The 57,671-nt window shown below is 39.6% G+C and carries 51 protein-coding genes and 2 tRNA genes (1 of these 53 only partly in view); 19 read left to right on the plus strand and 34 right to left on the minus strand.

Annotation, left to right across the window (positions count from 1 at the left end; all coding sequences use genetic code 11):
* The 10 genes from htpG to PESP_RS10580 form a co-directional block, all read right to left on the minus strand.
* A protein-coding gene (gene htpG, locus PESP_RS10540) for a molecular chaperone HtpG (protein WP_089347999.1) crosses the window boundary here: on the minus strand, positions 1–1,830 show its 5' portion. The gene continues 84 nt to the left of window position 1, outside the view; the window shows 1,830 of its 1,914 coding nt (coding positions 1–1,830); it begins with the start codon at positions 1,828–1,830; its stop codon lies beyond the left edge, outside the window.
* Positions 1,831–1,970: 140 nt separating this feature from the next.
* Positions 1,971–3,875 carry an MFS transporter gene (locus tag PESP_RS10545; RefSeq protein ID WP_089348000.1) on the minus strand — a complete coding sequence of 635 codons (1,905 nt, stop codon included), beginning with the start codon at positions 3,873–3,875 and terminating at the stop codon, positions 1,971–1,973.
* A gap of 223 nt (positions 3,876–4,098) precedes the next feature.
* A complete protein-coding gene (gene recR, locus PESP_RS10550) occupies positions 4,099–4,707 on the minus strand; it encodes a recombination mediator RecR (RefSeq protein ID WP_089348001.1) in 609 nt (202 codons plus the stop codon).
* Positions 4,708–4,713: 6 nt separating this feature from the next.
* A complete protein-coding gene (locus PESP_RS10555; protein ID WP_004588122.1) occupies positions 4,714–5,040 on the minus strand; it encodes a YbaB/EbfC family nucleoid-associated protein in 327 nt (108 codons plus the stop codon).
* A gap of 59 nt (positions 5,041–5,099) precedes the next feature.
* Complete coding sequence (gene dnaX / locus PESP_RS10560; RefSeq protein WP_089348002.1) at positions 5,100–7,556, minus strand: DNA polymerase III subunit gamma/tau; 2,457 nt, start codon at positions 7,554–7,556, stop codon at positions 5,100–5,102.
* A 3-nt stretch (positions 7,557–7,559) separates the two neighbouring features.
* Positions 7,560–8,105, minus strand: a complete 546-nt coding sequence (gene apt, locus PESP_RS10565) for an adenine phosphoribosyltransferase (protein WP_089348003.1) — start codon at positions 8,103–8,105, stop codon at positions 7,560–7,562.
* Positions 8,106–8,276: 171 nt separating this feature from the next.
* Positions 8,277–8,399, minus strand: coding sequence for a hypothetical protein (locus PESP_RS20695; RefSeq protein ID WP_008132255.1), 123 nt, complete (start codon positions 8,397–8,399; stop codon positions 8,277–8,279).
* A 72-nt stretch (positions 8,400–8,471) separates the two neighbouring features.
* Positions 8,472–9,224 carry an HvfC family RiPP maturation protein gene (locus PESP_RS10570; protein ID WP_089348004.1) on the minus strand — a complete coding sequence of 251 codons (753 nt, stop codon included), beginning with the start codon at positions 9,222–9,224 and terminating at the stop codon, positions 8,472–8,474.
* Between the two features lie 13 nt (positions 9,225–9,237).
* A complete protein-coding gene (locus PESP_RS10575; protein ID WP_443094119.1) occupies positions 9,238–10,095 on the minus strand; it encodes an HvfB family MNIO-type RiPP peptide maturase in 858 nt (285 codons plus the stop codon).
* Positions 10,096–10,178: 83 nt separating this feature from the next.
* A complete protein-coding gene (locus PESP_RS10580) occupies positions 10,179–10,613 on the minus strand; it encodes an HvfA family oxazolone/thioamide-modified RiPP metallophore (RefSeq protein ID WP_089348005.1) in 435 nt (144 codons plus the stop codon).
* Positions 10,614–10,843: 230 nt separating this feature from the next.
* Between PESP_RS10580 and PESP_RS10585 the strand changes: the two genes are divergently transcribed.
* Together PESP_RS10585 and PESP_RS10590 are read left to right on the plus strand one after the other, a co-directional pair.
* The gene (locus tag PESP_RS10585; protein WP_089348006.1) at positions 10,844–11,824 is read left to right on the plus strand and encodes a tRNA-dihydrouridine synthase; all 981 of its coding nucleotides are present in this window, start codon (positions 10,844–10,846) and stop codon (positions 11,822–11,824) included.
* A 58-nt stretch (positions 11,825–11,882) separates the two neighbouring features.
* Positions 11,883–12,215: a TraR/DksA family transcriptional regulator gene (locus PESP_RS10590; protein WP_089348007.1), complete on the plus strand. Its 333-nt coding sequence runs from the start codon at positions 11,883–11,885 to the stop codon at positions 12,213–12,215.
* 32 nt (positions 12,216–12,247) lie between these two features.
* Here PESP_RS10590 and PESP_RS10595 read toward each other — a convergent pair whose 3' ends face one another.
* From PESP_RS10595 to pyrC, 9 genes are all read right to left on the minus strand, one after another.
* Positions 12,248–13,297, minus strand: coding sequence for a hypothetical protein (locus PESP_RS10595; RefSeq protein ID WP_089349150.1), 1,050 nt, complete (start codon positions 13,295–13,297; stop codon positions 12,248–12,250).
* A gap of 63 nt (positions 13,298–13,360) precedes the next feature.
* Positions 13,361–14,620 carry a tetratricopeptide repeat protein gene (locus PESP_RS10600; protein ID WP_089348008.1) on the minus strand — a complete coding sequence of 420 codons (1,260 nt, stop codon included), beginning with the start codon at positions 14,618–14,620 and terminating at the stop codon, positions 13,361–13,363.
* A gap of 11 nt (positions 14,621–14,631) precedes the next feature.
* Positions 14,632–15,246, minus strand: coding sequence for an energy transducer TonB (locus PESP_RS10605; protein WP_089348009.1), 615 nt, complete (start codon positions 15,244–15,246; stop codon positions 14,632–14,634).
* The gene (locus tag PESP_RS10610) at positions 15,246–15,650 is read right to left on the minus strand and encodes an ExbD/TolR family protein (protein WP_006792384.1); all 405 of its coding nucleotides are present in this window, start codon (positions 15,648–15,650) and stop codon (positions 15,246–15,248) included. The genes PESP_RS10605 and PESP_RS10610 overlap by 1 nt, the downstream gene beginning before the upstream one ends.
* Before the next feature lie 14 nt (positions 15,651–15,664).
* Positions 15,665–16,189: a MotA/TolQ/ExbB proton channel family protein gene (locus PESP_RS10615; protein ID WP_004588135.1), complete on the minus strand. Its 525-nt coding sequence runs from the start codon at positions 16,187–16,189 to the stop codon at positions 15,665–15,667.
* On the minus strand, positions 16,189–17,553 hold the full coding sequence (locus PESP_RS10620; RefSeq protein WP_089348010.1) for a MotA/TolQ/ExbB proton channel family protein: 1,365 nt from the start codon (positions 17,551–17,553) through the stop codon (positions 16,189–16,191). Before PESP_RS10620 ends, PESP_RS10615 begins: the two co-directional genes overlap by 1 nt.
* A 7-nt stretch (positions 17,554–17,560) precedes the next feature.
* Positions 17,561–18,331 (minus strand): DUF3450 domain-containing protein, encoded by a 771-nt coding sequence (locus PESP_RS10625; RefSeq protein ID WP_089348011.1) that lies wholly within the window; start codon positions 18,329–18,331, stop codon positions 17,561–17,563.
* A gap of 1,043 nt (positions 18,332–19,374) precedes the next feature.
* A complete protein-coding gene (locus PESP_RS10630; RefSeq protein WP_004588138.1) occupies positions 19,375–19,578 on the minus strand; it encodes a cold-shock protein in 204 nt (67 codons plus the stop codon).
* A 453-nt stretch (positions 19,579–20,031) separates the two neighbouring features.
* Entirely contained in the window at positions 20,032–21,084 is a 1,053-nt protein-coding gene (gene pyrC, locus PESP_RS10635) for a dihydroorotase (RefSeq protein WP_089348012.1), read from the minus strand.
* A 155-nt stretch (positions 21,085–21,239) separates the two neighbouring features.
* Here pyrC and PESP_RS10640 point away from each other — a divergent pair, with 155 nt between their 5' ends.
* The 3 genes from PESP_RS10640 (at position 21,240) to PESP_RS10650 (ending at position 25,646) form a co-directional block, all read left to right on the plus strand.
* On the plus strand, positions 21,240–23,609 hold the full coding sequence (locus PESP_RS10640) for an EAL domain-containing protein (protein WP_089348013.1): 2,370 nt from the start codon (positions 21,240–21,242) through the stop codon (positions 23,607–23,609).
* A gap of 332 nt (positions 23,610–23,941) precedes the next feature.
* Positions 23,942–24,829, plus strand: a complete 888-nt coding sequence (locus PESP_RS10645; RefSeq protein WP_089348014.1) for a LysR substrate-binding domain-containing protein — start codon at positions 23,942–23,944, stop codon at positions 24,827–24,829.
* Positions 24,830–24,881: 52 nt separating this feature from the next.
* The gene (locus PESP_RS10650; protein WP_089348015.1) at positions 24,882–25,646 is read left to right on the plus strand and encodes a YdcF family protein; all 765 of its coding nucleotides are present in this window, start codon (positions 24,882–24,884) and stop codon (positions 25,644–25,646) included.
* A 22-nt stretch (positions 25,647–25,668) separates the two neighbouring features.
* Here the strand turns inward: PESP_RS10650 and PESP_RS10655 are convergent, their stop codons facing one another.
* Entirely contained in the window at positions 25,669–26,421 is a 753-nt protein-coding gene (locus PESP_RS10655; RefSeq protein WP_089348016.1) for a Nif3-like dinuclear metal center hexameric protein, read from the minus strand.
* Positions 26,422–26,571: 150 nt separating this feature from the next.
* Here PESP_RS10655 and PESP_RS10660 point away from each other — a divergent pair, with 150 nt between their 5' ends.
* A complete protein-coding gene (locus PESP_RS10660) occupies positions 26,572–26,940 on the plus strand; it encodes a hypothetical protein (RefSeq protein ID WP_089348017.1) in 369 nt (122 codons plus the stop codon).
* 29 nt (positions 26,941–26,969) lie between these two features.
* Here PESP_RS10660 and PESP_RS10665 read toward each other — a convergent pair whose 3' ends face one another.
* Positions 26,970–27,446 (minus strand): HPP family protein, encoded by a 477-nt coding sequence (locus PESP_RS10665; protein ID WP_089348018.1) that lies wholly within the window; start codon positions 27,444–27,446, stop codon positions 26,970–26,972.
* 108 nt (positions 27,447–27,554) lie between these two features.
* Between PESP_RS10665 and PESP_RS10670 the strand changes: the two genes are divergently transcribed.
* Complete coding sequence (locus PESP_RS10670) at positions 27,555–28,127, plus strand: TetR/AcrR family transcriptional regulator (RefSeq protein WP_089348019.1); 573 nt, start codon at positions 27,555–27,557, stop codon at positions 28,125–28,127.
* Positions 28,128–28,184: 57 nt separating this feature from the next.
* On the opposite strand, the gene PESP_RS10675 is transcribed toward PESP_RS10670, so the two are convergent.
* From PESP_RS10675 to PESP_RS10700, 6 genes are all read right to left on the minus strand, one after another.
* Entirely contained in the window at positions 28,185–31,355 is a 3,171-nt protein-coding gene (locus PESP_RS10675; RefSeq protein WP_089348020.1) for an amidohydrolase family protein, read from the minus strand.
* A 97-nt stretch (positions 31,356–31,452) separates the two neighbouring features.
* A complete protein-coding gene (locus PESP_RS10680; RefSeq protein WP_089348021.1) occupies positions 31,453–32,277 on the minus strand; it encodes a M90 family metallopeptidase in 825 nt (274 codons plus the stop codon).
* Positions 32,278–32,336: 59 nt separating this feature from the next.
* Positions 32,337–35,225, minus strand: a complete 2,889-nt coding sequence (locus PESP_RS10685) for a ligand-binding sensor domain-containing diguanylate cyclase (protein WP_307725822.1) — start codon at positions 35,223–35,225, stop codon at positions 32,337–32,339.
* A gap of 657 nt (positions 35,226–35,882) precedes the next feature.
* Positions 35,883–36,521 (minus strand): chloramphenicol acetyltransferase, encoded by a 639-nt coding sequence (locus PESP_RS10690; protein WP_089349151.1) that lies wholly within the window; start codon positions 36,519–36,521, stop codon positions 35,883–35,885.
* A gap of 108 nt (positions 36,522–36,629) precedes the next feature.
* A complete protein-coding gene (locus tag PESP_RS10695) occupies positions 36,630–37,670 on the minus strand; it encodes a Leu/Phe/Val dehydrogenase (protein WP_089348023.1) in 1,041 nt (346 codons plus the stop codon).
* A gap of 449 nt (positions 37,671–38,119) precedes the next feature.
* Complete coding sequence (locus PESP_RS10700; RefSeq protein WP_004589406.1) at positions 38,120–39,646, minus strand: fumarate hydratase; 1,527 nt, start codon at positions 39,644–39,646, stop codon at positions 38,120–38,122.
* Positions 39,647–39,815: 169 nt separating this feature from the next.
* Here PESP_RS10700 and pabB point away from each other — a divergent pair, with 169 nt between their 5' ends.
* The 3 genes from pabB (at position 39,816) to PESP_RS10715 (ending at position 43,222) form a co-directional block, all read left to right on the plus strand.
* The gene (gene pabB / locus PESP_RS10705; RefSeq protein WP_089348024.1) at positions 39,816–41,162 is read left to right on the plus strand and encodes an aminodeoxychorismate synthase component I; all 1,347 of its coding nucleotides are present in this window, start codon (positions 39,816–39,818) and stop codon (positions 41,160–41,162) included.
* Between the two features lie 6 nt (positions 41,163–41,168).
* Positions 41,169–41,744, plus strand: a complete 576-nt coding sequence (locus tag PESP_RS10710) for an NUDIX hydrolase (protein WP_164504418.1) — start codon at positions 41,169–41,171, stop codon at positions 41,742–41,744.
* Between the two features lie 101 nt (positions 41,745–41,845).
* Complete coding sequence (locus tag PESP_RS10715; protein ID WP_089348026.1) at positions 41,846–43,222, plus strand: L-serine ammonia-lyase; 1,377 nt, start codon at positions 41,846–41,848, stop codon at positions 43,220–43,222.
* Positions 43,223–43,297: 75 nt separating this feature from the next.
* On the opposite strand, the gene cysB is transcribed toward PESP_RS10715, so the two are convergent.
* Positions 43,298–44,275, minus strand: coding sequence for an HTH-type transcriptional regulator CysB (gene cysB / locus PESP_RS10720; RefSeq protein WP_089348027.1), 978 nt, complete (start codon positions 44,273–44,275; stop codon positions 43,298–43,300).
* A gap of 292 nt (positions 44,276–44,567) precedes the next feature.
* Here cysB and PESP_RS10725 point away from each other — a divergent pair, with 292 nt between their 5' ends.
* A complete protein-coding gene (locus PESP_RS10725) occupies positions 44,568–45,326 on the plus strand; it encodes a hypothetical protein (RefSeq protein ID WP_089348028.1) in 759 nt (252 codons plus the stop codon).
* A 67-nt stretch (positions 45,327–45,393) separates the two neighbouring features.
* Here the strand turns inward: PESP_RS10725 and PESP_RS10730 are convergent, their stop codons facing one another.
* Positions 45,394–46,686 (minus strand): NCS2 family permease, encoded by a 1,293-nt coding sequence (locus PESP_RS10730; protein WP_164504419.1) that lies wholly within the window; start codon positions 46,684–46,686, stop codon positions 45,394–45,396.
* Positions 46,687–46,803: 117 nt separating this feature from the next.
* On the opposite strand from PESP_RS10730, the gene PESP_RS10735 reads away from it, so the two are divergent.
* The 3 genes from PESP_RS10735 (at position 46,804) to PESP_RS10745 (ending at position 48,498) form a co-directional block, all read left to right on the plus strand.
* Positions 46,804–47,259, plus strand: a complete 456-nt coding sequence (locus PESP_RS10735) for a tetratricopeptide repeat protein (RefSeq protein ID WP_089348029.1) — start codon at positions 46,804–46,806, stop codon at positions 47,257–47,259.
* Between the two features lie 282 nt (positions 47,260–47,541).
* Positions 47,542–47,976, plus strand: coding sequence for a SulA-like leucine-rich domain-containing protein (locus PESP_RS10740; RefSeq protein ID WP_089348030.1), 435 nt, complete (start codon positions 47,542–47,544; stop codon positions 47,974–47,976).
* A gap of 42 nt (positions 47,977–48,018) precedes the next feature.
* On the plus strand, positions 48,019–48,498 hold the full coding sequence (locus PESP_RS10745; RefSeq protein ID WP_089348031.1) for a YchJ family protein: 480 nt from the start codon (positions 48,019–48,021) through the stop codon (positions 48,496–48,498).
* A 74-nt stretch (positions 48,499–48,572) separates the two neighbouring features.
* On the opposite strand, the gene PESP_RS10750 is transcribed toward PESP_RS10745, so the two are convergent.
* Both PESP_RS10750 and PESP_RS10755 read right to left on the minus strand, forming a co-directional pair.
* Positions 48,573–48,875, minus strand: coding sequence for a DUF6172 family protein (locus tag PESP_RS10750; RefSeq protein ID WP_089348032.1), 303 nt, complete (start codon positions 48,873–48,875; stop codon positions 48,573–48,575).
* A gap of 190 nt (positions 48,876–49,065) precedes the next feature.
* On the minus strand, positions 49,066–49,593 hold the full coding sequence (locus PESP_RS10755) for a VC2046/SO_2500 family protein (RefSeq protein ID WP_089348033.1): 528 nt from the start codon (positions 49,591–49,593) through the stop codon (positions 49,066–49,068).
* Positions 49,594–49,705: 112 nt separating this feature from the next.
* Between PESP_RS10755 and PESP_RS10760 the strand changes: the two genes are divergently transcribed.
* Positions 49,706–49,790 (plus strand) — tRNA-Tyr (locus PESP_RS10760).
* A gap of 48 nt (positions 49,791–49,838) precedes the next feature.
* Positions 49,839–49,923 (plus strand) — tRNA-Tyr (locus PESP_RS10765).
* Positions 49,924–49,959: 36 nt separating this feature from the next.
* Here the strand turns inward: PESP_RS10765 and PESP_RS10770 are convergent.
* On the minus strand, positions 49,960–50,652 hold the full coding sequence (locus tag PESP_RS10770) for a M48 family metallopeptidase (protein WP_089348034.1): 693 nt from the start codon (positions 50,650–50,652) through the stop codon (positions 49,960–49,962).
* A 264-nt stretch (positions 50,653–50,916) separates the two neighbouring features.
* On the opposite strand from PESP_RS10770, the gene PESP_RS10775 reads away from it, so the two are divergent.
* Together PESP_RS10775 and PESP_RS10780 are read left to right on the plus strand one after the other, a co-directional pair.
* Positions 50,917–54,237 (plus strand): MHYT domain-containing protein, encoded by a 3,321-nt coding sequence (locus PESP_RS10775; RefSeq protein ID WP_089348035.1) that lies wholly within the window; start codon positions 50,917–50,919, stop codon positions 54,235–54,237.
* 15 nt (positions 54,238–54,252) lie between these two features.
* On the plus strand, positions 54,253–55,251 hold the full coding sequence (locus tag PESP_RS10780; protein WP_089348036.1) for a response regulator: 999 nt from the start codon (positions 54,253–54,255) through the stop codon (positions 55,249–55,251).
* A 14-nt stretch (positions 55,252–55,265) separates the two neighbouring features.
* Here the strand turns inward: PESP_RS10780 and PESP_RS10785 are convergent, their stop codons facing one another.
* Both PESP_RS10785 and PESP_RS10790 read right to left on the minus strand, forming a co-directional pair.
* The gene (locus PESP_RS10785) at positions 55,266–55,670 is read right to left on the minus strand and encodes a VOC family protein (RefSeq protein WP_089348037.1); all 405 of its coding nucleotides are present in this window, start codon (positions 55,668–55,670) and stop codon (positions 55,266–55,268) included.
* Position 55,671: 1 nt separating this feature from the next.
* Positions 55,672–56,328, minus strand: a complete 657-nt coding sequence (locus tag PESP_RS10790) for an HD domain-containing protein (protein ID WP_089349153.1) — start codon at positions 56,326–56,328, stop codon at positions 55,672–55,674.
* Between the two features lie 139 nt (positions 56,329–56,467).
* Here PESP_RS10790 and PESP_RS10795 point away from each other — a divergent pair, with 139 nt between their 5' ends.
* Positions 56,468–57,658 (plus strand): class I SAM-dependent methyltransferase, encoded by a 1,191-nt coding sequence (locus PESP_RS10795; RefSeq protein ID WP_089348038.1) that lies wholly within the window; start codon positions 56,468–56,470, stop codon positions 57,656–57,658.
* Positions 57,659–57,671: the final 13 nt, after the last annotated feature.

The raw sequence follows: 57,671 nt of genomic DNA on the forward strand, positions 1-57,671 counted from the left end.
TGCTTGGTCTAATAATACATGAGACCACTGGGCAAACTTGTCTTCGTCTTGCTCATCGTTTAGATGCTTAACTAACTGATGCTCAGGGTTTAGCTCAAACACTGGCTTAGCTTCTGGTACAGCTTGGCCTACTGATTCCATTAATTTTTGCATTTGTGAGCTCATGTCGTCTTCATCGCTCACTACACATGCTGGAGAGTCTGTTAAGCGGTGAGTAAAACGCACCTCTTTAACGTCTTCGCCAAGGGCGGTTTTAATACGCTCAACTAAACCTGCTACTTCTTTTTCAGACTCTTCTTGTGCCTTTTTAGTTTCTTCGTCGTCAAGTTTACCTAGGTCTAAATCACCACGCGTAATTGACTGGAACGACTTTTCATTAAACTCTGTTAAGTGGCTCATCATCCACTCATCCACACGGTCACTTAGCAGTAATACTTCAATGCCTTTTTTGCGGAAGATCTCTAAGTGTGGTGAGTTTTTAGCTGCTGTAAACGAGTCAGCAACTACGTAGTAAATTTTATCTTGCTCATCGTTCATACGCTCAATGTATTGCTCAAGCGATACATCTTGTGTTTCTGAGTCAGTATGCGTTGATGAAAAACGTAGCAATTTAGCAATCGCTTCTTTATTTGCTGCGTCTTCTGCTGGGCCTTCTTTAATAACTTGGCCAAACTCATTCCAAAATGTTTGGTAGTCTTCGGCTTTGTTTTTGGCCATACGCTCAAGCATTTTTAATATGCGTGATGTGCACCCTTTACGGATAGCTTGCGTTACTTTGTTATCTTGTAAAATTTCACGCGATACATTAAGCGGTAAATCGTTTGAATCGAGTAAACCTTTTACAAAGCGCAGGTAGCTCGGCATAAACTGCTCAGCGTCGTCCATGATAAATACACGTTGAACGTATAGTTTTAGGCCGCTTTGACGTTCACGGTTCCATAAATCAAATGGGGCTTTTTTAGGGATATATAAAAGGCTGGTGTATTCAGTTTTACCTTCAACCTTATTATGTGCCCAGCTAAGAGGCTCTTCCCAATCATGGCTTACGTGCTTGTAAAACTCTTTGTATTCATCATCAGAAAGCTCTGACTTATCACGCGTCCATAATGCGGTAGCACGGTTAATACTTTCCCACTCACCTGGCACTGCTGGGATTTTTTCGCCGTCTTCACCTTCTGATTCAGGAACTTCTGCTTTGTACATTTGTACTGGCGTAGAAATATGATCTGAATATTTAGTTACAATGCTACGTAGGCGGTACTCATCAGCGTATTCTTTTTCTTCTTCACGAAGGTGTAAAATAATGTCGGTACCACGGCCTTCTTTTTCAATTTCTTGAAGTGTGTACTCGCCCTCACCTTGTGATTGCCATTCAACGGCTGTTGTCTCGCCTGCTTTACGAGTGCGCACGGTTACTTCATCAGCCACAATAAATGCTGAGTAAAAACCAACACCAAATTGACCAATTAACTGCGAATCTTTACTTTGGTCGCCAGTTAAGTTTTTGAAAAATTCTGCAGTACCCGATTTAGCAATTGTGCCTAAAGAGCTAATTACTTCATCGCGCTTCATACCAATACCGTTATCAGAAATAGTAATGGTGTTTGCGTCTTTATCTGCACTTATACGAACTCGTAGGTCGGCGTCACCTTGATATAGGTCGCCATTTGAAAGCGCTAAAAAGCGTAGTTTATCGGCCGCATCAGATGCGTTTGATACAAGTTCGCGTAAAAATATTTCTTTATTCGAATATAACGAATGAATCATTAAGTTTAATAGTTGTTTTACTTCTGTTTGAAAGCCTAATGTTTCTTTTTGTGCTGCAGTCATTTATGTATCTCCAATTAGCAAAGTGTCTGCGTTATGCACTTAATATGGGGTGAGGTAAAATAACTTCAAGGGAAAATTTAAAAAAAGCTTAAAGGTAGGGCAAATAAAAAAGCCACTTCAAAAGTGGCTTTAGAGATGCGTTACTGTGTATTTTTACTATAGCGGGCTTTTAAATTGCTTACTTGCTCGTGTAGCTCATCAGCACTCACCTGCTCAGGCGCTAGCGGCTCACCTACGCTTACCGATACCAGTGACCATTTAAGCCGAGGTAGTTGCCACTTCGCTTTGCGGCTAAACATACTGCCCCACAGCCCGTCTAAGTGCACGGGTATTACCGGCACGGGTGTGCGCTCAATAATGCGCTCTACACCGCGCCTAAACATATCCATATCACCAGTGCTTGTAAGTTTTCCTTCAGGGAAGATACCGACTAACTCACCGCGTTCAAGTGCATCGGCTACCTCATCAAATGCTTTGGCAAACGCTTTAGGGTTGGCTTTTTCGCTATCGATGGGAATGGCTTTAGCCATTTTAAATAACCAATGTAAAGCAGGAGAATAATAAATAGGTGCAAACACCATAAAGCGAATAGGCCTAGGTGAAGCAGCTAAAATAAACATCCAATCTACAAAGCTTACGTGGTTTGCAACAATCACCGCCGCCCCTTCAGAGGGGATATTAGACTCGCCTTTTGTTCGTACGCGGTACATACATATCGCTAAAATATAAATAACAAAGCGTAAGAAAAACTCAGGTACTTTAGTATAAATATATACAGAAATAAGTAAGTTAAGGCCTGCTAATAATAATAGCAGTGACGAAATATGCCACTGTAAAACAGACAGCGTGACAATACTTAATATGGCGCTGCCAACCATAAATAACGCGTTAAGCACATTATTAGCAGCAATAACGCGCGAGCGACTAGATTCCTGTGTGCGCTGCTGAATTAACGCATAAAGTGGTACTGTGTAAAAGCCTGATGCTATACCAATGCCTGCCATCCAAATAAAATGCCAGATCATATCGCCGGTATTTAAAACTTGCTCAAGGGTTAATAAATTTTCGCTTGGGGCAATATAAGTATCAATTGCGGGTTCTTGGCTTAACAAATACAAAAAGAGCGTTATTAAAATAGCGCCAAAAGGCACAATGCCAAGCTCAATACGTGAGCGCGAGAGCTTTTCACATAAAAGCGAGCCTATCGCTATACTTAATGAAAACACCACCAGCGCACTAGTAACAACAAGCTCATCGCCACCCATAACATGTTTAACGTAATTAGGTAACGCCGTTAAAATAACCGCACCAATAAGCCAAAACCAACTGATCCCCAGTACCGATTTACCAACCGACTCAGTTTGTGCGTTTAATGCTTTAAATACATTTTTAGTGGAAGAAAAAATATTATAGGTAAAGTGCAAGTTTGCATCGTTCGCTTCACTAATAGGAATAAACCGGCTACTTAAAAAGCCAAGTACAGCTAACACCAATACCGCGATACTGATTACCGCTGGGCCTGTTGTTTGCGTAATATAATAGGTGCCAAAAATAGTGCCTAATAAAATGGCTACAAACGTGGCTGATTCAACTAAGCCATTTGCTTTTGTTAATTCGTTAGGTGCAACGTGCTGCGGTAAAATAGAGTACTTGAGTGGGCCAAAAAAGGTGCTTTGCAGCCCCATAAAAAACACGGTTGTAAGCATTAGCCACACATATTGCGTAAAAATAGAGGCCGCCCCTATTACCATAATCGGTATTTCGCAAAATTTAACAAGCCGTATGAGCTTTGATTTTTCTGTTTTTTCAGCAAGTTGCCCTGCCATTCCTGAAAATAAAAAAAACGGTAATATAAATAAGCCCGCAGCTAAGTTTGAGTAAAGCGCGCCATCACCGAGTGTGGCAGCCTGAAACACCAATAAAATAAGCACAGATTGCTTATAAACATTATCGTTCATAGCCGATAAAAACTGCGTAACAAAAAGGGGCAAAAACCGCTTACTACCTAGTAAGCTCCCTTGTGCTTGTTGTTTATTATTTTGCATAACACTCCTTATTCTCAAGCTACAGTACTACTTAATTATTCTTAATAACCTTTTACTTAAGGCTCTTCGACAATTTCACCGCCTAATTAAGCTAACTGCGATTAACATTTTGAAATGTGTCTAATTTATATCACGTTACTTTATACGGTAATCTCAAAGCAAACACAAAAAAGCCCACATATTTTACTATGTAGGCTTTTAAAATCAGTTTCAGATTGCTGCTTTACTCTTGCATTACGGCGCGTCGACCGCTAAATGCGTGCATTAATGTTGTACCATCTACCAAATCAAGCTCACCACCAACAGGTATACCGTGTGCTATTCGCGATGCACCTACTTTGTATTTATGGCAAAGCTGAGCAATATAATGCGCGGTGGTTTCGCCTTCAACCGTGGGGTTGGTAGCTAAAATCACTTCGTTAATACCGCCATGAGATAGCTTTTGCTCTAATACATCAAGACCTATCTCTTTAGGGCCTATACCATCAATTGGCGATAAATGACCCATAAGCACAAAATACAAGCCTAAATACTGGCCTGTTTGCTCAATTGCTAGTACGTCAGTGGGCGATTCAACTACACACAAAACACCGCTATCTTGGCGTTTTGTACTGAGGCAAATATCACACTGCGCTTGCTCGGCAAAAGTACGACACGACTGGCAATGCCCAACAGCACTCATGGCTTTGGTCAATGCATTACCTAGTTGAGTGCCCCCTTTACGGTCGCGCTCTAATAAGTGAAAAGCAATACGCTGAGCCGACTTAGGGCCAATGCCCGGTTGGCAACGTAGCGCTTCTATAAGCTGAGTTAGGCTATCTGAAAGTTGCATATTTGCTTAAAACGGCATTTTCATACCTGGTGGTAATTGCATACCGCCAGTTACTTTGCCCATACGCTCTTGTGTTTCATCTGCTACACGGCGAACGGCATCATTACATGCTGCTGCAAGTAAATCTTCAATCATGTCTTTGTCATCTTCCATTAGGCTTTCATCAAGCTCAACACGACGAACGTTATGGTTACCAAGCATGGTTACTTTTACAAGTCCTGCGCCTGCTTCACCAACTACTTCCATAGTTGCGATTTCGTCTTGGGCTTTTTGCATGCGCTCTTGCATTTGCTGCGCTTGCTTCATCATGTTACCCATTCCACCTTTAAACATAATTTTCTCTCTTTCTTTTAAGCTCTATTTGTCATGAAGATAAGGGCGATTGTAGTTAATTACAATGCCTGAATACTGTTTTCGTCAATTTCGGCGCTAAATAGCTGCTGAAATTGTACTATGTTTTCATCCGATGTGATCACATCAATAGCTTGCTGGTGACGCCCTGCATCTATCTTTTGCTGTATTAAGTAAGGCGAATCAATCACCCCTTTTGCAAAATTAATACTGAGTGACACATTATGCTCATAAATGCTCGATAGTGCGGCATCGAGCTTTTGTCTTAATACTGGCGTATCTAAGTGTTTTTGAGATTCATCTACATCAATGTGTAAACTATTGCCTTGCTTAGTAAAAATTGAGTGCAATGCAAATTGGCGCATACGCCCACCTAGCCCCATACGTTTAATTAAATAGGCCCACTCGTCTTGCTGGTGTGCAAACTTAATTTCGCTAATTGGGCTTTGAAAATCATCAGGCACCGGTATGCTTGTCTCTTGCTCAACAACCTCTGGCTTTTTTTGCGGGTTAATTTGCTCAAGTAACTCAGGCGCTAAATTTTCGGTTATGGTTTGATGTTTTTCTTTAAAATCAACCTTACGTACAGGCTGACTTTGAATTTGCGTCTCAGCTTTCGTTTGGCTCCCTGTTACTGGGAGCTTAGGCTTTTTTTCACTCTCGCCTTCATTGCTATTAGCCCAAGGCGGAGAGTCGAGAGGCTCGTCTTGCTTTATATCACTAAAGTCTTGTTGAACTGCTGGAGGGCTGAAATCTTCTTGTGTATTTGTTTTTGGGGCTGGTTTTGGCTCAGCTGTATTTATGTTTGTACCAGAGAGCCTACCTGCGCCCGATATATTTCTATCACGCAATATTCTTGCAATAGCCGACTGCGCTTGTGCTTCTTGCTCTACTACGCTACTTGATGGTGTTTGAGCAGCTTGCTCAGCGACATCATTTGAATGTTCAATGTTATTTGCAGGGCTAAAACCTTGATCAATAGCGCTGCTCATTACATCATCAAACTGCGCTGCTAAATCTTGCTCTACATCACTGTGCTGCATGTAGGCTTCATCTTCGCTTCGGCGCTGCGCTTGCTCATCGCTTTGCATGGGCGCTATTTGCTGCTCGCTGGCGTGATCTGTTTCACTAGCTTGTGTATCAGGTGCTAATGGCGAACTTGTATCAGCTTGATGTATATTTTTTTGCGTTTGTTCATTTGACTGCGCTTGCTCTGTCGGTTGCAAGCTTTGCTCAGTATCTACTCTGTCTGGCGAACTAACCACTGTAGAGGCTGATGATGAAGTACTTGGCGCTGATTTGTTTTTATTTAATATATCCCGCAATGCTTCAGCACGGCCTTTGCTATTTATAGTGGCTTGTGGGGTTGAGCCTGTTGGCTGCTCATTGCTCGCTGGTTGCACATTATGTGTACCTACAGATTCAAATGCTAATAGGCGTAGCATAATCATTTCAAAGCCTAAACGCGGCTCTGGTGCCCATTGTAAATCTTTTTTGCCATTTAATAGCAGCTGGTAATAAACCTGAATTTGCTGCGCATCAGTATGTTGCGCTACATGGCTAATATAATCTGCGTTTTTATCGTCAAGCTCTGCCGCTTGCGGTACTAGTTGCGTTAACTGAACTAGGTGAGTAAGTGCAATTAAATCATCTAATAATGCAATATAATTAGGGTTGCGGCTTGCTACTTGCGCTATTTCGCTCATTAGCGCGCTACCGTCTTGTGCAAGTAATGCCGCCAATAGGCTTTGGCTGTAATGGGTATCCATTAAACCCAGCATAGCTTGCACAGCGTGATTATTTATATCGCCGTTAGTTTGGGCAATGGCTTGGTCTGTTAAACTAAGCGCGTCGCGCATACTGCCATCAGCCGCTTTTGCAATAATGCTAAGGGCATCTTTATCAAAGCTCAGTTGCTCTTGAGTAAGCACATGATCAAGCTGTGCTTTAATTTCACTTTGCGAAAGTGCATTTAAGTTAAACTGTAAACAACGCGATAAAATGGTAACTGGTAACTTTTGTGGATCGGTGGTTGCGAGTAAAAACTTCACATGCTCTGGTGGCTCTTCTAACGTTTTTAAAAGTGCGTTAAAACTATGCTTTGAGAGCATGTGAACTTCATCGATTAGGTATACTTTGTAACGTCCGCGCGTAGGCGCATATTGAACGTTATCGAGGATTTCTCGGGTATCTTCTACTTTAGTGCGCGACGCTGCATCTATTTCAAGTAGGTCAATATAACGACCCGCTTCTATATCAGTACAGCTACTACATTGCCCACAAGGTGATGCCGAAATACCTTCATCACAGTTTAAGCTTTTAGCAAAAATACGCGCTATGGTGGTTTTACCCACACCTCGAGTTCCAGTGAATAAATACGCGTGATGCAGTCTATTTTGTGTAAGCGCATTAACCAGCGCTTGTTTTACATGTGACTGCCCAACCAATTCATGAAAGGTTTGCGGACGCCATTTTCTCGCTAGAACCTGATAACTCATCGATTACTCGCCTTCAAACTCAACCAGTTTTAAGATTTTAATGCCCATTTTTTCGATGCGTTGTTCACCACCAAGTTCTGGTAAAGATACAACAAACGCAGCGTCTGTGGCTTCGCCACCTAATTTAGCAACTAATTTAGCGGTAGCTTCAATTGTGCCGCCCGTTGCGAGTAAATCGTCAACTAATAGCACTTTGTCGCCAGGGACAATAGCATCTACATGTAATTCTAAGGTGTCTTCGCCGTATTCAAGTAGGTAGTCTTGACGGATAACTTCGCGCGGTAACTTACCAGGCTTACGCACAGGAATAAACGGGATCCCTAAGGCGTAAGACAGTGGCGCCCCAAAAATGAAGCCACGTGATTCGGTACCAATAATTTTTGTAAAGCCTTGGTTTTTATATTCGTTTATAAAAGCATCTATCGTTGCTTTAAAGGCTTCTGGGTTTGCCATTAATGTGGTTACATCACGAAACATAATGCCTGGTTTTGGGTAGTCAGCAATAGTTGCGATACTGTTTTTAATAATAGCGGGTGTTACTTGAGTCATAATTTTAATTGCTCAATAGTTTGTATTTCAAAGCAGCTGATTATAACCTTAACTGGCCTTAAATTGCGAGTTTGCTGTGATTAATACCAAGGCAGTTTGAAAAACATATAGAAAGGGGGAAAGAGAAGCTTAAGGCTGATATAAACAAAACAGCCTTAATAGGGCAACGGATTACGTTAGGCTTGTGATCCAGCCTAAAATCGCATTTAAACAACCAATACCTGCAAACACGGCTAAAAAAGCAATGAAGTAAGTGGCGTTAAACGGATCTTTAAAGTCTTTATCATCTGACATTGGTACAACCTTTTATTAAGCACGACAAATAAGGCTGCCATAATAGACGAAGTAAAATAATCAATAAAGACCTTAATGTTGATTTTTTGTCACTATAACACCGCGTTCTGCCATTGCATTTAAGGTAGTTAATGCACCTTGGGCAATTTGTTCTTTGCTAAATTGAGGCGCATGCGATACCACTTGCTCACAGATACTCTCAAAATTAATACCATCGCTTGTTTCAATAATAGTAAGTAGTAACGCCGTCATGGCATTAGTGGCTAAAAACTGCACGTCATCATCGCTATCTCTGTACACTACAAAGTAATTGGGCTGCTCTGAGGGCTTTGTAGGCAAAAACTGCGTACTTATATTTTGAACAGCAAATTGATAACTCAAATTTCGCGCTACGCTAGATAAATAAAGAAGCGAGCTGGTTAATTCTGTACTTTTTAAAGGTTGTTCATCAGGGCTTTCATTCGCCACAGATACATCAAGCTCTACCCACTCATAATGAGCAAGCTCTAGCATAAAAACAGGATCGCTTTGTTTCATTTTATAACTACTCGATAAGTAGCTGATAAATTCCCCTGCTATATCTAAAAAATAGGGGGATTGGCAGTCATGCTCACTAAAGAACGCTCTTACAAGTGTTTTCCACTGTTGCTCGGTATAGAGTGTTTTAAGCACCGGAAAACCAGAGGATATAAACCCTTCAATATTATTAAAAAATAAATCACGGTAGATTGCCATGCGTCTATCTTCAATATCGATAGGTTTTTTTTGCGTATTTGGCTCTCGTATATGGGCCATAAATTCGTTTTGCGTATCAATAAAGCTCATTTACCTTCCTTATTTACGCTGTTTGCTGAGTAAGTGCTGCACTTGCATTTTTGCTTTGTAAATTGTGAATAATATCTAGCTCTTTAGTTAGCACATTGATACTAGGAATATTAAAGTCACGCTCTAACAATGTAGGAAATACCCCATGGAGTTGATACGCTTTATCGAGCAATTGCCAAACAGGGTCAATTACATCGGCGCCATGTGTATCTACAATTAAATCGTCTGCTTCATTGTAGTGCCCTGCTACATGGCCATAAGCAATACGCTTTGAGGGTAACCCACAAAGAAATTCTTCAGCGTTATAACCATGATTCACTGAGTTTACATATATATTATTTACATCTAATAATAACTTACAGTCAGCTTGCTCTAAAATTGCATTAGTAAACTCAAGCTCTGACAACTGTTGACCTGGCGCACCATAATAAGACACATTTTCAATTACTAATTGGCGCTCTAAAATATCTTGCACTTGTTTAATACGTGCTACTACATGCGCAACAGCATCATCTGTAAAAGGGATTGGCATCAGATCATACATATGGCCCGTACCCGAACAATAGCTTAAATGCTCGCTGTATAGCTTAATATTATGCTCGTCAAAAAATGATTTTAGCGATTTAACAAACGCAATATCAAGAGGCTCAGGCGATCCTATTGAAAGTGACAAACCATGACACACAAAATTATTAGCATCGGTTAGGGTTTTAAATTGCTTTTTAAAGCGTCCCCCCAACTTAAGCCAGTTTTCTGGTGCTACTTCCATAAAATCGACTTGTTGAGGAACGTGTTCAAGTAGCTCATCGAGCATTTCGCGCCGAAGGCCTAATCCGACCATGCCAAGCTCTGAATTTTTTGTTGGTATCATTATTGTCTCCTTAAACAAAAAGGGCCTTTTGGCCCTTTTAGCATAACGTATATCTGAGTGACTCAGGTATTTAAATCAGCGTATTATTGGCCACCACATTTGCCTTCGCCGCATTTACCTTCTTTTTTACCTTTTGCTTCGCCGCCGCATTTGCCTTCGCCGCACTTACCTTCTTTTTTACCTTTTGCGTCGCCGCCACATTTGCCTTCGCCGCACTTACCTTCTTTTTTACCTTTTGCGTCGCCGCCACATTTGCCTTCTCCGCACTTACCTTCTTTTTTTCCTTTGGCATCGCCGCCACATTTGCCTTCGCCGCATTTTCCTTCTTTTTCGCCTTTAGCATCGCCACCACATTTACCTTCGCCGCACTTACCTTCAGCAGCATCTAACTGGTAACCTGTCACTAATTGCTGAAACTCAAAAGGGTTTGCTTGAACGTCTGCAGACACAAAACTTGCAGAGCCAACAACTACTGCACCAAGGGTTAACGCGATTGAATTTTTCTTTACTGTATTCATTGTATGACTCTCTTATTCAAGGTTTGTATTAAGGTAACGTTTAAACGATTATTTTCATTTATGCGTTGTTTGTATAGTTAAGTAGACCTGTATTGAAATAAAAACTTTCATTTATTTTCATTTTTTTTACTTTTTAAATTTATCTAAACAAATATGGACAGTAAATTGAGATTTATCAAACCTAAGTTTACAGGTAAACTATGCATCCAATTTTTCGATGAAAGTTCTCTATGAAACTAGTTTTAGCGCCTATGGAAGGTGTTGTTGATTTTAAAATGCGCCAACTACTCACCGATATTGGTGGTTTTGATCTATGCGTAACAGAGTTCGTAAGAGTTATCGACAAATGTTTGCCTGATAAAGTGTTTCAGCGTTATTGCCCTGAGCTCAATAATAATGGATTAACTCGGGCCAGAACACCTGTGCGTATACAGTTGCTAGGTCAAGTAGCCGATGTGCTTGCCGAAAACGCAGTGAAAGCCATAAAGTTAGGCTCTCACGGGGTTGACCTTAATTTTGGTTGCCCAGCTAAAACAGTAAACAAAAGCCGTGGTGGCGCTGTCTTACTTAAAGACCCTGAGCACATGTATAACATTATTAAAGCTGTAAGAGATGCTGTAGATAATAATCACGAAGTCAGTGCAAAAATTCGCTTGGGCTTTGATGATGACAGCAATAGCCAAGAAATTGTAGATGCTGTGGTTAGCGCAGGCGCTAACAGTGTTGCTATTCATGCCCGTACTAAGCGCGATGGATATAACCCGCCCGCATACTGGGAAAAAATCCCCCCATTAATCAAAAATAAAAATATAGCGGTGGTTGCAAACGGCGAAATTTGGCAAGTAGAAGATGCCCTACTTTGCCAAAAACGTAGCCAGTGTACTGACTTAATGCTGGGCCGTGGTGCATTGTCGCATCCAGATTTAGCAAAAAAAATTAAAGCTCATGTGAATAATGAACAATATAATGCTTTAGAGTGGGAACATATTATTTACCACCTAATCCACTCCGCTATTCACCAAGACCCTTCACAAGATGAAAAATATTTCGCCTCGCGTACTAAGCAATGGCTTGGCTATTTAAAGCGCCAATACCCACAAGCTAATCAGCTTTTTGATGAAATAAGACGCTTAAAGGCAAAAGAAGACGTGGCACAAGTACTTAAAAAATACGCTAAGTCTCCGCAACTTGATTCAAATCATAACGTGTAAATACAAGCCACCAGATAATAACGGTATAACGTGACGCCATTTAAAAGGTTATACCGATATGCTTTATCAGCAAAAATTAGACGCCGAAGTAAGCCAAGTAAAATCAGCAATTATAAATATGCTGAGCCAATCTAAACACCCTACTCATCAAAAATTACTCAGTAGCATTATTAGTAGCCAGCATAATGAGTGGCTAGATACAGCAACACAAAATTTAGGCCCTGAATATGAAGAATTAATAATCAGGATGACGAAATTAGAAGCTGCTATAAGCCAAATTGAAATTGGACAGTATGGAATATGTTGTGATTGCGAGGCTGAGATACCTGTTAGAATGCTTGAGCAAGACCCTACTACACAGCGCTGTGAAAAGTGCGCTACGCGCACTTAAACATTATAAAACAGCAGTATGGCCCGATTTATTTATTTAAAACTTACAATCTGCTGAGCAAAACTAAATGACTGCGCAGGATAGAGAATAATATCCTCAACTAGATATTGTGCGTCATCCTCAGTTACAGAAAGTCTTTTAATTAGATTAACTTTAGCTTGAGGCAGGGTCCATGCATGGTAATGAATACCTACATCGGTTTCCATTAGTGCTAGCATAAGGTTTTTATCGCTCGGATTTAACGATGCATTACTTGCCATAGAAGGCAGTATTTTATAATTCGTTTGCCAATCTAGCCCCTGCACTATTGGCGTACTTTTTAAAAATTTACTTACAAACGACACGGTATGGCTTTGACTGTAAGTAAGAGAAGGCTTTGTGCTAGTCGTTGTTTTAATCTGCTCATTGAGCAGCTCAACCCATTGCAGCGGCGAGTATACAGTGCCACTAAAATAGTTAAGCTTGCTTTGATACCACTCACTACCATTAGCAAGGCCTCTTAGGCCTAAACTTCCTCTGACCTTATAATTTACTAAATAATTATAGAAACCCTTGAGCTGTTGCTTTAAATCATCAGAGTTGTAGTTAGCTGACAACGCACTTTGCACATAATCTTTCATAATACCCAGCTCAACTTTATTAAGCTTTAGGTTACTTTGCAGCGCGCTATCTAATTGATCTTGTGTGAACTTAACCCATGTTGCGGCATTTGTAAATTGAGCGTCTGTTGGCGATTTTGATAATAGATTATTTAAAACGTTACTTTGTACCGGCCAGCTAAAATAACGCTCAGGAAAACGCTCAGCAATAATTAAATAATTTAATTGATTAGTTTGCTCTGTAGTAAGCTCCATCGCCTGCATACGTTGATAAATACGGTGGCGCTTTGTTAGGTATTGTGTAGAAAAAGGTAAAATAACCTTCTCACTAACAATCGTTTCGTTATCAGTTTCTTTTATAGGCGCATTTAAGGCTTTAATACTCGCTTGAGCATTATCATAATTTTGAAAAGGCACGGGCTGTTTTGAACAGGCAACTAAAAAAAAGCTAAATAGGACAGACAAAAAACGTGTTTTATTCATTTTAAATTCCAATAAAAAAAGCCCCATAGGGGCTTTTTATAAAGTTGCTAAAGCAAATTAAAGTTAAATTTTAACACCGTTGCGAGCGGCTTTATCTTTAATAAACGTAGACCAACCTTTTGCAAACTTGCGTGTGCGTGGGTCGTCCATAGCTTTAGTAATAGCGGCATAAGCTTGCTTATACTTTGCTTGGTAATAGTACGCTTCAGCTAAATCTGAATAAATAGTACCTTTTTTGTCAGAGCCTAGCTCTAACGCTTTGTTCAAACGAACAACAGCGGCACTAAAGTTTTCAGATTGTAAAAGTAACGAACCAGCTTTGCGGTAAAGCTCAGCGTCGTCGTCAAATTTAGCAGCTTCTTCGTAGTATTTAGCAGCTTTTTCTAAGTCTTTAGAGCGGTGGTAATTACTAGCAATAGCGTTAACATTTTGCTTAGTACGCTTTACTTTGTCTTCTTTAATTGCCTTTTCAAGCGTTTGTGCAGCTTTAAAAGGAATTTCATTTAAAGAATAAAAGTTAGATAATACTTTGTAATCAACTTCAGCTTCAAAATAGCCATTTTTGAACGCTACTTCCATGGTCGCTAGACCTTTAGAGTAGTTTTCGGTTTGTAGGTAATATTTACCTAAACTAACCCAAGCTTTTTTGTCGTCTGGCCAAACTCTAACAATCTCTTCACCAATCTTAACCATGTTTGGGTAATCTTTAAGTTCAAAGTATGCACCCAGTTTAAGTTGATAAGGGCCTTTATTTGGCTCTTTTTGAAGAGAGATTGCTTTGTTAGCAGGCTCAAAAACATCACGGTATTGTTCAAGCTGATAGTTTGCTTGTGCAATACGTGTGTAAACTTTCGGATCTTCTTCACCGGTAAAGTCCATCCAAGCTGTGTAAGCTTTTTTGGCTTCTTTAAACTTTTCAGTACCTGCGTATAAATCACCTAATAGTTTTAAAGTTTGCTCGTGATCAGCGAAGTTTAAAATATCTGGAGCTACTGCTTGTCTAGAGTATTTGATTGCTTCTGCGTACTTTTCTTTTTGCGCGTACATACTACCTAAGTAACGATTTACAGTCGCTTTATCAAAGTCATTAGAAGCATCAATCTCTTTAAGCAATACGATTGCTTCATCAATTTTATCTTCGTTGTACAAGTCAAATGCTTTAATTACTTTTTTACCAGTACGCTCGCCCATGATTTTAGTCTTGGCTTTCTTACGCTCTTCAATTTTAGCGTAATCTGGCGCTGCTAATACAGGTGCAGTTATAGCTGCACCTGACACAGACATAAGAATTGCAAGAGCAGTTACTTTAGATAAATTTCTCATTACTCGCCTCCTTAGCCTTGGTTAAGTTTAAAGTCTAGTTGAACTTGTAAACCAACTTGTTTTTGTGGTTTTCCGTCAATGATCTTAGGACGGTACTTCCACTTACGAAGTGCACGTTTAGCTTCACGGTCAAAGATACGTTTCGGCTCTGCGTCAATAACTTCTACGTCAATTACGCCACCTAACTCATCAATCGTGAACGAAAGTTGTACCCAACCTTCTTTACCATCACGCGCTGCTTGCGTCGGATATTTTGGTTCAATACGAACGATAGGTGTCGCATCACCATCTCGTCCAAATGCACCTGGACCACTTAGTCCACCAGCCGAACTACCTACATCTATGCTACCCATGTTAAATGACATAGCACCAGGATTAGGATTGTTATTCTCCGGCTGTGGCGGCTGCGGTTTAGGCGGCTGCTTTGGCGGTGGCGGAGGCGGAGGCGGTACACGCTTCCTCTCCTGCACCTTAGATTCAGGCGGATTCGTCATTATTTCGACTATGATCTGCTCTTTTTGTTCAGTATTACGGTCAGCCCCACCAGAGATGAGGTAAGCCATGAAGTAGAACAAGCCGAAAGTAACTGCCCCACCTGCAATCAGTGAAAACAGAAAACGAATCATTACTGATCTCCAGCTATTGAAATTCTCAGGTTGTCACCTGTCGCTTTGATCTGGTCCATAACTTTAACCACTGTACCGTGCTTTGCTTCTTTATCAGCTTGCAAAATCACAACATCAGTAGGTTGTTCTGCTAATAAACTTTCGATTTTTGCTGAAACACGTTCAACATCAACTTGCTGTTTATCAATCCAGATAGCACCATCACTGCGAATAGCAATAAAAATGTTAGCATTTTTTTGCTTCGTAGCTTGGGCCGCTTTAGGTTTATTGACCTCGATACCAGCCTCTTTAACGAACGATGTAGTTACGATAAAGAAAATAAGCATGATAAATACGATGTCAAGCATTGGCGTCATATCTACCGCTGCTTCTTCTTCTTCACGAAAACGTTGTTTACGTGCCATATTTAATTCTCTCTCTAGTGATGAGGCATGCTATCTACAAGTTTGGCTTTCACCATTCTCGCTCTTGCCTCAAGGCGTGAGCTAAAGAAAACTCCAGATAGTGCCGCAACCATTCCAGCCATTGTTGGGATTGTTGCCATTGAAATACCTGATGCCATTAAACGTGCATTACCAGTACCTTGAGTTGCCATGGTTTCAAAAACCGCGATCATACCCGTTACAGTTCCAAGTAAGCCTATTAAAGGACAAACAGCTACTAATGTTTTAATCAACAACATACGCTGATCTAATTTTTCAGACGCTTCAGAAATCCATGCTTCACGGATTCTGTGTGCGTACCAAGACGTAGTGTCTTGGCGGGCATCCCACTTGGCTACAATATCCTTCGTTAAACGAGGAAATTCAGCAAGTAGGAACCAATAGCGCTCAATCATTAAAACCCACATAAGAAAGAGTGCTATCGCGACCACGTATAATACCTGGCCGCCTGTGCCAACAAAATCCCTGATAGATTCCCATATCTCCATCAGGACTAGCATTAGGCTTTCTCCTTCTCCGCGTGAGTAGCAACGATACCCGCGCTTTGCTCATCAAGGATATGTAATACCGACTTACTACGACCTGCAACAATTGAATGAAGTAGGATAAGTGGTAATGCAGCAATTAGACCTAGCGCTGTAGTTACAAGAGCTAGAGAGATGTTACCAGCCATGATCTTCGGATCGCCCGTACCGAACAATGTGATTGTTTGGAACGTTAAGATCATACCGATTACTGTACCTAGTAGACCAAGTAATGGTGCGATTGCAGCAAGGATCTTGATGATGTTAATACCAGCTTCAACACGTGGTGTTTCACGTAAGATAGCTTCATCAAGTTTAAGCTCAAGGTTTTCAACGTCTTGACTCTTGTTGTCATGGTACACTTTAAGAATACGACCCAGTGGGTTGTTTGTATTCGGTGTAGACAAGTTTTTAAGCTGAGACTTGATCTTAGAAGTAGTAAGCGCTAAGTCAACGAAACGTACTAAGAAGATTAGTAGACCAACAGCTAATAAAACTGTGATGATGTAACCAACTTCAGCACCTTGCTCGTAGTATTCCATAAGCGTTTTCTTCTGCGTGTTGATACGTAAGATTGCACCACGAGTCGGGTCAACGTATACGCCAGCGTAATTATCAGAAGAAGTACCTTCAAGTGCAGAGATACCGTCTAAGATGTAACCATCAGGTTGTTTACCTAAAGGTTGAATAGACTTAGTCTCTGGCGAGTAAATTAAGTAACCTTCGTCAGTAACTAAGTTAAAGTTACCAATACGTGTTACTTGCTTAACTGCTGAGTTACCGTCAAGGCCTGCAACTTCAGTTTCAAAAGTAGAAACTTTAGCTGACTCAGTCATTTCTGTTTGAAGTGAAATCCAAAGCTCTTCAAGTTCACGAACTGTTGGAAGTTCTTTAGCAGCTGCTAATGAACGTAATACTTCAGCACGACCTGGCTTTTCAGCACTTACTAGTGAAGCTTCGATAGAACCGATAGCGTCTTGCGCTGCACGACGTACAACACCAAACATCTCACCAAGAGTACCTTGAGCGTTTTGAAGAGCTTGCTCTTTTTCAGCTAAAGTATTTTCGTTTTGTGCATATTGCTTAGCTAAGCTATCACCACGTGCTTTTTCAGCAGCTAGTTGGCTTTTTGCTTTATTAAGTAATGCTTGCTTGTCAGCACGTTCTGATAAGAACTCTTGCTCACGTTGCTTATTGATTTTACCTTCAGAGATACGTTCTTGCTTTACTTGCTCAAGAATTTTATCTAAAGCATCAGTATTTGCATGTGCATTAAGCGCGGTACCTGCAGAAACAGATAGTACTGCTGCAACAGCAAAACCTTTAAATAGTTTCTTCATTATTCGATTACTCCGCGCCAAAGATTGGTAGTTTAACAAGTTCTAGTGTCGCTTGCTTACGCGCCATACGGATCACTTCTTTAACTGGTTTTAGGTATTCTTCACCTAATTTTTTCCACTCTTTAGTGTTGTTGTCCCACACCCAAGCGTTTTTCAAGTCAAAAGATTGTGCTACGTATGTGATACGACCTAAACGACCGATATCAACGTTAATGTTTTTACCATCAACTTCTAAAGTACCTTGAGAAGCTGTTACAGCCGAGCTGTAAGCAGTTTCAACAGTGTATGCTTCAAGAACCAGGCGGAATTTCTCAGACGTCGTTACAGACGCAGAAGCCATAATTTCACGAAGTCTTTCTACACGTGCTAGACGAGAATCAAGATTGAACGGAACGTCCGCTTTGATGAATTGCTCAAGCGTATCGATCATGCGATACATCAAAGGCACAACGTTTTGTTTAGTGTTGTCGATAGTAGCGATTTGACGGTCAAACGATTCGATTGACGCGTTTTGGTCAGCGACCAAACGTGCTACGTGATCGTTGTACACTTTCATAAGTTCAGTCTCATCAACAATACTACGGTACTCAGCGATTAGCTCTTGAGTTTGACCGTATACGTTGTCAATTTTAGTTTGAGACTTAACAGCAGCCTTTTGAATTTGTTGACCTGCTTTTTGCACGTCATTCAAAGGATCTGCAATCACATTGCTGCTTGCAAATGCAAAAGCGCCAACCAACGCAGTTGCTACAAGACTCTTTCTGATTTTAACAGACATAGTTCCCAACCAATTAAGTAATGTTACTTTTATAATTTAATTACCAACCCTATTAAGGATGGCAACCCTGATATCTTTTAATAGATATCAACCCTCCAATAATGCTAAATGCAATACGCCCTGTCAACTTGATGTTAGCTATTCTAAGTAAATAAATAGCTTGAAAAAGCTAAAACTAAAGTATTAAAAAATATACTGTTAACATAAATGCAACCAGTAGGATGCATAACAAGCCCAATATAGCCCCTTTAAAATTAAACACTAGTTAAAAATTAGACACTTACATGAAACAAAAATGCAACATATAAACCAAACTGAATTGCGGCTTAAAAAAAACAAAAAATATTACTAATGTGAAAATTTAATGAATCTAACAAGCCAGTTTTTTTACCAAATATGAGCTTATTTACGGCTTAACTTAAAAATTGAGCGCTTTATCGCATAAAAAAGCACCGAAAATTATACGCGCTTACTTAAATGTTTAATTTTTAATGCAATAAAGTTAACAAACGCCAAGTAGCCAATAGATCAGAAATAATAACTCATGAAAACCATATGACCATTTAGTAAAAGCATTAATAAAGCTGCCCCTTTAGATGAGCGATTCATTCATTGGCAATATAACTTTGCCAACGACAACAAAAATTTCGCTATTTAGTTAGCCTTTTTAAGAAGTGTAAAACGCAGCAGCCTTATTGTTGGGCCCTTATTATGACATAGCATTACTTTGATTAATTACAAGTACGATAACTGACGAATGGAATGTAATAGGTTTTAGGTTTTACGAGTACACATGAGCAGCACACATCATATTACTTAGTTTGCATATGCTAATTAGCTATCATATCAGTATATTAAGGCGTGGTTCTATTTTAAAAACTTTAGAGTGTATTAATTGAAAATTTGGTTGTATGGTATTAAAGGTGTTTGCTAGTACTAAATATAGAAGGGGGATAGACGTAGAACTTAGAAATATTTTTTAGGAATTATGGTGAAACAGAAAACTGCTTCACCAAGATGAACTAAGGTTCACATAATTAAAATTATGCTACTTCTACGTTCTCAGCTTCAGGGCCTTTTTGACCTTGTTTGATGCTGAATGTCACTGCTTGACCTTCGCTAAGAGTGCGAAAACCTGAACCAGTGATTGCGCTGAAATGTACAAACACGTCAGGACCATTTTCTTGTTCAATGAAACCAAAGCCTTTAGCTTCGTTGAAAAATTTTACTTTACCAGTAACCGACATACTAAATTTTCCTGTAAGTCAATAATTAAAATTCAGCCATATTATTATGGCTATATCCTCCCTGAGTCAGTGCCCAAAATTCTGGAGGTATAGTACAGGAACAAGTTTTAACCTAACCGGTAACCTTAAACGCAGCACAATATCCGTAAATTCAATACGCAAAAACTCAAAGCAAGTTAAGATTAACACATTAATATTTTTTTGGCTCTATTAATTGGTATTTATTTATTAAGAATAGCGTTATTTAACCACAAATATCTAAGTGATTATTTTTAAAGCTAAAATTAAGTGAAAAGATGCTGAATTTTTAAGCCTAATTGTAACAAAGCGTGTCAGCAGGCTGGGTGGGTATAATATTGTGAAGCTCGATAAAAAGTAATATCGCAATTTAGCGGGTATTTTAGACAAATAAAAAGCCGTAAAAGTTATACGGCTTAGTTTATCTGTTAAAAATTACTTAACTTGCCAATCGATAGTCGATTCGGCTTTAATTGGTACAACTTCAGAGTCACCTAATGTGTAACTTGCAGGAACCTGCCACGGGCTTCTTTCAAGAGTAATTGTATCTGTATTACGGGCAAGGCCATAAAAGTCCGGGCCAAAATGACTCGCAAACCCTTCTAGTTTATCAAGCGCCCCCGCCTCTTCAAAAGCCTCCGCGTATAATTCAATAGAAGCATGCGCGGTATAAGCACCTGCACAACCACATGCGGCTTCTTTTTTATCTTTATAATGTGGTGCTGAATCAGTTCCTAAAAAGAACTTTTCATTACCACTAGTAGCAGCCGCCATTAATGCTTGTTGGTGTATATTACGCTTTAAAATTGGTAAGCAGTAATAGTGCGGGCGAATGCCTCCGGCCAACATATGATTACGGTTATAAAGTAAGTGGTGCGCGGTAATAGTTGCAGCTACATATTTTGGTGCAGCCATAACAAATTCAACGGCATCTTTAGTTGTAATATGCTCAAGCACAATTTTGAGTTCAGGAAAATCGGCAACCACATCTCCTAAAATTGTTTCTAAGAATACTTTTTCACGGTCAAAAATATCTATTGATGAATCAGTTACTTCACCATGTACTAATAAAAGCATACCAACTTCTTGCATTGCTTTAAGCACAGGGTAAATGTTTTTAACTGAAGTAACCCCCGAATCGGAGTTTGTCGTTGCGCCGGCTGGGTATAATTTGGCAGCAAAAATTTTGCCTGTCGCTTTAGCTTTTTTTATTTCTTCTGCCGTGGTTTTATCAGTTAAATAAAGCACCATTAATGGTTCAAAGTTACCTTGTGGTTCTTCAGCCATAATTCGCTCGCGATAAGCTAACGCAGTTTCTGTAGATGTCGCAGGAGGAACAAGGTTAGGCATAATAATAGCGCGCCCCATATAACGGCTAATGTCACGCACAGTATCTTTTAGTTGCTCACCATCACGTAAATGTACATGCCAATCATCTGGGCGAGTGATAGTAAGGGTTGTTACGGTGTTAGATGTATTACTTGTCATTACTTTGTTCCACGGCTGAATTTATGCGATCATAGGCATATGAGGTTTTGGAGTAAAGATTTTATTAAAAAGAATCGCTTTATTTTGTACTCAAGAAAATATTGAGTTAACTTAGTACCTGTATCAAAAAATAAAAAGAATAATATAAATTGCCTATGCCTTATCAAATCGACGCAGCTAGAGCCCTTGAAATAAAAACTGATCAACTCAGTATCATTAATCAATTTTCATCTAGCTTATTACAACTCGACACACTCGATGAGTTATTTGAGTACGTTACAACACAAGTAGTCAACCGCTTAGGATTTGTTGATTGCGTTATTTACCTTGCAGATCGAGACACTGATACATTAAATCAAGTCGCCTCTATGGGTATTGCTCATGCACGGGATAAGTACCAAGCTGAGCGTAAAATAATTCGCTTTAGTGAAGGCATTACAGGTGCAGTTGCAAGTACAGGTAAAGCAGTCATCATTGATGATGTAAGTAAAGACTGTCGGTATATTGCAGATAATCGCCCTGCTCAATCAGAGCTATGTGTACCGCTTATATATAAAGAAAAAGTACTTGGGGTGATTGACTGCGAACACCCAATAAAAAACTATTTTACCAATGCGCATTTAGAAATACTAACAACAGTGGCCCACTTACTAAGTGCAAAAATAAACCAAGTAAACACGGTTACCAGTTTAAAACACACCGTTAGGCAATTAAACGATGCTCAAAAGCTCGAAAGTAGCTTACTGCAAATAGCTAATCTAACGTATAAAGCCAGCGACCTAGACACTTTTTTTGAAACACTTCACAGCATTATAAATAGCTTGTTACCAGCAGATAACTTTTTTATTGCCTTATACGATAAACAAGTCGATATACTCGACCTGGTATATATAGTTGAAGAAGGCATTCAAACTCATGCTCATAAAAAAATCTCAAAAGAACAATTAAAAGATACCGCATCTTACTATTTACTAAAATCAGATCGCGTTTTGTTATTAAACCAAGATGACTACCTACAACATATTGAACAAGGTGATTTTAAACTTGTAGGCAGACTGTCTGATTCTTGGTTGGGTGTCCCCTTTAAAGCAAATAATAGAATGAGTGGTGTTATCGTTGTTCAAAGCTACGATAATAAACTGCACTATAATGAACACGACAGTGATCTACTTACTTATGTAAGTAGGCAAATTAGTATGGCAATAGATAGACAGCTTGCGCGCCAAGAGCTTGAACACAAAGCACTGCATGATGAGCTAACCGGTCTAGCTAACCGCTCACTGCTAATTGAGCGTATTAAGCATGCTATTTTGCGTTTATCACGCGGTAAAAAAGGCACTAGCCACGCGCTTTTATATCTAGACTTTGATCGCTTTAAAAGTATAAACGACTCACTAGGCCATGAGGTAGGCGATCACTTTTTAATTAAAATTTGCGAACTTATAAAAGGCACCGTAAGAAGCACCGATACATTTGCAAGGCTCGGTGGCGATGAGTTTGCTATTTTTATGGAGAACATTACTCACCGAAATCAAGTAAACGAAGCGCTTAAACGTATCAATACCGTTTTATCAAAGCCGCTAAATGTTGATAGTCACTTACTTCAAGCATCTACTAGTATAGGTATTGCCTTTAGCGAAAGCACCGACGATAAAGCCTACTTATTACTACAACAAGCTGATGCTGCCATGTACGAAGCTAAATCGAGTGGTCGCGGGCAAGTTAAGTTTTTTAACAATACTATGCGTAAAAAACTAAAAACCCACGCAGACATTGAAAACGACCTACAGCACGGTATAGAACACAACGAATTTGAGCTATATTTTCAGCCTATTTTTACTATTGCAAACAGTGACGTAGTTGGTTTTGAAGCGCTGGTTAGGTGGCACCATCCAAAAAAAGGCTTTGTACCACCCAACGAGTTTATTCCTATTGCCGAAACCACAGGACAAATAATAAATCTCGATTTGCATTTGCTTGAGCTTGCTGCACAACATATAGCTAACTGGCACAAACAAGGTCATCGATTTTTAAAAGTAACGGTAAACGTATCATCTCGTCACTTTGCTAGCCTCGATTTTGTAGCTCAAATTCATGCGCTTTATAATAAATATCAGCTGCCTTTAGGCTCTTTGTGTTTAGAAATTACAGAGTCGGGGTTAATCGCTAACCTCGATTTAGCCACACAAATTATCGAAGGGCTTTCTCCATTAAAAGTTAAATTATGCCTTGATGACTTTGGCACGGGCTATTCAGCGCTTGGCTATTTACATCAACTACCAATTCATATTTTAAAAATAGATAAAAGCTTTATTGATCACCTCAATAAAACCAACAACCCGTTAGTTGAAGCCATATTGTCTTTAGCGCAGTCATTAAACTTTGAAGTAGTTGCAGAAGGTATAGAAACGCAAGAGCAGCTAAGCATTTTACAATCTACGCAATGTAATTATGGCCAAGGCTTTTTAAAGTCAAAGCCTGTAAATGCTCAACAAGCTATAACGTTAATAAATAAACCACTGTAAATGCTTTAGGCTGGTTAATTACTTTAACCAGCCTATCTTTCCTTTCATATAAATATTGCCTGTCAAACTTATACACACCTTTAATGCGCTTATGTGTAACTTCATTGCATGCTTAATTGATAAAGCAACTAAAAACAACATGAACTAAGCTCATAGCTAACACATCAAACCAGTTTGTAATTTAGCATAGCTATTAATTAAATTAACTTTAAGCGGTTATTTTACTTATCAGTAGATTATTTTAGCCATCTAGACGTTGAAACGTTTTTTGTAAAGGCGTAGTATGTAGTCAATCTGAGCTAAACTCACTTTTTCCTTGAGAATTTTTAAAGATGATTGATATAAAACACCTTAAAACTATTGCGACCTTAAAAGATACCGGATCTTTAGTTAATACAGCCCGTGAACTATTTTTAACGCAATCGGCTTTATCACATCAAATTAAAGACTTAGAAAACAAATTAGACTGCCAATTATTTGAAAGAAAAACTCAACCTGTGCGCTTTACACCACAAGGTATGTTGTTACTAGAATTAGCTAACGAAGTATTACCAAAAGTTGAAGCAACAAAATGCCGCTTAAAAGAAAGCTTAAACCAGCCTATTTCTCAACTGCGTTTAAGTGTTGAGTGTCATGCCTGTTTTCATTGGCTGTTACCTACAATTAAAGAATTCAATAATTTTTGGCCTGATATAAAAATTGATTACGAACGCGGCTTTAGCTACGACGCGATTCCTGATTTACTTAACGATGAACTCGACTTAGTACTCACATCTGATATTCGCGAGCCTGATAAACTTGAATACGCACATTTATTTGATTTTAAGCTAAAGCTAATAGTGGCCCCTGATCACGATTTAGCTAAAAAAGCGTATGTAACCGCACTTGATTTAAAAAACGAAACCATTATTTCGTACCCTATTCCGCGTGAGCGCCAAGATATATTTAAACACTTTATTCAAAACGCACGTTTTGACGGCACCTTAAAAAATGTTGACCAAGGCTTATTAATTTTTCAGCTAGTGAGCGCAGGTATGGGCGTAGCAGCTCTACCCGATTGGCTTGTAACACCGTACGAAAGCCAAGGGCTAATTAAATCAATCCCACTTGGTGCACTGGGGCTAACTCGTCCTATGTATTTAGCAATGAAAAAAGATATGAAAGATAACCCTGTTTATCGTCACTTTTTAAACACATGTAAGCAAAATAACGGTCGATAACTTGCGTACTAATAAGTAACATAAAGCAATATTATGCTCTGTGTTACTTATTATGTTTGAAATAAAAAAGATTATAGGTGGCCTACTTATGCCACTGCCTTTATTTGCTATTTTTGCTTTTATAATGTTGTTAATGGCCTTTAAAGGACGTAAATCAGCACTTGTTCTTTCAAGTTTGAGCTTAGCGGCTTTGCTCACACTGAGTATGCCCTTTTTTGCGCATCAAATTATTAAAAATAATGAGCCAGCCTCACTTACGTTTAATGCGTTAAAGCACCCTAAAATAGATAAAATTGTTGTACTTGGTTGCGACATAAACCCAAACGCTGCACTCAGTGCTAATAACCAGCTTGGTAACTGTGCGCTTAGCCGCCTAGTCGAGGGAGTAAAACTTGCTAAGCAATACCCTAAAGCACAGCTTATCGTATCAGGGGGTGGCTACAAAAACGTGACTAACAGTGGGCTTATGTTTAAAACAGCGATTAGTTTAGGCATAAATAAAAACCGCATTAGCCAAAACCCACACGCAATGGATACTGCCGCAGAGGCAAAACTTTTAGCCCCTAAGCTTGTTGATTTTAAAGTAGCGTTAGTTACCTCAGTGCTGCATATGGCTCGGGCAAAAAGCTTATTTAACGCCCAAGGGATAGACGTAATACCTGCAGCCACTGACTACCACAACTTTGCCGCTACTCCTTTATATAAGCAGTTTATTCCAAATGCAGAGGCATTAAGAGTCGTGACACAGTACGCACATGAAGTGCTCGGAAATGGATGGATAAATATGCGCCGCTGGATTAACCCAGAAGCGCTTTAAAGTTTTAGCAAAAAAATTGATATTAAACTGGGTTGTCAATATCAATAAAGCTGACATCAAACCCATGCTCTGTTGCAAGTAACTCACCTAATGCTTTAATACCATAGCGCTCAGTAGCATGGTGCCCTGCGGCAAAAAAGTCTATGTTTTGCTCACGAGAGCTGTGAATAGTCTGCTCAGATGCTTCACCGGTGAGGTATGCATCAATGCCTTGCTCTGCAGCAAGGTCAATGTAGCCTTGGCCACCGCCGGTACAAAGTGCAATCGTATTAATTTTTTCGTTACGCACTAAACTTGTAAGTGGTTCTCTGTTTAAAACAGTAGCTATTTTTTCAGCAAATTGTGCACCTGTTAATGGCGTTTTTAAGCGCCCTTTCATTGCCACACTGTTTGTTACAGGCTCAAGACCTGTTTCTATTTCAATATCAAGTAAATCAGCAAGCTGAGCGTTATTACCAATAACAGGGTGAATATCTAATGGCAAATGATAAGCAAATAGGTTTATATCATGCGCTAATAATGCACCAATCCGGCGTTTTTTCATGCCCGTTACAGGTTGTGATTCCCCCTTCCAAAAATAGCCATGGTGAACCAAAATAGCATCCGCTTTTTTTTCTATTGCTGCGTCAATAAGTGCTTGGCTTGCTGTTACCCCTGTTACGATAGTTTTTATCTCGTTTTTACCTTCCACTTGAAGCCCGTTTGGGCAAAAATCTTTAATTGTGTGAGGTTTTAAAATGTCGTTTAGCAGTTGGTTAAATTCTCTACGTTGCATACTGGTTACCTTACTAAGCACTGAATTTTGTGCAAATTTTGGCGTTTATGGGCTTAAAATGGAAGGAAAATCGCAAAAAATTGAAAAACAGTTGGAAAATAGGTATAAATACGGCTTCTTTATCTGTGTTCACAACGTATAGGGTCTCTGATGAGCAAACTAGACAAAACAGAAGTTTTATCTGCCTTTGAAGCTGCATATGAAGCTGCCAATGGTAAAAAACCTGAAATTACTACAAAACCTGGCTGGTACAGCATCGATGGCGGTAAAAACTTACGCCTAGCTGATGTAGCAGAGCTAACTAAAGAATTAAGCTCTGGCAAAACTACTGCACAAGCTGAACAAAAAGCGCCTGCTAAAAAAACTAAAACAAAAACAGCTGCGCCTGTTAAAACACAGAAAACGGCTCCGTTCACTGTTGTTACTCAAAGCGAAGACGGCTATACCGCTGAAGAGCTTTGGATTGTTGAACTCGCAAGCAAAGATCACGACTGTCGCTTACCGCGCGGTGTTGTTTAAACAATATGTGATTGATAAAAAAAACCGCGTTAAGCGGTTTTTTTATGCCCACAATTTTTAACGCCAGCTAATAATGCCTTAGCTATAACCGCACTTAACACAATAAAGCTAGTGCCTAAAAGCACGGGGAATATTAAAAAATCCCAGCTTTGCCCCGTTGTAATAATTAAAATTGGGTTAGCCCCTGCTGCCGGATGTACAGTGTTTGTAAGTATCATTAAAGTAATAGCAAGCCCAACAGCAATGGCGATTGAAATCGTACTATCGCCAATATAATTTACAAATATAACCCCCACTAAAGCCGTTAAAAAATGCCCTACAATAACATTCTTAGGATGAGCTAAAGGGCTATTTGGAATACCAAATACTAACACCGCTGTTGCACCAAACGGCGCCATTAGCCATATTCCATAATCTTGTAGTGTATTTAACCACGTCAAAAATCCAATACATAGTACCGAGAACACCCCAGCTATAATGGCAAACTTAAGTCGCTCTATATTCATACTCGTCATCTCACATCAAAAGTAGACCGATCTGTCTACCCTGACGATTGTAGACAAGTCTGTCTCCCCGTGTCAAGATGAGTTTATTCTCGAATAAAAAAGTATTTTATGAACAAGCAAGAACAAATAGTGAATACAGCGCTAAGCCTTTTTTATAGCAAAGGGCTACATGCAGTGGGCATAAACGAAATTTTAGCGGTATCAGGAGTCGCAAAAAAAACGCTTTATAATCATTTTGAGAGTAAAGATGAACTGATCATTGCTTGTTTAAAAAAGCGAGATGAAAATTTTAATAATTGGTTAGAACAAGTTTGCGACAAACCAAATGCAATTGACGTTGCCAATGCACTTTTTTTCGGTTTAAGCCAATGGTTTAATAACCAAGTGCCTGAGCTTGGCAATTTCAATGGCTGTTTTTTTATTAATACCGCAGCTGAATACCCTAATGAATCGCACCCAATAGCCGCTCAATGTAAAGTGCATAAACAAGGTGTCATTGAGCTAATTTTGAATGCGCTTGTTGCTACACCTCAGCTTAAAAATAATAAAGCCAAAGCAAGCGACATTGCACAAACCTTATTTACTTTAAAAGAGGGGCTTATTTGCCAAGCGCGCGTTATGCATACAAACACATTTCCTATGCCTAGCAATCAATTTATTGAGCGTTTAATTTTAATGTAAAAAAGCGGCTATTTAAGCCGCTTTTATGATGTAAATGTTTAAATTAAAATAGTAGTATTACTCAAAATAAAGCGCTTTACGCTGCTTTTTACCCACTTCGTTCATGGTACTTGCATCAAATAAACGACCATTAATCATGGTATAATCAACTTTATCTGAGTCACGAATATTCTTAAGTGGATCGCCATCAATAACCATTAAATCGGCAAGTTTGCCTACTTCAAGCGAGCCTACGTTTTTATCAAGCCCTAAATATTTAGCTGGGTCGAGTGTTGACGCTCTAATAGCTTCTAGGGAGCTCATTCCGCCTTGAGCGAACATCCACATTTCCCAGTGAGCGCCTAAGCCCTCACGTTGCCCATGCGCACCTAAATTTACTAATACACCTAGGTCTTGCAGCTCTTTCGCAACGCGTGCATTATTAAAGTGGTTATAGTGATGATCGGGTGCTTTTACACGGCGCATTGAACGCGGCAATAATTGATTTTTAGGCACAAATTTACTTAAACGCGGATGATTCCACACATCAGTTTTATCGTACCAATAGTTTTCACCCCAAATACCACCGTAAGCAACTACTAATGTTGGTGTGTAACCTACATCGCTTTGCGACCATAGCTGTTTTATATCATCGTAAATATGCTCAACAGGAATAGAGTGTTCAATGCCGGTGTGGCCATCTACAACCATACTTAAGTTATGTTGTAATAACGAGCCACCTTCTGGCACTATCATCATTTCAAGTTCGCGCCCTGCCTCAATCACTTGTTGGCGTTGTTCGCGGCGTGGTTGGTTATACGACTTAACACTAAACGCACCCACTTTTTTAAGACGCTCTAAATGAAATTTAGCATCGTCTAACGAGTCAATATGCGATGTATAACCCGGCATATTTGCGCCGTACAAAATCGTGCCTGTAGAGAAAATTCGCGGCCCTACAATCATTCCTGCCTTTTGCATTTCGCTGGCGGTAAATATCTCTGATGTATCGTTTGAAGGATCATGAATTGTGGTAACACCGAGCGCTAAACCTGCAAAGTTTTTCCAGTTTTGCTGTGGAATTATTTCATCACTTGCTTGAGAGCCATGGGCATGTGCATCAACGATACCAGGCATAATTGTTTTACCTGTAACATCAATTACATCCGCATCATTAGGAATAGCAACTTCACCCACTTTACCAATCGATTTAATATGTTTCCCATCGGTAATTATTACGCCACTTTCAATGACCTGTTCGCCATTCATGGTAATAATTTTTGCACCTTTTAAGGCAATCATACCTTTTGGCTCAGCCATTTTTTTACTAAAGCTAATGTTTTCGCCACTTTTAACTTTAAAATCGGTATCGTCTGCATTGTTTATAGCAAACATGCCACCTAGGTTTGCATGGTAAAGCTCAGGGCCTAAACTCCAGTACAGTTTATTACTATTAGCACTCCAGCTTATATTTTCACCTGCACGGACCGATAGCTGCTCTATCGGAAATTTATTATCTTTAGGGCTAATATTAATCACCGAACCACTTTCAACTAATGGCGTAACAAATACTTTAAAACGCTCTGCAAACGCTAAATACTTTCCATCTGGAGAGACTCTAAATTCAGTGGCATGCTCTGACTCATAAAGCTTGCGTACCTTTTTACTTTCAAGATCAACAACACTTAAAGTTGGCTTAGGCCATGGGCTCATTATAAAAACGCGTTCACTGCTACTGCCAAATTGAGGTTGGTAGCCACTTTTAGTTATTAGCTCGCTTTCTCCGCCTTTAGTACTTACTTTATAAATACCAGGATTGAGTGACCACTTAGGGTTTAAAACGCTACCGCCAGTGGCTTTTCGATAAACGACTGTTTTACCATTAGGACTAAAGGTAGGCTCTACGTATTTACCAGGCTGCGTTGTAATTGTATCGCCACGGCCACTGCGCGCAGATACAACACGTACAGTGCCTTGCGTACTGTCATTCCACGTGGTATAGACAATTTTTTTGCCATCACGGGAGTACTGTGGAAATAACTCATAATGATCGGTTTGTTTAGTTAGGCGCTTAATTTTACCCGACTCTAAGTCGCGCTTATAAATATACCCTAGCGCTTCAAAAATAGCGGTTTCGCCATCTGGGCTTACCTGCACATTACGCAGCATTTTTACGTCAAACTCATCGGTATCTAAGTCTTGTGTAAAACGTACTGCCTTTTGAATTTTTTTAGTGGTTTGTACTTTAAAATCAATTGGGGTGACTGTTTTGTCATCAACGGCTAATTTGTGAATTGTACCGCCTGCCCAAAATACCAGTTCATCGTTATCAGGAGTCCATGCAATAGTTGGGTAAACACCATGAATGGCCCACGTTTCTTGCATGTCGCGCTCAAGCTTATCGTAAAGTTTAGTGTGCTCGCCGCTAGTTAAATCGTATAGATATAAACTGGTTTGAAAGTCGTCACGTTTTATATACGCAAGCTTTTTACCATCAGGTGAAGGCGTTGGTCTTATTGCACCGCCCATTCCTTCAATAATTGTTTCTATTTCGCCGGTTTGTCGGTCAAAGCGCTTAATTTTATAAATACCCGCTACCGAGTCCTTTGAATAATGGAAGGTTTTACCAGGCGTTGCGTCATGGGAAAAATAAACATAACGACCATCAGGTGAAAACATGGGTTCACCTAAATCTTTTTGGTCGTTTTCACGCTTAGTTAATTGTACGCCTTTCCCACCCGCTTTATGGTAAAGCCAAACTTCACCAGCGCCTAAAGAGCGGCTTGCGGTAAAGTGTTTTCGGGCAACTAAATAGTCGCCATCAGGGCTCCAAGCAGGGCTATTGAGTAGTCTAAAGGTTTCATCGGTAACCGCGCGCTGGTTTTCACCATCAATATCCATTACCCATATATTATCGCCACCACCTTGATCCGATGTAAACGCAATGTGCTTACCGTCTGGGCTAAAGCGAGGTTGCATTTGCCAAGCAATATCCGATGTAAGTTTAGTTGCCTCACCACCACTAAAAGGCATAGTGTAAATATCGCCAAGTAGATCAAACACCAATGTTTTACCATCAGGGCTCACATCAATATTCATCCATGTGCCTTGCTGTACGCTAATTGTTGCTTCTACAAATTGCCCTTTGGGTGAATCAACCTGCCACTTAGCTTGCTCTTCGCTTGCATGCGCGTGACCGATTGCCAATGACACTGATAAAGCCAGTGCAGTGTGAAGCATTTTTTTCATCCATTTCTCACTTGTTATTATTGCAGTTGTATTCTCTAACACGATTGCAACAAAAACGGGCATAACATGCCAGTGTTATCAGACCAAGTGCCAAAAATTAATGCCAAACAATGGGATCAAATTGATAATACTCCACCAGCATGCGGTAAATTTCAGGGTCGTATTGACGCAGCTCGCTTGGTTTTTCTAAAAAAGTCTCGGTGATCACAGCAAAAAATTCAGCTTCGTTTGTTGCCCCATAACTGTGAATTACATGGGGCATATTATACGCAACATGGCTTTTTAATTGAGTAAACGCACGGCTAAACACTCTTGCCCACTCTTTGTAAGCATGAGCACTTTTTAATAAAGGTGTGCCGCTAGTTTTGCCAGTTTCTTGGTCAAGCTGATGAGCAAATTCATGAAACACTAAGTTATGGCCATCACTAGGAAGACGATTACCTTCAAGTACATCATGCCAACTAAGCACTAACGTACCGCCAGGCCATGATTCACCTAAACGTACAGTGTTATGATAACTAACAAGCCCTGCACTATCGCGTGTTGATTGCGGCGCATAATACGCACTCGGGTAAAGTAGAACTTCTTTTACATTTTTATAGAGTGGCCAAGGTTTGTTTAGCACTAACAAGCATGCATCGGCGGCAACAATTAATTTCATGGCGGGGGTAAGCTTTAAGCCATCGCGGCCTAAAAAGCGCTTTTCGTTTAAAAACCACACTACATGGCGCTCAAGTTTAGCTCTGTCGGCATCGGTCATTTTTTTATAAATGGGCATACAGCGCAATAAAATGTCTTTTTGCTGAGAATTTAGTACAACATTTTTATATTTTTTATTCCAAAGCCAGTTTTGTATTGTTGGCCAGCGCCAATAAGTAATAACAAAAACAGCCAATACGGTAATTAGTAGCCCATTTATCATTAGGGACATCCAAAATAAGTTAGTCCCTTATTAATATGTGCTCTTAAGCTCATTTTCAATTAGATAATTTCTGTACAGTTACGGCCGCTATTTTTTGCTTTGTATAAAGCTTGGTCTGCGCGAGATAAAAGGCGGTCATAATCGCCAACACTGGTTGAGTCCGATAGGCCAAAACTAGCGGTTACATTTAACCCTTCACCAAAAGCTGAAAAATCATAATGTTCAATGCTTTTTCGTAGCGTTTCACATATTTCTTTAGCCTGTAGTGCGGTTTTATCTGGAAATACAATAGTAAATTCTTCCCCACCCCAACGTGCAATGTGTTGGTCTTCATGGCAACCATTTTTTAAAATAGTGGCAATCGTACAAATTACTTTATCACCTACAATATGTGACCAGTTATCGTTTATACGCTTAAAGTGATCTATATCTAAAATAGCAATTGCGAGGGGCCGCTGTTGTTGTTTGTAAGTTGCAAAATTATGTGCAAGCCAACTATCAAATGCACGCCTGTTAGGCATATCGGTTAGCTGATCATGGGTTGCTTGGTATGCAAATGCATTAGCCTGCGTTTGTAAGTCTTGTGTTTGTTTTTCTACTCGGTTTGTTAGCTCTATTTCTATTTGCTTGTAATGATATAAACGGTATTTGTATATGCCATAAATAACCATTAAAAAGAAAACAAATACTGCAAATTTAAAATGTGCTTTTTGCCAAAAAAACGACTGTATAACAATATGCACAACTTGCTGATTATCTTGCCACTGCGCATTCGGGTAACTGGCTCTAACCATAAAAGTATATTCACCTGGCGGTAAATTGGTGTACTCAGCGCCAGTCATATGCTGTCGATTAACCCAACTATCATTAAACCCCACTAAACGGGTTTGAAAGTTCAATCGCTGAGGCATAATAAAACTAAGGCCAGCGTAGTGAAAAGACAAGCGGCTAACACCTGGAGGTATAAATACTGACTCCCCCAGAAGTGGCAGTGCAATAGGTTTCCCATCTACATTAATATTTTCAATAATGGTAGGTAATGCAATCTCTGTGGAGGCGGTTAATCGAGCTGGCTTTACCGTACTGACGCCCTTAGCTGTTGCAAACCAAAGACTCCCATCGTAATGGGCTACCGCAGAGGGTGTAGAGCCACCATTTGCCTGAGCGCTCAACATACCATCGCCTTCATCATAAAGCTGATAATTTAAAGGTGGCGGTTTAATACCATTAGGTGTATTGAGTATGGATTGTATGTGCGCTTTATCAATTTGAATAATACCGCGGTTACTAGAGAGCCAAAATGAGCCATTGCTTGGTACTATTTGAAATAATTTATCTATTGGTAGGCCTTGCTCTAAACCTAGCATCGCCATTTTTGAAGTACTTAGCTCGTAGCGGACTAAGCCTCGGTCTGTGGCCATCCAGGTATAGGTTTCATCTATATAAAAACCAAACGCATATTGAGCAGAGAAGCCTTCGGTGAAATCTATGGTATTAAATTTTTCGCTAATAATGTCAAAAACAACAACCCCATTTCCAGTACCAACCCAAACATTACCCGCTTTATCCTCAGTTAAAGCTAAAATAAAGCCACTGGGCAAATCCTTTTCATTAGTAAATTGATCTAAGCTTCCATCCTCATTGACTCGGGTTAACCCCATGGCAGAGCCTATCCACAAACGTTTTTTAGAATCAAATAGGAGTGCTCTTACTTCGTTACTACCTAAGCCATTGCTACGATTTAAATAAGGAATAAATTTATTATCTTTGACCTTTAAAACGCCTGATGTATAAGTGCCAGCCCACACATCGCCATTTGGCGCTTCTAATAAACTTAAAACCGAATAAGGGCTTCCTTCTTTAGAACCTGCCACTAATTGAGCTCGGTTATTTTTAATTATATTTAAGCCTGAACTACCACCAGCCCATAAACTCCCATCAGAATGAGACAATACTGTTCGTGTGTAATCGTCGGCTAACCCTCTTTTTTGCGTCCAGGATGAAAACGGTGATTCACGTAACCTAAAGAGTCCTGCATTAGTGCCTATCCAAATACTATTTTCTCTATCTTGTAACAGCGATAGTGTGCGGTTTGCTGGTAAACCATTATTGGCATCGAGTTGCTCTATACCATCTGGCGATAATCGCAATACCCCTTTGTTAATTGTGCCAAACCATAAATCTCCATGATTATCTTCTAATAAACTTGAAATAGACTCATTTGTTAGTTTTTTATGGATAGGCTTAAATTGATTTCCCGCTTGAATCCACGCGCCTTTTTCACTGCCCACAATCAGTGAGCCACCACGTGTTATAAGCAAATTATAAACAGGTGCATTGGGCAGGCCATACTCTGGGGTCATTAGAGTAGGAGTTTTATTATCTATTTTATAAAGGCCCGCACTGGTTGCAGCCCATACAACCCCTTGGTTATCTTCAATAACACGATAGGCACTTACATTTTCAATAATAGGCAGGTCAGTATTACTATTGGCTTCGCGGTAAAATACTCCGTCATTTTCAAGGGCTAACCATAGGCTTTTATCTGCAATTTCAATTAAATGATTAACCATGGTCGATGCCGAGCGCTTAGTATCCCATTGTCTATGGTTATATAAGCTAATACCCCCTCGTGAACCTGCTATGTATAAACCACCATCTGGCGTAGGTGTTAAAGCCCTAAGTCCTGAGTCTGGCAAATCATTAATATGTGCTCGCGTTAATATTTTAAACTCTTGACCATTAAAACGCGCTAACCCTTCCCACGTTGCCACCCATAAATAGCCATCTTGCGTTTGAGCTACACTATTAATGCTATTGTGAGGTAAACCCGAGCGCGTATTCCATGTTTCAGAAAAGTAGTCACTCAATGGTAAGCGACTTTGCTCTTGGGCTTCACATAAAAACATGACGAATAAAGTACACAGAATACCTAATTGTCTCATCATTATTTGCCTTAGTTATTCTTTTACTAGGGTGTATAGGTTTTACTGCTTATTGAAAAAATGGGGGGCGTTATCTTGGCATATCCACATCAAAACTGTGCCAATGCCAATCAAAGCGTTAAGCCCCTATAAGCACTTATTATCGTTTTATTTATTGCTTACGCTAAAATATTGCAAGCTCAACACTTAACTAAATATTTTTATAATGCTTATAAAAAGCCTATAAAATAAATACAAAAGCTCAGGGCGTGTTGATCTTTGCGGATTGAAATTTGTTCAATCTAGGGGCGATTAAATCGCAGCGCGAGGTTTGTAACCTAGTGGGCTAAGTAAAAACCGAGCAAAGCTTCCGCGTCCTGCTCACGCCCCTTACCTACATCCATGTAGGCAACAAAGAGTTTATCGCCCCTAGGCAGAACCCGAAGGGCAGCGCATGTTTGGCATTTATGCTGCATTATCGCCTATTTATGGGGAATAACCACACTTCATAGGCTCTGCCTTGCCTAAAAACCAAACATACTGCTGCAAATTCAACCATCAAAGATCAACATGCCCTAGTTAAGTAAGCGTATAAGTAAATCATTACAGATTTACTTAAGTTGTCTATTTAACTGAAAATATTACCACAGCAATTAAATACATTGCATTAACTATATTTAATTATTCTTTACAAAAATCATTTATATTATTTTGTAAAACGTTTATAAACTTTGCTACGTGTAAGCCGTCCATTAACGAGTGATGCACATCGATTGATAACGGCATCAAACCGGTCGATTTATCGTATTGGCCAAATACTAATTTAGGGATGCCTAAACTCTCCCCTTCGCTAAATGCATGCGAAAAGCTAGAAAAGTTAAGCCAAGGTAATACTGATATATGAACGAGATCAGCTTGGCCTTCAGTTTGATTAAACGCATCTGAAAATAAAGGCTGAGATTTAGCTGCTTTACTCACCTTTGTGGCACGCGATGAAAATTCAGTAAACGTTGGTGAGTGATTAAAATAACTAAATATAAACGAGTCGTCCTCGCTAAGCTCAACTACACTGGCTCTTACGCTAGTCAATAACCATGGCTTATTATCAATCACCCTTAGCATAATAGGAGAATATTGATGGCAAGCTTTAAGGGTTGCATATACATAAGCTTGAAAAAAAGAGCGGTTATGTTGTTGGCAATACTCAAATAAACGCTGAGCATTAAGCGTTACACATACATTAAAATATGGCTGAGTAAAATTTTTAAATAATTCAAAGTGTTGCTTGCGAGGCCAAGTATCAAAATCAATTGGCTGCATTAAAGCGTTTTTATTAGTCATATTATCCATACGGTTGAAGTTAACGCCATAAAGTATAAACAAAAAAGGCGTACCAAAGTACGCCTTTTTATAAATAATACAGCTAAATTAAAGGCCGTTTTTAATAATCTCTTGAGCTAGCTCATCAGCAATTAAATGCGTTGATTTTTGCTCTTTTTCACTACGCGCAAAAATTTCAGTTAGCGTATCGTATATGCCTTCAACATGCTTATTAGAAGCCACAGCATTGTAACCTTCAGGTGCTGTTTCGTAATAAACGTTTATTATGCCACCAGCATTTATAACGTAATCAGGTGCATATAAAACCCCTTTTTCACGTATAACTTCCCCGTGGCGAGATTGTGCTAATTGATTATTTGCACAACCTGCAATAATCGTTGCTTTAAGGCGTGGTATAGTTTCATCGTTAACCGTTGCGCCAAGTGCACAAGGGGCGTACACATCAACATCAAGGTCATATATTTCATCAATGCCTACCGGTGTTGCACCAAAGTCATTAACTACACGCTCAATAGCAGCTTGGTTTATATCTGTCACAAACAATTGCGCGCCAGCTTCAGCTAGGTGTTTACATAAACCATAGGCAACAGCACCTAAGCCTTGCACAGCCACTTTAATGCCCGAAAAATCTTGATGACCGCGCTGGTGCTGTAACGCCGCTTTTATACCTAAAAATGTACCATATGCAGTAAAAGGTGACGGGTTACCGCTTTTACCTTCAAGGCCTAGCACATAGTTTGTTTCTTTATTCATTAATGCCACATCATCACAGGTAATGTTCACATCTTCAGCTGAATAGTAACTGCCATTTAATCGCTCTAATTGGCGTCCAAAAGCACGGAATAACTGCTCAGACTTAATTTTTTTTGCATCACCAATAATAACTGATTTACCACCACCAAATGGTAAACGTGCTACCGCATTTTTGTAGGTCATGCCCTTAGATAAACGCAGTACATCGTATACTGCGTCTTCATCTTTTGCATAATCCCACATTCTACAACCGCCAACCGCAGGGCCAAGGTTAGTATTGTGTACAGCAATAATTGCTTTTAAACCTGACTCTTCGTCAGAACAAAAAACCACTTGTTCGTGGTTATCAAATTCAGCTTGATTAAACACAGCCACTGTTATTACTCCAAAATAGTTTACCCGTGAGAGGGATGAGCGCTGGAAATTGACGAAACTTTACCACTTCACTTTTAAGCGTGCCACATAATGAGAAGTTAAACCTGTAAAAACCTAACCTTGTGAATTAATAAATCTAAATAGCAATAAAATATGGATATAAAATTCAACAATTGGCAAAAAAGTTAAAGTTAAAACTAACAGCACCATAAAAAAGGCCTCTCGAGTTTACGTGAACGTAAAAGTAACACCAAGTGTAAACCTTGTATTACACAGCTCCGCTCCCAGCAAAGGCGCACAGTGTATAGGTTTATAAAGAAAAAAGCAGATTTACCACAACTGGTCTGAGGTGTTTATTTGAAGGCTAAATTAGCGCTATTTAAATATTTCATAAATAAAAAATAAAAAAGCGAGCCTAAGCTCGCTTTGTATTTAGATTACGTAAGGCTTTATTTAAGCTTACCGTCTAGCTCTTCAATTTTTGCTTTCCAAATTGCAGGACCTTGCGTGTGTGCGTTAGCACCTTCGCTATCAACTGCAACGGTTACTGGCATATCTTCAACTTCAAACTCGTAAATTGCTTCCATACCTAAATCTTCAAAGGCTACAACACGTGCTTTTTTAATTGCTTTTGACACTAAGTAAGCCGCGCCGCCTACAGCCATTAAGTAAACTGATTTATGCTCTTTAATAGACTCAACCGTCGCAGGTCCACGTTCAGCTTTACCAATCATGCCTACAATGCCAGTTTTTTCTAACATCATATCGGTAAATTTATCCATACGTGTTGCTGTAGTTGGGCCTGCAGGGCCTACAGCTTCATCACCAACTGCATCTACCGGGCCTACGTAATAAATAAACTTGTTATCAAAATCTACGCCCTCAGGTAAACCTTCACCAGAGTTAATCATGTCTTGTAGACGTTTATGCGCAGCATCACGACCCGTTAAAATTGTGCCTGAAAGTAAAACGGTTTCACCCATTTTCCACTCACGTGTGTCTTCTTTGGTTAACGTATCTAAATTAACGCGGCGAGTGCCCTCGCCTACTTCAAATGTTACTTCTGGCCAATCTTCAAGCTTCGGCGCTTTTAAATCTGCAGGGCCTGAGCCATCTAAGGTAAAGTGTACGTGGCGAGTTGCAGCACAGTTAGGGATCATTACAACAGGCTTTGAAGCCGCATGCGTTGGTGCCGTTTTAACTTTAATATCCACAACCGTAGTTAAACCACCAAGGCCTTGTGCGCCAATACCTAATTTATTAGCACGTTCAAAAATTTCTAAGCGTAGTTTTTCTTCTGTTGTTTCTGCGCCGCGCTCCATTAGCTCATGAATGTCTACCGGATCCATTAGCGACTCTTTTGCCATTACCGCTGCTTTTTCAGCTGTTCCACCAATACCTATGCCTAGCATGCCCGGCGGACACCAACCAGCGCCCATAGTAGGCAGGGTTTTTTCTACCCATGCAGCTACATCATCTGATGGGTTTAACATCACCATTTTACTTTTATTTTCCGAGCCACCGCCTTTAGCAGCCACCATTACTTCTACTTCACCGCCCGCCACTAAATCAATGTGTACAACTGAAGGGGTATTGTCTTTGGTGTTTTTACGTGTGCCTGCAGGATCTGCAACAATAGAAGCACGCAGTGGGTTATCTGGATTTAAATACGCACGACGCGTACCTTCATCAACCATTTGTTGTACGGTTAAATCAGTTTTATCCCACTTAACATCCATACCTACTTTTACAAAACAGGTAATAATACCTGTATCTTGACACAATGGACGCTTGCCTTCAGCCGACATACGCGAGTTAATTAAAATTTGAGCAATTGCATCTTTTGCCGCTTTACTTTGTTCTTTGTTGTAGGCTTTTTCTAGCGCTTGAACAAAATCAAGAGGATGATAAAAGGAAATATATTGCAACGCATCTTCAATGCTATCAATAAAGTCTTGCTGACGGATTGTACTCATAATGGTTCCTTAAGTTAGCGTTACGCTTTAGCGTAATCTATACCAAACCGGTGACGGTGGTTTGCACTGTTTTAATTACAACGTTGATTTGATACTAAACGCTGCCAAAAAAATTTGACTTATGATACCCTCCCAGCCCGTTTCGAGCCAGTTCTTAAAGGGGCAGTAAATGCTAAACAATGAAAAAAATTGTGTAAAATTAGCCATAACACAAAACTGCATTGATGTTTTCGCGCATTTTGCGCATTTACCCTATGCCGTATTACTAGACTCAGCTAATAGCGAGCACATAAATAGTCGCTTTGATATTATTGCAATAGAACCAAGTAGCATTTTAGAAGTTGATAACAATCAAAGTTTTTTAAATCAACAGCCTGACGCGCGAAGCCCATTTAGTATCATGAACGCTGAGCTAAATAAGCTCAGCTCACAAAAGGCAGCGAATAACTTACCCTTCAATGGTGGTTGGCTTGGTTATTTTGGCTACGATTTAGGGCGTATTATTGAAAACATCCCTACTACAGCTGCCCACGATATCACTCTTCCACAAATGGCCGTTGGGTTGTATGTTGATGCACTTATATATGATAAGCACCTACAAAGCTGGTTTTATGTATCGCAGCCAAAGGTGAATCGCTTAGCGCTGTATGAGCAACATTTAGCTGAAAAAGTTAACAACACTGACTTTGCGCTCACCACCGATTGGCAATCAAACATGAGTGAGCAAACATATGCCAAAAAGTTTGCACATATAAATGCTTATCTTAAAAGTGGTGATTGCTATCAAATTAATTTAGCCCAGCGTTTTAATGCCGGTTTTAAAGGCAGCCCGTGGCAAGCATATAAAAAATTACGCGATGCTAATAAAGCACCTTTTTCTAGCTTTATAAACCATCCCCGCGGGGCAATATTATCAATCTCGCCAGAGCGTTTTATTGCCGTTAATAACAATATTGTTGAAACCAAGCCGATTAAAGGCACTTTGCCACGCATGGCCGATGCAATAGCCGATCAGCAACAAGCTAGAGCACTTGCAAGCTCCACTAAAGATCGCGCTGAAAATGTCATGATAGTTGATTTATTGCGCAACGATTTAGGTAAAGTAGCCAAGCCAGGCTCTGTAAAAGTACCCTCATTATTTGCCATTGAAAGCTTTCCTGCCGTGCATCATTTAGTAAGCACAGTAACCGCAGAACTTGAAGAGGGTAAAACGGCGGTTGATCAACTTGAAGCGGCTTTTCCAGGCGGCTCAATTACCGGCGCACCCAAAATTAGAGCCATGGAAATAATTGAAGAACTTGAGCCCCACCGCCGCAGTATTTACTGTGGTTCAATTGGTTATTTAAGTGCCTGTGGCAATATGGATACCAGCATCACAATTCGCACTTTAGTGTGCCATAACCAGCAGATTTACTGCTGGGCCGGTGGTGGTATTGTGGCTGATTCTAAAGTCGAATTGGAATACCAAGAAACATACGATAAAGTGAATAAAATACTTCCTTTATTAACACAGTAGGTCGCTTTGAATAGTGAACACATTATGGCGCGGTTTCAGTTAAGCCCTACAGCTGCGCCAAATCAAATAAAAGATACCCGTAAAAAACGCGCAAGTGCCGTTATGCTGCCTATTATTGATATTGATAATCACGCACATATTTTATTGTGTAAGCGCCCTACTTACTTACACCATCACCCTGGTGAAATTTGTTTGCCAGGTGGTAAGTTTGAGCAAAACGATAAACACCTGCGCACCACAGCGATTCGAGAACTTCACGAAGAGCTTAATATAGCGCCAAGTAATGTAACAGTGCTGGGCCAACTGCCACAATACTCTACGCTTACAGGTTTTAGCATCAGCCCTTTTGTTGGCTTGCTTGATAAAAACACACTGTGGAAGAACGACTACAACGAAGTTCAGGCTAGTTTTTTGCTCTCACTGACTGAACTAAGTAAAGCAGATAATTGGCAGCCATTGCCTTTTCAACGCTTTGGTAAAACTATTACCCTACAGGGGTTTAGTACACCTCATGGGTTACTGTGGGGGGCGACGGCCAGCATTATAAAAAACTTTACAAAACAGCTTGCCCTACCAGTTTAAAACTTACTTCCAAATAGTTACATAATTAGTAATTAACGTTATGATACTCGACCGTTCAAAGAACAGCTTTCTAGCTGAGTAGATAAAGTAGAGACCCATATATGATCAGTGCATTTGATATGTTTAGCATTGGTATTGGCCCATCGTCGTCACATACTGTTGGCCCAATGCGCGCCTCGCGTTTATTTGTTAATGACCTACAAGAGCAACAATTATTATCACGCGTTACCGATATAAAAGTAGAGCTTTATGGCTCACTAGGCCAAACCGGTGTTGGCCACGGATCTGGTAAAGCCGTTATATTAGGGCTTGCCGGATACGACCCAGAAACAATCGATGCCGATTTAGTTGACGATATCCTTGCCACTATCGAAAAAGAGCAAGTGATATACCTAAACCAAACTCATAAAGCGAATTTTCCTAAACAAGGCGCGATTGTATTTCATCGTCGTAAAACCCTACCTAAGCATTCAAATGCAATGGAAATTATTGCATCTCATAATGGCGAAAAAGTATATAGCAAAGTGTACTACTCGATTGGTGGCGGCTTTATAGTAACCGACGAAGAGTTTGAAAACGAAAAACAAGCAGCGCTTGATATACGTGAACAAAACCCAGCACCGTATCCTTTTGAAAGTGCCAAAGATTTATTAGAGCTGTGTAAAGAGTCAGGCTTTAGTGTATCTACATTAATGATGCACAACGAAAAAACCCTACGAAAAGAAGATGACATTAAAGACGAGCTATTTAATATTTGGCAAGTAATGAAAGCCTGTATAGAACGCGGAATGCGCACAGAAGGCATATTACCCGGTGGCTTAAAAGTAAAACGCCGTGCGCCAAGCTTGTACTTAAAACTTAATGTAGAAGTAAGTAACGACCCACTGCGTGCGATGGACTGGGTTGATTTATTTGCCCTTGCCGTAAACGAAGAAAACGCAGCTGGTGGACGCGTTGTAACAGCCCCAACCAATGGCGCTGCGGGAATACTGCCTGCCGTGCTAATGTACTACCATACATTTATTAAAGAAGTAGACCGCGATATTGCTACCCGCTACTTATTAACCGCTGCGGCTATTGGTATTTTATATAAAAAGAATGCTTCTATTTCAGGTGCTGAAGTAGGTTGCCAAGGCGAAGTAGGTGTTGCGTGCTCTATGGCTGCAGGTGCCCTTACCGAAATTGTTGGTGGTAATGTAGTGCATGTTGAAAACGCTGCCGAAATTGGTATGGAGCATAACTTAGGGCTTACCTGCGACCCTGTTGGCGGTTTAGTTCAAGTACCGTGTATTGAACGTAACGCAATGGGCGCAATTAAAGCCATTAATGCCTCTCGTTTAGCTATTCGTGGCAGTGGTGAGCAAAAAGTATCGCTCGATAAAGTAATTAAAACCATGCTCGACACCGGGAACGACATGAAAACTAAATACAAAGAAACTGCACGCGGTGGCCTAGCGGTAAACATTATTGAATGTTAATAAAGCGCTATAAACAAAAAAACCGCGTAGTTTTTAACTACGCGGTTTTTTTGTATTTATATAATTAGGGCCTTACTATTTTACCGGCAGTTCAATGTCGGCAAATAACGCATCAACATCTTCTTGATTTCGTAATAAGCTTGCACGCTCTACGCGCTCTTTGGTTAAATGCGGTGCAAAACGCTCAATAAAGTCATACATATAAGTACGTAAAAAGCTGCCTTTTCTAAAGCCAATTTTAGTTGTACTGGCTTCAAATAAATGGCTTGCGTCAATGCACACTAAGTCGGTATCGCTTAACTGATCTACCGCCATTGAAGCAACTACACCAACCCCTAGCCCTAGGCGAACATAAGTTTTAATTACATCGGCATCGGTTGCAGTAAATACTATATGTGGCTCTAAGCCATGAGCATTAAATGCTTTATCAAGCTCCGAGCGCCCAGTAAAACCAAATACATAAGTAATAAGTGGGTACTGCGCTATATCTGCCACCGACAAGCTATCTGCTTTTTGTGCTAATGGGTGGTCTTTTGCCACCACAATACTGCGATTCCAATGATAGCAAGGCAGCATAACCAAATCTGAATATAAATGCAGCGCTTCTGTAGCAATCGCAAAATCAGCATCGCCCCGCGCTGCTGCATCCGAAATTTGCTGAGGTGTACCTTGATGCATGTGTAGTGACACCGCTGGGTATTTTTTCATAAACCCCTGAATCACACTTGGCAGTGCATAGCGGGCTTGAGTATGCGTAGTGGCAATATTAAGCTTACCCTGATCAGGTAAAGTATGCTCGTTAGCAACGGCTTTAATGCCCTCTACTTTAGAAAGGATTTCGCGCGAAATATTTATTATTTCTTCACCGGCCCCTGTAACATGCGTTAAATGCTTTCCACTGCGGCCAAAAATTTGAACACCTAACTCATCTTCTAGCATGCGAACTTGCTTAGATATACCAGGCTGTGAGGTAAATAAACTCTCAGCGGTAGCTGATACGTTTAGCTTATGATTTTGAACTTCTACTATGTATCTAAGTTGTTGTAATTTCATGGTTGCAGTTTTAACGTTGTTATTAGGCTGATATGAAGGTAGTAAGCCATAAAACCAAGTTTAATTTACATAATACTTGCCTATGTGGATGCTTCTACCTACATTATTTAGACGCTAAGGCTAGCATAATAAATTCGCTTCAGGTAGCGATGTTTATTCAGGTTCAACTTATAATACATTATTCTTATATCTAATTTTTAACATATTTTTAAGTTAATCAGCGCAAAGCTACCCTGTAACCATATATTTGATGTAATATAAAAAAATAGATTATGAATCCGAGAATTAAGCCATGATCGTTTCGATTATAATTGTGCTTATAGTCGCACTCATTGTGATTGCACTATGGGTAAGCGCTGTGCAACAGCATAAAGAAAAACAAGAAACAGAACGTCGCAAAGAACTAACAAAACAAAAAGCGATAATAGAAGAAACTGAAGAAGCGCTTATGAACAGTGCTAATATCCCGCTTTCTGAAAATATTATACGTGTTTTACAGCGCCGCTCTTATGAAGCGTTAAGCTCAATGGTAAACCATTCACCTAATTCTAAAGCATTAAAAAACAGAATGAATGAATCCAAAGAGCAGCTTAGTAACCCTGTGCAAGGTAATAACAGTGATAACCTCTCTTTGCCAAGTAACGACAAGCAACTTGTAGCGTTAATTCAAGGAATTAAAAAACTGAGAGTTATTTTACGCTCAGAGCACAGTAAAGGCCGAGTAGATAGCCAAGTATTTGGTGGCGAAGATAAACGACTTGAAAAATTACAGCTACGGATAAATATTGAAAGCCAAATTAAACGTGGTTTATCTGCACGCTCAGCAAGTATGGTTGGTTCTGCAAGACAATACTTCGAAAAAGCATATGCAACATTAAGCGCAGTTACATACTCTGATGAATACGTAAATGCCAAACGCCAAGAAGTTGAATCGTACTTAGAAGAAATTAGCACAGAGCTAAAAGCATCAAACGCCACAGCACTTAAGAAAAAAGCAGAGGCAGAGCAAGACGATTTAGACGTATTATTTGCCCCGAAAAAGAAGTGGTAAAATCAAAATACAAAAAAGCCCATACACTACGTATGGGCTTTTTTATGTCAGTTAGCTGGTATCTTGTTTAAGATAAAAATGCGAACTTAATGATAAATAACGACGTTAAAATCCACACGCTCACACTTACCTGATCGCGCTTACCACACAATACTTTAACAGCAGTATACGAAATAAAGCCAAGTGCAATACCATGTGCAATAGAGAATGTAAGTGGGGTCATTAACAACACAACACTAACTGGTATTGCATCACTCATATCATCCCAATTTACAAACTTTAGATTTTGCAACATTAACACAGCAACATATAAAATTGCCCCAGCGGTTGCATACGCAGGCACCATTTGTGCAAGTGGTGCAAAAAACATCATTAACAAAAAGCAAATACCTACAACTACCGCAGTTAAACCTGTACGACCACCCACAGATACGCCCGCTACAGACTCAATGTAAGAAGTAGTTGTAGAAGTACCCAACATTGCACCTGCAATAGTGGCGGTACTATCGGCACTTAGAGCACGACCTAAGCGAGGCATATTGCCTTTTTCATCTGCTAAGCCGGCTTTTTGGGTAACAGCCACTAACGTGCCCGATGTATCAAACAAATCAACAAACAAAAATGCAAAAATAACACTTAACATTGACAGCTCAAGCGCTGCGGCAAAATCAAGTTGCATAAAAGTAGGTAAAATTGATGGTGGCATAGAAACAACACCGTGGTACTCAACTAAGCCTAAACTCAAGGCAATCCCTGTAACGAGTAGAATACTAATAAGTACACCACTTTTAATATCGCGATAAAGTAATGCTGCAATGACGAAAAAACTTAAAATAGCTAACAAAGGGCCTGCAGAGGTAATGTCACCAAGCTGCACTAATGTAGCAGGGCTTGAAACAATAATACCTGCATTTTTAAGGGCTATTAGTGCTAAAAAAGCGCCGATACCTGTTGCAATAGCTTGTTTTAAAACCAAAGGAATAGCATTTATGATCCACTCCCTCACTTTAAACAAACTTAAAATTAAGAATATACAGCCCGACATAAATACCGCACCTAATGCAGCTTGCCAGCTATAACCCATTCCTAAAACTACACCATAAGTAAAAAATGCGTTAAGGCCCATACCTGGTGCAAGTGCTAGAGGGTAATTAGCCCATAAGCCCATGATGAAACAGCCAATGGCTGCGGCTATACACGTTGCTACAAATGCAGCGCCCTGATCCATACCAGCTTCGGCAAGCATTGCAGGGTTTACAAAGACAATGTAAACCATAGTGATGAACGTGGTGATACCTGCGATACTTTCGCGTCGCACGTTGGAGTTATTTTCGCGGAGTTTAAATAGAGCTTCGAGCATAATAGACTTGTGGTTGTAAAAAGTGACGAGATTTTACCATAAAATTAAGTATAAACAGGACATTTTACCTTGCGATATACTAAACTGTTGACGTAGAAACTATAAAAAAGAAAAAATATGATAAAGACTCAGCCTAGCGGACAAGATTTAGAGCAACAATTAGATAATATTTTAAACTTTGTAACACAGCCTAGTAATGAGAGCAGTGAAAGTAATGAGGGGGTCAGTGAGCAAACAACCCTTAACAAAGCATTGTATTATTTAAAGCATGACCAACCTGCACTGGCTGCGAAATGGATGAGACTTGCCGCAATGGCTGGAAATAATAGAGCTCAATTTTACTTAGGTTTGTTTTTTGTTAAAGGCCAAGGTGTACCAAAAAGTGTATTTCATGCTGCTGCGTGGTTAAGTTTAGCCAGCAGCCAGGGATATGAGCCTGCAGTTGCCGCATTAGATGATTTAAGAAAGTATATAGATACTAAGCGCTTAAAAGACGCACAGTGCTATGCTGCCAGTTTATATGAACAAATACACCAAATACAGTTTGCTCACCTAATTCCTAAAAATGATTAACCTTTGCATGCTGTTACAAATACTGTATAGATCTACATTAATTACTGTATAACCCTCAATAAAGTACTGTATACATTTTTTCTACTCTATACAGTGCTATAAAAACCGCTGTTATTCGCACTTCACCATAAAATTATAAACTATTGTAAAATAACAGTTATTTATAAATTTTAGTTTCAAAACATTAAAACTTGTATAAAAAATAACAAAAAACACTTGCACACAACAACTGTATAAACTACTGTATATGGGTACTGTATATAAACCCAGTGAGTGAGACCTATGCTACAGCCAATTACCGTAAGAACCGTTAAAAGCTACCAACAACATGATGAAAGCGAGTCAGTAAACTTAATTAAAGTAGAAGATGAAATTTCTGCGACATTTGAGATGCTTAAAGTGTTGCACCAATACAATAGCTCAAACGCGTGGACCTTACTAATAGCGCCCGACCATGTACCAAGTAAAGCCTTGCTAGATAGCTGCTCTATAGATACCAGCAAACTGCTTGTTATAAGACAAAAGCATTTAGTGAACTTAGAATATGTGCTTAACTCTGCACTTCATAATGGTAACTTTGCAGCTATTATCACTTGGACAGACATAGTAAGCGAACAACAACTTGTTAATTTATCGCTCAATCTAAATAAAAGAAGTGCTAAGCTATTTTGCTTTACCAAAAAAACTAGCACTGCATCGATATCACTTACTCAATAAGCTTGTTAAAATACATTTTTGACTAACGTTATTTAGTATTTTATGAGTGTAACCAGTACAAGTACTTGCCCATGCAACAGTCAGCTTAACTATGGAGACTGTTGCGAGCCCTATCATTTAGATTTAAAAATACCCGATACACCTGAGCAACTAATGCGCTCACGCTTTTGTGCATATGCATTAAAAAAAGCATCTTATGTATACAAAACTTACGCACAAGAAAAGCAGGCCGAAAACCCAGTAAAAGAAATAAAAGAATTTGCCGATAGCTGTCGGTTTGTAAAACTCACCGTAAACGATACACACTACGACGCACACAAAGGCTACGTGGAATTTAAAGCAAATTACTTTTACCAAAATTTATATTGCGAACTAAATGAAAAATCTGATTTTGTGAAAGAGAATAGTCAATGGCGATATCTTGACGGGGTAATAAACCCAGTTGCGGATATAAAAGTAGGAAGAAATGACAACTGCCCATGCGGCAGTGGTAAAAAATATAAGAAATGTCACAGCCTGTAAGCTGCCACTTAAGCTTGCTTATTAAAACAAAAATGGACCATTAAGGTCCATTTTCAGTAACAGCTATTAGCTATTTACTCATCATCATCTAGATCGAACGATTCACGCTGTGCTGGTCTAGCTAAAATTTCAACATAGAATGAAGTTAGCTCTTGCTTTTCAACTTCACTAATTTTGTTGTTAATTTCAGCCACATGAACAACTTCTGCATCATCAGCGTTAGTACCAAATTTACAGTCAAACGCCCAGTAATCAGCTTCAACAGGTAGCGTTTTATTGCGCTCTCTTTTCAAATATTTTTTCACTTCATGCTTTGCAGCATCAACCATACGAGGGTATTTGATTTTCTCATGATTTAGCGTGAATGTTTTCTTCATTACGTTCCTAATTACCTTGATTTAATGATAATGGCACTCAAGTCATACCATTTGCAGCCATTATAGCAATTGCATTTAATTTGTGGATGATTTTTTTAAACAAAAAAGGGAATTGTTCTATTAAACGGTATTAACATAGATGGAATGAATTAATTTTTTAGTGAATATATACTATTTTCTCAAACCAACATTATGCACTGGCAAGTAATAAAGGCTTATGGACTGCGTCATTATTTAAATCATCGTAAAAAGCAGCAGCATCCATTTGCGGATTCGTTAAATCCGTGTGCTTTTTCGCAATACGCCTTCGCACCGATAATTCACAGTTATCAATTATCGTTAACGGGATATGCGTTTTATCATCTCTAATTGCAAGCGGCTCTGGGTTTAAGTACTGAGTAAGCTTAATATTTTTCATTCCCGTAGCTACGCCCTGCTCATAAATAGTTGATGAGTGTGTTTGCCCAATTAACATATCAAACTGTTCAGGAGCTAGTAGTTGCTTAGGGCCTGCACCAAAGCGTTTTCTTAATGTCTCTTCGTCTGTGTAATCATTATGCATTTCACTTTTTGGTAAGTGAAATTCACTAAAATCCAATGCGTCATGCGACAGCATAGCTAGTAAAAGTGAAAACTCGCCTCTACGATTTTCGTGCACACTTTTATTTAATCTAGTCTTAAGCTGACTCTCTGTGATTAACAAATCATCGATTTGCATAGTCTTTAGCCGATTATGGTAACTGGTAGATATTTATCGGCTTTATTTCAATTTTCTTTAGCTTTTTTCTTTACTTAAATACGCAGTTTGCTATTATCAGCGCCGTTGCATTGGAGGGGTTCCCGAGCGGCCAAAGGGATCAGACTGTAAATCTGACGGCTCAGCCTTCGCTGGTTCGAATCCAGCTCCCTCCACCACTTTTCTTACCGCTAAGTTAAGTGGGGCCAAATGTAACAAAATAGTGTGGAGGGGTTCCCGAGCGGCCAAAGGGATCAGACTGTAAATCTGACGGCTCAGCCTTCGCTGGTTCGAATCCAGCTCCCTCCACCACTTCTACTTTCTTTTCTAGTTAATTCTATTTTAAATCTAATTATCAAACTCCCATTGTAAACTGGCACCATTTTGCTTTAACCACGCTGATGCAGATTTATAATCTGGATAAAATTTACCTACTCTGCTCCAAAACGCCGCGCTGTGATTATGATACTTCAAGTGGGCAAGTTCATGCACAATGACATAGTCTATAACGTGTGTTGGTGCACCAATCAAATTTAAACTAAATGTGAGCTCTCGACGAGAGTTGCAACTTCCCCACTTTCGCTTATAAGCCCCAAACGTCAATTTTGTAGGTAAAGCCTCTGTCATAAGCTGACAATAATAAGCTAATCGCATCTCTATATATGCTGCCAGTTTTTCCTCTAAAGCTTGGCAAAGCAGTTGTTGGCGTTTCTGTGATAACTTTTTCACCCGTGTTGAAGTGTATATCGTTAATACGTCATCACTTTGTTCAACATAAGAGCTTGCTGATTGCTTAAAAACCAACGTATGTGGCTTTTCAAAAATCAAAACTTGGCATTGTTTTAATGGCCGCTGCTGCTTATCAATAAAGTTAAGCTGCTTATTTAGCTGAAGGTCTACCCACGCTTGCTTGATTTTTAGCCATTGCTCAATACTTGTTTTAGACACATGCATAGGTGCGTATACGGTTACTACCTTTTTACTAACTTTAATTGCGACCGTTTTACGCCTTGTGCTGCGCTTTAACTGATATTCAAACAACGTTTATGCTCTTAGAAGAATAAAAACGTTATTATAAAGCCTTATTGACCAAATGCAGTTATAAACTTAAAAAATGTAACTCATTACTTTTAATTAGCTGCTGTAAAATTATTTTAAACTTTTTATACATAGTAATGGCAACTGTTAATAAACGTACCTTTTAAAAAAATACTGCAACCAAAAGTGCTAAATTATTGGATTAAAAGTTTATTTATTAATTAAATACATTAAACTAGTACAATAATAACGCAATTTTGAGCCTCTATGCTGTCTGCATTTTTTATAACTGATCAAGACCCCAGTCTAATTCTTAATGGTGTGTATAATCCTGTATTGGTCAGCTTGTCGGTTATTACCGCTATTTTTGCTGCTTTTTTTACTGTCTGGTTAGTTGATGTAGCCAAGCATACTCAGTTTCCTAGTTACAAGCGCTTAGCGAATGTAACGGCTGCCACTGTTTTGTCGGCTGGGATTTGGAGTATGCATTTTATTGGCATGCTCGCATTTTCGCTGTGTACTGATATCAGCTATGATCCAGCTATTACTGTATTATCTTTTTTACCTGCGTTTGTATCTTGCCAGTATGCATTTTCCATATTAGTAAAATCTAAAAGAACATTTAAGCACCTCTTTATTTGTTCTATTTTACTTGGATCTGGTATTGGTACTATGCACTACAGTGGTATGGCGGCCATGGAGCTTGCACCTTTGCTGCGCTACGATCCAATTACATTTGGTTTATCTATTTTAGTGGCTGTGGGCTTATCTTTTATTGCCCTATTCACGCGTTACAATTTAACGCGAATATTACCTAAATTATCAACAATTCAGGCCCGTATTATTACTGCCACAATTCTAGGTTCTGCTGTAGCAGGTATGCATTATATGGGCATGGCTGCCACTCGTTTTGTTGCAACCTCTCCCATACTCCCCCAATACGATGGCTCAACTACCGAGCTTACCTTTGTAGCCATTGCAGTAGCCACCGCAACAGTCGCTATTACCTGCGTAATAGCAGTGATAAACGGTATGGTTAGATATCGCTTACTGTTAGAAGAAAAATCAGCAGATGAATCGCGTCTAAATGCAATTTTAGGCACCGCGATTGACGGTATAGTCACAATTGACCACACCGGCACTATATTAAGCTTTAACGATGCTGCTACAAAAATATTCGGCTGGAGAGAAAACCAAGTACAAGGCCATAATGTTAAAATGCTGATGGCTGATGACATTGCTCGCCACCATGATGGCTACTTATCAAATGCTAAAAATATAGACTTAGGTAAAGTTATTGGCATAAACCGAGACGTATCAGCAAAGCATAAAAATGGTCATTTGTTTCCTATTCGCTTGGGTATTGGTGAGGTTAATCAGCCTGGTCAAATGCCTTTATACGTTGGCTTTATTACAGACCTAACAGAACAAAGAGCTTTGCAACAAAGCCTTGTTGAAAAAGAGCAAAAATACCGTTCATTAATGGATAATATGCCAGGTGTCGCGTTTAGGTGTAAGTACGATGAAAATTGGAGCATGTTATTTATAAGCCCAAATATTGCTGAACTAACCGGTTACTCGCCTGATGAATTTACCGAAAGCTGTATTGAATTTAATGATTTAATTTTAAAAACAGACCAACAAGCCGTAAATGAAGCCGTTAAAGAGGCAATGGATGCCTGTTTAAAATATTCTGTTGAATACCGTATTCGTCATCGTAATGGCAAAATATTATGGCTATTAGACAAAGGCAGCTTTACGTGTGATGAGCAAGGTAACCCACAGTGGATAGATGGTGTTTTAGTTGATATTACCGAGCATAAAGAATACGAAAGCAAGCTAGAGCAAGCAAAATTGCAAGCTGAAGAGGCAGCACAGGCAAAACAATCTTTTATGGCAAATATGAGCCATGAAATTCGTACTCCCATGAATTCTATTATCGGCTTTAGCGATTTGCTCATGGATACGCCGCTTAATCAGGAGCAACAAAAGCATCTTGTTACTGTAAATAATGCAGCACGCTCACTGTTAAGACTACTAAACGAAGTACTTGATACAGCTAAGCTTGAACGAGGAAAGCTCACTATTGAGCCTATCCACTTTAGCTTAAAGCAAGTGCTAGACAGTATTATTTCTACATTTTGGCTTGAGGCTAAAAAGAAGGATCTCAATTTAAAGTTAACGATTAAAGAGTCCGTTGCTAGCACCTACTTCGGTGACCCAGATCGCTTAAGACAAATCTTAACAAATTTAATTGGCAACGCGATTAAATTTACCGAGCAAGGCTCTGTTGAGCTAACTGTCAGTACAACGCAAACCGATCAACTGTTCTTTGAGGTTCAAGATACCGGTATTGGCATTGCAAAAGATCGCATTAAAGCCATATTTCAACCCTTTGTTCAAGCTGATGCCACAACTACTCGCCGCTTTGGAGGCACAGGGCTTGGTACAACAATTAGCAAACAGTTGGTTGAACTTATGGGCGGCACCATAAACTTAGTTAGTGAAGAAAATAGAGGCACTTGCTTTTATTTTTCACTACCTTTAAAACAAGGTGATGCTAAAAAGATTGATCATTTTGAAGGGCTGCATACACAACTCCCATCATTAAGAGTTTTAGTTGTTGATGATATTGAACAAAATACCGAGCTGCTCTCGTTACTGTTATCAAAAGATCAGCACCTAGTCAGCAAGGCTGGTAATGGCTTAGAGGCTATTGAAATATTTGAAAAACAAGACTTTGACGTCATTTTAATGGACATTCATATGCCGGAATGTGATGGCATTGAAGCAACGACTAAAATTAGAGAAATAGAAAAGCAAAGGCAACTTAAGTTTACCCCTATCATTGCACTTACAGCGAGTGTGTTACAACAAGACAAACTAACCGCTAAAAAAGCCGGCATGAATGGTTTTGCTAATAAGCCTATTGATATAAATCAGCTCAACCAAGAAATTGCCCAAGTACTTGGACTTGGGCTTGCCAAAGAAATGGTCATAGCACAATCTGACCCAAATGCTAAACATATAGATTTTGACAAAGGCGTTATTCTATGGGGCTCTAAAAGTAAACAGCTGACCGAAATTACTAAGTTTATCAACGATAATAGTCAAAAGTTTGATTCGCTATTTAGTGTTAGAATAAATGAAATAGACAATGCTGCCGGCACAATTCATACCTTAAAAGGGGTTGCTGGCAACCTTGGCCTTATCTCTTTAATGAAACTATTAAGCCAATTAGAGCGTACTAAACAAAATAGTGAACTTACAAGTACATTAGATGCCTTAAAAGTAGAGCTAGATACAGTAACGTCGCTATTAAAAACAAATGAATGTGCAGCAACTACAAGTAACAAAAGCTCAGAGCCTTTGCCTGATATTTCAAGCCAAGCGTTAAACGAAATGTGCGCAACCCTTTTACAAGATGCACTTAACGCAGAGCTAAACGATGAGCTTTTGTCACAGCTACAAACTAACGCGCCGTCATCATTTTCAGCTGATATTGATAAAATAGTGGCTGCGTTTGACGATTTTGACTTTGAGCAAGCTCAGCAGTACTTACAAGAATTAATAGAGAAAACAGATTAATAATGAGAACTTTTAATGGATTTTAGCAACGACAAACCGCGCATTTTAATTGTTGACGATGAACCTGCCAACCTAAAAGTAATGCGTGAAGTGTTAGGTAACCAGTACCGTATGTCTTTTGCTAAATCGGGCGCAGCTGCGTTAGCGCTGCTTGAAAAAGAACTGCCGCAACTTATTTTACTCGATATTATGATGCCAGATATGAATGGTTTTGAAGTATGTAAAATAATTAAAAGCACCCCTGCTATTTCACATATTCCAATCATTTTTGTTACTGCGCTGGGCGACGAAAGTGATGAATTTAAAGGTTTTGAACTTGGGGCTGTTGATTACATTACCAAGCCTATCAGCCCAGCAATTGTAAGAGCGCGGGTTAAAACACATCTCTCACTTGTACAAGCCGAGCAATTAAAGCAAGCACATGTTGATTTAGTACATAGATTGGGCCGAGCCGCCGAATATAAAGACACAGAGACTGGTGAGCATATAGCCCGCATGAGTCAATACAGTAAGTTGCTTGCATTAGAGTTTGGTATGAGCGAGCAACATGCAGAATTACTTCGCCAAGCTGCCCCTATGCATGATGTAGGTAAAATAGGCATACCTGACGCTATTTTGTTAAAACCTGGGCGCTTAACAAGTGAAGAGTTTGACCATATGAAGCAACACGCCATCATTGGTGCACAAATTTTAGCTAACTCATCTTCACCGTTATTACAACTTGCGCATACACTGGCAATTGAGCACCATGAAAAGTGGGATGGCAGTGGTTATCCAAATGGCTTAATAGGTGAAAAAATATCTATAGAAGGGCGTATTGTCGCCATTGCAGATGTATTTGATGCGCTCACCTCAAAACGCCCGTATAAAGAGGCTTGGAGTATTGAGCAAACCTTAGCGCATTTGCAGGAGCAAGCAGGTAAACACTTTGACCCGCAGCTTATAAGCCTTTTTGTAAATAAATTAGATGATATTGTCGCTATTAAAAATGCCTATAACGAAGCGCATCATTAAATATTTTTCAAGGGCTAATCAGCCTTGCCTATGAGCGCTTTTATTTGTTGATGGTCGTGGGAAGTAATCTCATGGCTATTACCACTATTATCTTTGAAATAAATTGAAAACGTAACACTGTGATCGGCCATAACAGTTTTTATATTTTTCGCTTTTAAGTGCTCAAGCCAGCTAATAAATTGCGCCCCGGTTGCCGCAAAGGCAATACCTTTACTACGCCCTTCTCCTTCAAATAATGCTAATCGAGCGGTTTTATTTTTATCTTCAAGGGTTAACGGGCCTTTGCCATTTCCATCCCAAAAGGCAAGTTCACTAACCACTTCAAAACCAAGTACGCTTTGATACCATTTAAGCGCTTCTTTTATGCATTCTACATTTAAGTGGCAATGATCAATGCCAGATAATAATGGGACACTCATATTACTGCCCTGTCTCAGATTTAAGCTGTTCTAAAAAAGCGTGCATATAAGCTGTACGTCTTTGCGCTTCTGCTTTAGCCGACGGTGTATTCATGCTTTTAGCAATATGGAGCAACTTTATATAAAAGTGATCTAGTGTATAGGTTTTATCATCCGGCTCACGGTTAAGGCAAAATGGGTCGTCCGGGTTATACAATAAACGACTTATTGACCCCCCTACTTTCATACACCGGCTAACGCCTATGGCACCGAGTGCATCCATTCTGTCAGCATCTTGAACAATTTGAGCCTCAATAGTTTTTACCGCAATATTAGCACTAAAGCTATGCGCTGCAATTGCATGGTGAATATCGTCAAATAAGGTAGCGTCGCAATTAATTGAGTTTAAAAATTCAATGGCTTTGTCTGCTGCCATAGTAGAGGCTTTAGCTCTGTCAGGGTGGTTTTTAGCAACGGCTACACAGTCGTGCATCCACGCGGCGGGTAAAACAACATGCATGTTTGCTTGCTCAGCATTACATAGCTGAATGGCAACGCGCACCACGCGCTCAATATGTGTAATATCATGCGCTACGTCAGCATGTATTAACGATGTTATAAACGTCCTACACTGTGAATTAAGTATTTCTAAATCGGGGCTTAAAGCGACATCAGGCACGTTTATATTCCATAAGCTAATTAATATCTGAATTATCCGTACTTTACCGTGCTTTATACCCGCCATGCAAAACATTCATTGTATGTTGCGCCCTGCTTGACTAAAATACAGCGCTTATTTATTACTACTGAGAAGCCCTATGTCATCTGCCGTTTACCTACAAGCTGGTCGCGAAAAATCATTAAAAAGAAAACACCCATGGTTGTTTTCAAAAGCCATCAAAAAAATCAAAGGTAAACCGGGCCTGGGTGACACAGTGACTATTCATGACAATGAAGGTAAGTTTTTAGCAACCGCAGCTTACAGCCCGCATTCTCAAATACGTGCACGTGTTTGGAGCTTTGACGAAAAAGAAGTCATAGACCAACACTTTTTTGAACGCCGTTTACGCCGCGCCCTTGCAGCCCGCGAACATGCTATTGCTGAAGGCGGGTTAACCGGCTTTAGGCTATGTGCGGCTGAATCAGACTACCTACCAGGCGTTACAATTGACAAATTTGCCAATACCCTAGTTTGCCAATTATTAAGCGCTGGTGCTGAGCGTCACAAAGGTGAGATTGTTGGCGCGCTTATGGCTATATTTCCGGGTGCTAATATTTATGAGCGTTCAGATGTAGACGTACGCACAAAAGAAGGCCTTGAGCCAATTAAAGGTGTACTGTGGGGTAACGAACCAACAGAGCCTGTGCTTATTGAAGAAAACGGTTTAAAACTTGAGGTTGATATTCTCGAAGGCCACAAAACAGGTTTTTATTTAGATCAGCGCGATAGCCGCGCAGCCCTTGAGCGTTTTTCAAAAGATAAAACCGTGCTTAATTGCTTTAGTTACACCGGTACATTTTCGCTTTATGCATTACGTGGTGGCTGTGCGCATGTAACCAATGTAGATGTATCACAGCCAGCACTTGATACAGCCAAACGAAACGTTGAGCACAATAATCTCGATTTAAATAAAGTCGATTTTGTAAAACAAGACGTGTTTAAACTATTACGCCAATACCGCGACGAAGGTAAACAATTTGACACCATAGTCATGGACCCACCCAAGTTTGCTGACAATAAAGCGCAGCTAACGGGGGCATGTCGTGGCTATAAAGATATAAACATGATTGCTATGCAAATATTAAAACCAGGCGGTACGTTACTTACGTTCTCATGCTCGGGTTTAATGGAGCAAAACTTGTTTCAAAAAGTAGTGGCTGATGCAGCCCTTGATGCAGGTAAAGACTTATTGATTATGGAGCGATTAAACCAAGCAGCTGATCACCCTATTGCAGGGAGCTACCCAGAAGGCTTTTACTTAAAAGGCCTAATTTGTAAGGTGTATTAAATAGCGCTTTAAA

Source organism: Pseudoalteromonas espejiana DSM 9414 (assembly GCF_002221525.1).
Classification (GTDB): Bacteria; Pseudomonadota; Gammaproteobacteria; order Enterobacterales; family Alteromonadaceae; genus Pseudoalteromonas; species Pseudoalteromonas espejiana.

Bases quoted from the DNA above. Each gene is read 5' to 3' on its own strand.
- PESP_RS10545 (WP_089348000.1), bottom strand. From the start codon at position 3,875: ATGCAAAATAATAAACAACAAGCACAAGGGAGCTTACTAGGTAGTAAG.
- recR (WP_089348001.1), bottom strand. From the start codon at position 4,707: ATGCAACTTTCAGATAGCCTAACTCAGCTTATAGAAGCGCTACGTTGC.
- PESP_RS10555 (WP_004588122.1), bottom strand. From the start codon at position 5,040: ATGTTTAAAGGTGGAATGGGTAACATGATGAAGCAAGCGCAGCAAATG.
- dnaX (WP_089348002.1), bottom strand. From the start codon at position 7,556: ATGAGTTATCAGGTTCTAGCGAGAAAATGGCGTCCGCAAACCTTTCAT.
- apt (WP_089348003.1), bottom strand. From the start codon at position 8,105: ATGACTCAAGTAACACCCGCTATTATTAAAAACAGTATCGCAACTATT.
- PESP_RS20695 (WP_008132255.1), bottom strand. From the start codon at position 8,399: ATGTCAGATGATAAAGACTTTAAAGATCCGTTTAACGCCACTTACTTC.
- PESP_RS10570 (WP_089348004.1), bottom strand. From the start codon at position 9,224: ATGAGCTTTATTGATACGCAAAACGAATTTATGGCCCATATACGAGAG.
- PESP_RS10575 (WP_443094119.1), bottom strand. From the start codon at position 10,095: ATGATACCAACAAAAAATTCAGAGCTTGGCATGGTCGGATTAGGCCTT.
- PESP_RS10580 (WP_089348005.1), bottom strand. From the start codon at position 10,613: ATGAATACAGTAAAGAAAAATTCAATCGCGTTAACCCTTGGTGCAGTA.
- PESP_RS10585 (WP_089348006.1), top strand. From the start codon at position 10,844: ATGAAACTAGTTTTAGCGCCTATGGAAGGTGTTGTTGATTTTAAAATG.
- PESP_RS10590 (WP_089348007.1), top strand. From the start codon at position 11,883: ATGCTTTATCAGCAAAAATTAGACGCCGAAGTAAGCCAAGTAAAATCA.
- PESP_RS10595 (WP_089349150.1), bottom strand. From the start codon at position 13,297: ATGAATAAAACACGTTTTTTGTCTGTCCTATTTAGCTTTTTTTTAGTT.
- PESP_RS10600 (WP_089348008.1), bottom strand. From the start codon at position 14,620: ATGAGAAATTTATCTAAAGTAACTGCTCTTGCAATTCTTATGTCTGTG.
- PESP_RS10605 (WP_089348009.1), bottom strand. From the start codon at position 15,246: ATGATTCGTTTTCTGTTTTCACTGATTGCAGGTGGGGCAGTTACTTTC.
- PESP_RS10610 (WP_006792384.1), bottom strand. From the start codon at position 15,650: ATGGCACGTAAACAACGTTTTCGTGAAGAAGAAGAAGCAGCGGTAGAT.
- PESP_RS10615 (WP_004588135.1), bottom strand. From the start codon at position 16,189: ATGCTAGTCCTGATGGAGATATGGGAATCTATCAGGGATTTTGTTGGC.
- PESP_RS10620 (WP_089348010.1), bottom strand. From the start codon at position 17,553: ATGAAGAAACTATTTAAAGGTTTTGCTGTTGCAGCAGTACTATCTGTT.
- PESP_RS10625 (WP_089348011.1), bottom strand. From the start codon at position 18,331: ATGTCTGTTAAAATCAGAAAGAGTCTTGTAGCAACTGCGTTGGTTGGC.
- PESP_RS10630 (WP_004588138.1), bottom strand. From the start codon at position 19,578: ATGTCGGTTACTGGTAAAGTAAAATTTTTCAACGAAGCTAAAGGCTTT.
- pyrC (WP_089348012.1), bottom strand. From the start codon at position 21,084: ATGACAAGTAATACATCTAACACCGTAACAACCCTTACTATCACTCGC.
- PESP_RS10640 (WP_089348013.1), top strand. From the start codon at position 21,240: ATGCCTTATCAAATCGACGCAGCTAGAGCCCTTGAAATAAAAACTGAT.
- PESP_RS10645 (WP_089348014.1), top strand. From the start codon at position 23,942: ATGATTGATATAAAACACCTTAAAACTATTGCGACCTTAAAAGATACC.
- PESP_RS10650 (WP_089348015.1), top strand. From the start codon at position 24,882: ATGTTTGAAATAAAAAAGATTATAGGTGGCCTACTTATGCCACTGCCT.
- PESP_RS10655 (WP_089348016.1), bottom strand. From the start codon at position 26,421: ATGCAACGTAGAGAATTTAACCAACTGCTAAACGACATTTTAAAACCT.
- PESP_RS10660 (WP_089348017.1), top strand. From the start codon at position 26,572: ATGAGCAAACTAGACAAAACAGAAGTTTTATCTGCCTTTGAAGCTGCA.
- PESP_RS10665 (WP_089348018.1), bottom strand. From the start codon at position 27,446: ATGAATATAGAGCGACTTAAGTTTGCCATTATAGCTGGGGTGTTCTCG.
- PESP_RS10670 (WP_089348019.1), top strand. From the start codon at position 27,555: ATGAACAAGCAAGAACAAATAGTGAATACAGCGCTAAGCCTTTTTTAT.
- PESP_RS10675 (WP_089348020.1), bottom strand. From the start codon at position 31,355: ATGAAAAAAATGCTTCACACTGCACTGGCTTTATCAGTGTCATTGGCA.
- PESP_RS10680 (WP_089348021.1), bottom strand. From the start codon at position 32,277: ATGATAAATGGGCTACTAATTACCGTATTGGCTGTTTTTGTTATTACT.
- PESP_RS10685 (WP_307725822.1), bottom strand. From the start codon at position 35,225: ATGATGAGACAATTAGGTATTCTGTGTACTTTATTCGTCATGTTTTTA.
- PESP_RS10690 (WP_089349151.1), bottom strand. From the start codon at position 36,521: ATGCAGCCAATTGATTTTGATACTTGGCCTCGCAAGCAACACTTTGAA.
- PESP_RS10700 (WP_004589406.1), bottom strand. From the start codon at position 39,646: ATGAGTACAATCCGTCAGCAAGACTTTATTGATAGCATTGAAGATGCG.
- pabB (WP_089348024.1), top strand. From the start codon at position 39,816: ATGCTAAACAATGAAAAAAATTGTGTAAAATTAGCCATAACACAAAAC.
- PESP_RS10715 (WP_089348026.1), top strand. From the start codon at position 41,846: ATGATCAGTGCATTTGATATGTTTAGCATTGGTATTGGCCCATCGTCG.
- cysB (WP_089348027.1), bottom strand. From the start codon at position 44,275: ATGAAATTACAACAACTTAGATACATAGTAGAAGTTCAAAATCATAAG.
- PESP_RS10725 (WP_089348028.1), top strand. From the start codon at position 44,568: ATGATCGTTTCGATTATAATTGTGCTTATAGTCGCACTCATTGTGATT.
- PESP_RS10730 (WP_164504419.1), bottom strand. From the start codon at position 46,686: ATGCTCGAAGCTCTATTTAAACTCCGCGAAAATAACTCCAACGTGCGA.
- PESP_RS10735 (WP_089348029.1), top strand. From the start codon at position 46,804: ATGATAAAGACTCAGCCTAGCGGACAAGATTTAGAGCAACAATTAGAT.
- PESP_RS10740 (WP_089348030.1), top strand. From the start codon at position 47,542: ATGCTACAGCCAATTACCGTAAGAACCGTTAAAAGCTACCAACAACAT.
- PESP_RS10745 (WP_089348031.1), top strand. From the start codon at position 48,019: ATGAGTGTAACCAGTACAAGTACTTGCCCATGCAACAGTCAGCTTAAC.
- PESP_RS10750 (WP_089348032.1), bottom strand. From the start codon at position 48,875: ATGAAGAAAACATTCACGCTAAATCATGAGAAAATCAAATACCCTCGT.
- PESP_RS10755 (WP_089348033.1), bottom strand. From the start codon at position 49,593: ATGCAAATCGATGATTTGTTAATCACAGAGAGTCAGCTTAAGACTAGA.
- PESP_RS10775 (WP_089348035.1), top strand. From the start codon at position 50,917: ATGCTGTCTGCATTTTTTATAACTGATCAAGACCCCAGTCTAATTCTT.
- PESP_RS10780 (WP_089348036.1), top strand. From the start codon at position 54,253: ATGGATTTTAGCAACGACAAACCGCGCATTTTAATTGTTGACGATGAA.
- PESP_RS10785 (WP_089348037.1), bottom strand. From the start codon at position 55,670: ATGAGTGTCCCATTATTATCTGGCATTGATCATTGCCACTTAAATGTA.
- PESP_RS10795 (WP_089348038.1), top strand. From the start codon at position 56,468: ATGTCATCTGCCGTTTACCTACAAGCTGGTCGCGAAAAATCATTAAAA.